This is a genomic window from Noviherbaspirillum soli (genome assembly GCF_015352955.1).
GTDB classification, from domain to species: Bacteria; Pseudomonadota; Gammaproteobacteria; order Burkholderiales; family Burkholderiaceae_D; genus Noviherbaspirillum_A; species Noviherbaspirillum_A soli.
In genome coordinates this window covers 57293-112662 of record NZ_JACYOX010000003.1, presented here as the reverse complement: position 1 = coordinate 112662, position 55370 = coordinate 57293, and the positions used below count along the sequence as shown (strand labels likewise).

The 55370-nt window shown below is 66.1% G+C and carries 52 protein-coding genes and 1 pseudogene (1 of these 53 cut by a window edge); 19 read left to right on the top strand and 34 right to left on the bottom strand.

The annotated features are described in order from the left end of the window. The 4 genes in view from IGW04_RS04585 to IGW04_RS04570 are tightly spaced (at most 44 nt apart) and all read right to left on the bottom strand, a layout consistent with a single transcriptional unit that may run on beyond the window. Positions 1-657, bottom strand: partial view of an alpha/beta fold hydrolase gene (locus tag IGW04_RS04585; protein ID WP_194711861.1) — the 5' portion only. The gene continues 198 nt to the left of window position 1, outside the view; the window shows 657 of its 855 coding nt (coding positions 1-657); its start codon is at positions 655-657; its stop codon lies off the left edge, out of view. A gap of 39 nt (positions 658-696) precedes the next feature. After that, entirely contained in the window at positions 697-2028 is a 1332-nt protein-coding gene (locus tag IGW04_RS04580; protein WP_194711860.1) for an MmgE/PrpD family protein, read from the bottom strand. Between the two features lie 17 nt (positions 2029-2045). Further along, the gene (locus IGW04_RS04575; RefSeq protein ID WP_194711859.1) at positions 2046-3041 is read right to left on the bottom strand and encodes a Bug family tripartite tricarboxylate transporter substrate binding protein; all 996 of its coding nucleotides are present in this window, start codon (positions 3039-3041) and stop codon (positions 2046-2048) included. A gap of 44 nt (positions 3042-3085) precedes the next feature. Further along, positions 3086-4243 carry an acyl-CoA dehydrogenase family protein gene (locus IGW04_RS04570; RefSeq protein ID WP_194711858.1) on the bottom strand — a complete coding sequence of 386 codons (1158 nt, stop codon included), beginning with the start codon at positions 4241-4243 and terminating at the stop codon, positions 3086-3088. A gap of 336 nt (positions 4244-4579) precedes the next feature. Between IGW04_RS04570 and IGW04_RS04565 the strand changes: the two genes are divergently transcribed. Then, complete coding sequence (locus IGW04_RS04565; RefSeq protein ID WP_194711857.1) at positions 4580-6652, top strand: acetate--CoA ligase family protein; 2073 nt, start codon at positions 4580-4582, stop codon at positions 6650-6652. A gap of 340 nt (positions 6653-6992) precedes the next feature. Here the strand turns inward: IGW04_RS04565 and gcvA are convergent, their stop codons facing one another. Both gcvA and IGW04_RS04555 read right to left on the bottom strand, forming a co-directional pair. Then, positions 6993-7895: a transcriptional regulator GcvA gene (gene gcvA / locus IGW04_RS04560; RefSeq protein ID WP_194711856.1), complete on the bottom strand. Its 903-nt coding sequence runs from the start codon at positions 7893-7895 to the stop codon at positions 6993-6995. Between the two features lie 74 nt (positions 7896-7969). Then, positions 7970-8650, bottom strand: coding sequence for a FadR/GntR family transcriptional regulator (locus IGW04_RS04555; RefSeq protein ID WP_194711855.1), 681 nt, complete (start codon positions 8648-8650; stop codon positions 7970-7972). A gap of 197 nt (positions 8651-8847) precedes the next feature. On the opposite strand from IGW04_RS04555, the gene IGW04_RS04550 reads away from it, so the two are divergent. Next, a complete protein-coding gene (locus IGW04_RS04550; RefSeq protein ID WP_194711854.1) occupies positions 8848-9717 on the top strand; it encodes a fumarylacetoacetate hydrolase family protein in 870 nt (289 codons plus the stop codon). Positions 9718-9818: 101 nt separating this feature from the next. Continuing rightward, a complete protein-coding gene (locus IGW04_RS04545) occupies positions 9819-10808 on the top strand; it encodes a Bug family tripartite tricarboxylate transporter substrate binding protein (protein WP_194711853.1) in 990 nt (329 codons plus the stop codon). Positions 10809-11058: 250 nt separating this feature from the next. On the opposite strand, the gene IGW04_RS04540 is transcribed toward IGW04_RS04545, so the two are convergent. Both IGW04_RS04540 and IGW04_RS04535 read right to left on the bottom strand, forming a co-directional pair. Beyond that, on the bottom strand, positions 11059-13293 hold the full coding sequence (locus IGW04_RS04540) for an NADP-dependent isocitrate dehydrogenase (RefSeq protein WP_194711852.1): 2235 nt from the start codon (positions 13291-13293) through the stop codon (positions 11059-11061). A 375-nt stretch (positions 13294-13668) separates the two neighbouring features. Further along, a complete protein-coding gene (locus tag IGW04_RS04535; RefSeq protein WP_194711851.1) occupies positions 13669-13872 on the bottom strand; it encodes a YjfB family protein in 204 nt (67 codons plus the stop codon). A 256-nt stretch (positions 13873-14128) separates the two neighbouring features. On the opposite strand from IGW04_RS04535, the gene IGW04_RS04530 reads away from it, so the two are divergent. Further along, positions 14129-14440, top strand: coding sequence for a hypothetical protein (locus IGW04_RS04530; protein WP_194711850.1), 312 nt, complete (start codon positions 14129-14131; stop codon positions 14438-14440). 24 nt (positions 14441-14464) lie between these two features. On the opposite strand, the gene IGW04_RS04525 is transcribed toward IGW04_RS04530, so the two are convergent. The 3 genes from IGW04_RS04525 to IGW04_RS04515 all read right to left on the bottom strand — a co-directional run bounded on the left by IGW04_RS04525 (position 14465) and on the right by IGW04_RS04515 (position 17062). Continuing rightward, on the bottom strand, positions 14465-14920 hold the full coding sequence (locus IGW04_RS04525; RefSeq protein ID WP_194711849.1) for a PAS domain-containing protein: 456 nt from the start codon (positions 14918-14920) through the stop codon (positions 14465-14467). A gap of 70 nt (positions 14921-14990) precedes the next feature. Continuing rightward, entirely contained in the window at positions 14991-15659 is a 669-nt protein-coding gene (locus IGW04_RS04520) for a hypothetical protein (protein WP_228526849.1), read from the bottom strand. Next, a complete protein-coding gene (locus IGW04_RS04515) occupies positions 15656-17062 on the bottom strand; it encodes a selenium-binding protein SBP56-related protein (protein ID WP_194711848.1) in 1407 nt (468 codons plus the stop codon). The genes IGW04_RS04520 and IGW04_RS04515 overlap by 4 nt, the downstream gene beginning before the upstream one ends. Positions 17063-17483: 421 nt before the next feature. On the opposite strand from IGW04_RS04515, the gene IGW04_RS04510 reads away from it, so the two are divergent. Further along, complete coding sequence (locus IGW04_RS04510; protein ID WP_194711847.1) at positions 17484-18056, top strand: H-NS family nucleoid-associated regulatory protein; 573 nt, start codon at positions 17484-17486, stop codon at positions 18054-18056. Between the two features lie 45 nt (positions 18057-18101). Here IGW04_RS04510 and IGW04_RS04505 read toward each other — a convergent pair whose 3' ends face one another. Continuing rightward, the gene (locus IGW04_RS04505; RefSeq protein ID WP_194711846.1) at positions 18102-18485 is read right to left on the bottom strand and encodes a cupin domain-containing protein; all 384 of its coding nucleotides are present in this window, start codon (positions 18483-18485) and stop codon (positions 18102-18104) included. Between the two features lie 127 nt (positions 18486-18612). Here IGW04_RS04505 and IGW04_RS04500 point away from each other — a divergent pair. Continuing rightward, positions 18613-18768, top strand: a pseudogene (locus IGW04_RS04500) (IS5/IS1182 family transposase); the annotation flags it as partial. Positions 18769-18941: 173 nt separating this feature from the next. On the opposite strand, the gene IGW04_RS04495 reads toward IGW04_RS04500, so the two are convergent. Both IGW04_RS04495 and IGW04_RS04490 read right to left on the bottom strand, forming a co-directional pair. After that, complete coding sequence (locus IGW04_RS04495; protein WP_194711845.1) at positions 18942-19217, bottom strand: DUF4148 domain-containing protein; 276 nt, start codon at positions 19215-19217, stop codon at positions 18942-18944. Positions 19218-19723: 506 nt separating this feature from the next. Then, entirely contained in the window at positions 19724-20974 is a 1251-nt protein-coding gene (locus IGW04_RS04490; protein WP_194711844.1) for a family 1 glycosylhydrolase, read from the bottom strand. Between the two features lie 445 nt (positions 20975-21419). Here IGW04_RS04490 and IGW04_RS04485 point away from each other — a divergent pair, with 445 nt between their 5' ends. Then, complete coding sequence (locus IGW04_RS04485; RefSeq protein WP_194711843.1) at positions 21420-22268, top strand: polyprenyl synthetase family protein; 849 nt, start codon at positions 21420-21422, stop codon at positions 22266-22268. Between the two features lie 454 nt (positions 22269-22722). On the opposite strand, the gene IGW04_RS04480 is transcribed toward IGW04_RS04485, so the two are convergent. From IGW04_RS04480 to IGW04_RS04430, 11 genes are all read right to left on the bottom strand, one after another. Beyond that, on the bottom strand, positions 22723-23652 hold the full coding sequence (locus IGW04_RS04480; protein ID WP_194711842.1) for a phytoene/squalene synthase family protein: 930 nt from the start codon (positions 23650-23652) through the stop codon (positions 22723-22725). 11 nt (positions 23653-23663) lie between these two features. After that, positions 23664-25142, bottom strand: coding sequence for a phytoene desaturase (locus tag IGW04_RS04475; RefSeq protein WP_323744808.1), 1479 nt, complete (start codon positions 25140-25142; stop codon positions 23664-23666). Then, positions 25139-26308 carry a lycopene beta-cyclase CrtY gene (gene crtY, locus IGW04_RS04470; RefSeq protein WP_194711841.1) on the bottom strand — a complete coding sequence of 390 codons (1170 nt, stop codon included), beginning with the start codon at positions 26306-26308 and terminating at the stop codon, positions 25139-25141. The genes IGW04_RS04475 and crtY overlap by 4 nt, the downstream gene beginning before the upstream one ends. Beyond that, on the bottom strand, positions 26301-27584 hold the full coding sequence (locus IGW04_RS04465; protein WP_194711840.1) for a glycosyltransferase: 1284 nt from the start codon (positions 27582-27584) through the stop codon (positions 26301-26303). Before IGW04_RS04465 ends, crtY begins: the two co-directional genes overlap by 8 nt. Next, positions 27581-28306, bottom strand: a complete 726-nt coding sequence (locus IGW04_RS04460; protein WP_194711839.1) for a fatty acid desaturase — start codon at positions 28304-28306, stop codon at positions 27581-27583. Before IGW04_RS04460 ends, IGW04_RS04465 begins: the two co-directional genes overlap by 4 nt. After that, complete coding sequence (locus IGW04_RS04455) at positions 28303-28773, bottom strand: sterol desaturase family protein (RefSeq protein WP_194711838.1); 471 nt, start codon at positions 28771-28773, stop codon at positions 28303-28305. The genes IGW04_RS04460 and IGW04_RS04455 overlap by 4 nt, the downstream gene beginning before the upstream one ends. Before the next feature lie 168 nt (positions 28774-28941). Then, on the bottom strand, positions 28942-29355 hold the full coding sequence (locus IGW04_RS04450; protein ID WP_194711837.1) for an MAPEG family protein: 414 nt from the start codon (positions 29353-29355) through the stop codon (positions 28942-28944). A 67-nt stretch (positions 29356-29422) separates the two neighbouring features. After that, a complete protein-coding gene (locus tag IGW04_RS04445; RefSeq protein WP_194711836.1) occupies positions 29423-29632 on the bottom strand; it encodes a hypothetical protein in 210 nt (69 codons plus the stop codon). 116 nt (positions 29633-29748) lie between these two features. Further along, complete coding sequence (locus IGW04_RS04440) at positions 29749-32016, bottom strand: TonB-dependent receptor (protein WP_194711835.1); 2268 nt, start codon at positions 32014-32016, stop codon at positions 29749-29751. Positions 32017-32164: 148 nt separating this feature from the next. Continuing rightward, entirely contained in the window at positions 32165-34849 is a 2685-nt protein-coding gene (locus IGW04_RS04435; protein WP_194711834.1) for a bifunctional diguanylate cyclase/phosphodiesterase, read from the bottom strand. 108 nt (positions 34850-34957) lie between these two features. Next, positions 34958-37114 (bottom strand): hybrid sensor histidine kinase/response regulator, encoded by a 2157-nt coding sequence (locus IGW04_RS04430; protein ID WP_194711833.1) that lies wholly within the window; start codon positions 37112-37114, stop codon positions 34958-34960. Between the two features lie 213 nt (positions 37115-37327). Between IGW04_RS04430 and IGW04_RS04425 the strand changes: the two genes are divergently transcribed. Next, a complete protein-coding gene (locus tag IGW04_RS04425; protein WP_194711832.1) occupies positions 37328-37909 on the top strand; it encodes a 5' nucleotidase, NT5C type in 582 nt (193 codons plus the stop codon). 505 nt (positions 37910-38414) lie between these two features. Here IGW04_RS04425 and IGW04_RS04420 read toward each other — a convergent pair. The 3 genes from IGW04_RS04420 to IGW04_RS04410 all read right to left on the bottom strand — a co-directional run bounded on the left by IGW04_RS04420 (position 38415) and on the right by IGW04_RS04410 (position 42574). Continuing rightward, complete coding sequence (locus IGW04_RS04420; RefSeq protein WP_194711831.1) at positions 38415-39146, bottom strand: carbonic anhydrase; 732 nt, start codon at positions 39144-39146, stop codon at positions 38415-38417. A gap of 166 nt (positions 39147-39312) precedes the next feature. Further along, entirely contained in the window at positions 39313-41319 is a 2007-nt protein-coding gene (locus tag IGW04_RS04415; RefSeq protein WP_228526848.1) for an AsmA family protein, read from the bottom strand. Between the two features lie 151 nt (positions 41320-41470). Beyond that, positions 41471-42574 (bottom strand): patatin-like phospholipase family protein, encoded by a 1104-nt coding sequence (locus IGW04_RS04410; protein WP_194711830.1) that lies wholly within the window; start codon positions 42572-42574, stop codon positions 41471-41473. A gap of 151 nt (positions 42575-42725) precedes the next feature. Here IGW04_RS04410 and IGW04_RS04405 point away from each other — a divergent pair, with 151 nt between their 5' ends. After that, the gene (locus IGW04_RS04405; RefSeq protein WP_194711829.1) at positions 42726-42980 is read left to right on the top strand and encodes a winged helix-turn-helix domain-containing protein; all 255 of its coding nucleotides are present in this window, start codon (positions 42726-42728) and stop codon (positions 42978-42980) included. 15 nt (positions 42981-42995) lie between these two features. Here IGW04_RS04405 and IGW04_RS04400 read toward each other — a convergent pair whose 3' ends face one another. The 5 genes from IGW04_RS04400 to IGW04_RS04380 form a co-directional block, all read right to left on the bottom strand. Next, positions 42996-44765: an OPT/YSL family transporter gene (locus tag IGW04_RS04400; RefSeq protein WP_194711828.1), complete on the bottom strand. Its 1770-nt coding sequence runs from the start codon at positions 44763-44765 to the stop codon at positions 42996-42998. A gap of 102 nt (positions 44766-44867) precedes the next feature. Beyond that, on the bottom strand, positions 44868-45245 hold the full coding sequence (locus IGW04_RS04395) for a PH domain-containing protein (RefSeq protein WP_194711827.1): 378 nt from the start codon (positions 45243-45245) through the stop codon (positions 44868-44870). A gap of 61 nt (positions 45246-45306) precedes the next feature. After that, positions 45307-45948, bottom strand: coding sequence for a response regulator (locus IGW04_RS04390; RefSeq protein WP_194711826.1), 642 nt, complete (start codon positions 45946-45948; stop codon positions 45307-45309). After that, positions 45945-47321, bottom strand: coding sequence for a sensor histidine kinase (locus IGW04_RS04385; RefSeq protein ID WP_194711825.1), 1377 nt, complete (start codon positions 47319-47321; stop codon positions 45945-45947). Before IGW04_RS04385 ends, IGW04_RS04390 begins: the two co-directional genes overlap by 4 nt. Then, positions 47314-48249, bottom strand: a complete 936-nt coding sequence (locus tag IGW04_RS04380; protein ID WP_194711824.1) for an alpha/beta fold hydrolase — start codon at positions 48247-48249, stop codon at positions 47314-47316. Before IGW04_RS04380 ends, IGW04_RS04385 begins: the two co-directional genes overlap by 8 nt. Positions 48250-48454: 205 nt before the next feature. On the opposite strand from IGW04_RS04380, the gene pqqA reads away from it, so the two are divergent. The 6 genes from pqqA (at position 48455) to IGW04_RS04350 (ending at position 51961) form a co-directional block, all read left to right on the top strand. Then, on the top strand, positions 48455-48529 hold the full coding sequence (pqqA, locus tag IGW04_RS26190; RefSeq protein ID WP_194712025.1) for a pyrroloquinoline quinone precursor peptide PqqA: 75 nt from the start codon (positions 48455-48457) through the stop codon (positions 48527-48529). Positions 48530-48555: 26 nt separating this feature from the next. Beyond that, complete coding sequence (pqqB, locus tag IGW04_RS04370; protein WP_194712024.1) at positions 48556-49470, top strand: pyrroloquinoline quinone biosynthesis protein PqqB; 915 nt, start codon at positions 48556-48558, stop codon at positions 49468-49470. Beyond that, positions 49470-50198 carry a pyrroloquinoline-quinone synthase PqqC gene (gene pqqC / locus IGW04_RS04365; RefSeq protein WP_194711823.1) on the top strand — a complete coding sequence of 243 codons (729 nt, stop codon included), beginning with the start codon at positions 49470-49472 and terminating at the stop codon, positions 50196-50198. The genes pqqB and pqqC overlap by 1 nt, the downstream gene beginning before the upstream one ends. Then, positions 50195-50458, top strand: coding sequence for a pyrroloquinoline quinone biosynthesis peptide chaperone PqqD (gene pqqD / locus IGW04_RS04360; RefSeq protein WP_194711822.1), 264 nt, complete (start codon positions 50195-50197; stop codon positions 50456-50458). The genes pqqC and pqqD overlap by 4 nt, the downstream gene beginning before the upstream one ends. After that, on the top strand, positions 50455-51630 hold the full coding sequence (gene pqqE / locus IGW04_RS04355) for a pyrroloquinoline quinone biosynthesis protein PqqE (protein ID WP_194711821.1): 1176 nt from the start codon (positions 50455-50457) through the stop codon (positions 51628-51630). The genes pqqD and pqqE overlap by 4 nt, the downstream gene beginning before the upstream one ends. 139 nt (positions 51631-51769) lie before the next feature. After that, on the top strand, positions 51770-51961 hold the full coding sequence (locus IGW04_RS04350) for a hypothetical protein (protein ID WP_194711820.1): 192 nt from the start codon (positions 51770-51772) through the stop codon (positions 51959-51961). 15 nt (positions 51962-51976) lie between these two features. On the opposite strand, the gene glf is transcribed toward IGW04_RS04350, so the two are convergent. Next, positions 51977-53128 carry a UDP-galactopyranose mutase gene (glf, locus tag IGW04_RS04345; RefSeq protein WP_194711819.1) on the bottom strand — a complete coding sequence of 384 codons (1152 nt, stop codon included), beginning with the start codon at positions 53126-53128 and terminating at the stop codon, positions 51977-51979. A gap of 275 nt (positions 53129-53403) precedes the next feature. Between glf and IGW04_RS04340 the strand changes: the two genes are divergently transcribed. From IGW04_RS04340 to IGW04_RS04325, 4 genes are all read left to right on the top strand, one after another. Beyond that, positions 53404-53682, top strand: a complete 279-nt coding sequence (locus IGW04_RS04340) for a hypothetical protein (protein ID WP_194711818.1) — start codon at positions 53404-53406, stop codon at positions 53680-53682. 29 nt (positions 53683-53711) lie between these two features. Beyond that, a complete protein-coding gene (locus tag IGW04_RS04335; RefSeq protein WP_194711817.1) occupies positions 53712-53921 on the top strand; it encodes a hypothetical protein in 210 nt (69 codons plus the stop codon). Positions 53922-53992: 71 nt separating this feature from the next. Beyond that, positions 53993-54823: an aldo/keto reductase gene (locus tag IGW04_RS04330; protein ID WP_194711816.1), complete on the top strand. Its 831-nt coding sequence runs from the start codon at positions 53993-53995 to the stop codon at positions 54821-54823. 285 nt (positions 54824-55108) lie between these two features. Continuing rightward, positions 55109-55312, top strand: a complete 204-nt coding sequence (locus IGW04_RS04325) for a cold-shock protein (protein ID WP_194711815.1) — start codon at positions 55109-55111, stop codon at positions 55310-55312. Positions 55313-55370: the final 58 nt, after the last annotated feature.

The following is a 55370-nucleotide window of genomic DNA, read 5'->3' as shown; positions in this document are numbered from 1 at the left end:
CTGCAGCGCCTGCAGCATCGGCCGCAGATGCACCGAGCGCGACAGCTGGCGCGACACGAAGCGGTTCTGCCGCACGCATTGTTCCAGCAGGTCGAGCGCTTCGGGGGTGGCCAGCGCGGCGTCCTTCACCATCAGCTCGTTGAGCGTCACCGCCAGGCCGGCGCGCAGGCCCTGGCCGCGGGCGGCCTCGGCGGCGCGGGCCTGCAATGCCTTGACTTCCTCCGACACCTGGCCCAGGCCGGGTGGATTGACCAGCAGCAGCGCAGCCACCGCCTCCGGAAACAGCAGCGCAACCCGCACCGCCACCGCGGTGCCGAAGGAAAACGCGGCAATGCCCGGCGGCGTGTCGCGCAGCGGCGGCGCGAGCGTGGCGCGCAGGCCGGCGATGGCTTCGCCCACCGGACGCGCCAGGCCGTCGATATCGCTTTCCGGTGCGGCGTCGCATGACAGGCCGAAGCCCGGCAAATCGATCGCAAACACCGTATGGTGCCGCGCCAGCGCCGCGATGTTGTCGCGCCAGTGCAGCCAGCTGCCAAAGCCGCCATGGATCAGCACCAGCGGCGTGCCGTTGCCGGCGCTGACGTAATGCAGCTTGCCCAGGCTGGTGTCGACCATGCCCTCGTGCAGGCCTTCGTTCAATGCAATCGGTGTTGCCATGTGGTGTTTCCCTTTGATCTGCCGGGCCGTCGCATCGCCTCAGAGCGTTTCCAGGCCCGGCAGTTCGTCCAGGCGATTGAGTTTCTCCAGCAGGGCGCCGGCCGCCACGCTTCCCAGCACCGGATCGGCGAGTTCGCGGTATTTCTGCTCGAGCTCGCGGTCCGACAGCGGGGCTTCCGGATCGCCCTTGCGGAACGGCTGCAGGAAGGCCAGCACCCGGCCGTCGCGCAGCCGGATCTCGACACGGGCGGCGCGCTGTCCGGGAAAGGCGGCGTCCAGTTCCGGATCGACCGTCAATGTGATCTTCTTCATCAGTGCGCGGGTCGCCGCATCGTTCATGCGCGCCGGCTCGAACGCGGCCAGGCGCACGCTGCCATGGGTCAGCGCGCTGGCCACCGTGTACTTGACCGAGAAGCGCGCTTCGGCCGGCGTGGCCGGATTCTCGTAGCCGGCCACTTCCAGCGCGGCGCGGTAGGTGCCGATGCTGATCTGCTCGATGTCGACGGCGCGCAGGCCGTGCTGCGCCTGCAGCGCCAGCGCGCCGTCGATCGGCGCGAAGGTATGGCCGCAGCAGGCGTGGTTCTTGAACGTGATGCGGGTGACATGGAAGTCGCGGCCCAGGGTCGACACCGCTTTTCCCCAGTCCGGACCGTCGCTCATTGCGCAGCCCAGGCCGGCTTCCCCTTCGAGGATGTCGAGCGAGCCGGTCACGCCTTGCGCCGCCGCCAGCGCCGCGGTGACGCCGGCTTCGGCGGCACGGCCGGCATGCAGCGGCTTGGACATCGAATCCATGCGGAAGGCCTGCTGCAGCCCGGCGGCGAAGGTGGCCACGGTGGCCAGCGCATGCGCGAAGCGGGCCTGGTCCAGCCCCAGTATCTCGGCCGCCGCCGCCGCCGCGCCGAAGCAGCCTATGGTGCCGGTGTTATGCCAGTGCCGGTAATGCGCCCGGCCCATCGCGGCCCCGATGCGGGTCGAGATCTCGTAGCCCACCACCACCGCGCGCAGGAATGCCTCGCCCGACACCTTGCGCGACTGGCCCAGTGCCAGCGCCGCCGCAATGGTGGGCGCGCCCGGATGGTAGATCGCTTCGCGGAAGATGTCGTCCACCTCCACGATATGCGACGCGGTGCCGTTGACCAGCGCCGCCAGCCGCACGGTGGCCGGCTGGCCCAGCATCAGGCGGGCGCTGCCATGCCCCAGCTCTTCCGCCAGGGCCCGCTCCAGCGACGTGGCCGGCGGCAGCACCGCGCCCGGCAGCGCCGCCGCATGCCAGTCGATCACGGCGCGCCTGGCATGATGCACGACCTCCGGGCTCATGGCCGCGGCGCGGTAGTCAACGGCAAACTGCGCGAACTGTTCAACAACGTACATGCGATGCTCCTTTGCTCTTACTCGGCCGTGGCGCCGGAAATCTTGACCACGCTTGCCCATTTCGCCGTTTCATCCTTCATGTACTTGCCGAATTCCTGGGGCGTCGAGCCGACCGGTTCGGCGCCCTGCTCGATGAACTTGGCGTGTATCTCCGGCATGGCCAGCACGCGGGCAATGTCGGATGAAATCTTTTCCGTCACGGCCTTGGGCATGTTGGCCGGGCCCACCAGGCCGAACCAAGAACTAGCATCGAAATTCGGGTAGCCGGATTCGGCCACGGTCGGAATGTCGGGCAGGCCGGTCGAGCGCTTCTTGCTCGACAGCGCCAGCGCCTTGAGACGTCCGCTGCGCACATGCTGGACCGCCGACGGAATCGTGGCGAACATGAAATGCACCGCATCGCCGCCCAGCAGGTCATTCAGCGCGACCGCGCCCTTGTAGGGCACATGGGTCGCTTCCACATTGGCCTGCGACTTCAGCAGTTCCGTGGCCAGATGGGATGCGGTGCCGCTGCCGGTGGAGGCATAGAAGTACTTGCCGGGATTGGCCTTGAGCAGCGCCATGAATTCCTTGAAGTTATTGGCCTGCATGGTCTTCGGATTGACCACCAGCATGTTGGGCACGTCGGCCACCAGCGAGATCGGCGTGAAGTCCTTCAGGTGGTCGAAGGGCATGCGCTTGTACAGGCTGGTGTTGACCGACAGCGGGCCGGTCGAGCCCATGAACAGGGTATAGCCGTCGGGCGCAGCCTTGGCCACTGCGGCGCCGGCGATGTTGCCGCCTGCGCCGGGACGGTTTTCAACGATCACCGACTGGTTCCACATCTTGGAGAGTTCGATGCCTAGCATGCGGGCGATGATGTCGGTGGTGCCGCCGGCGGAAAAGCCGACGATCATGGTCACCGGCTTGATGGGCCAGGCCGGGTCCTGGGCCGGCGCATTCTGCGCAAACAGGGCAAGGGCGGCGCCGATCGCCGGCAGGGCGAACTTGCGCAGGGTGGCATTGAATTTCATGAAGGTCTCCTTGATCGTTTTATTTATGGATGGATGAAGGGCGTTCAGGCTGCCCTGGCGGCGCGCTGCGGGAAGGACCGGCCGAACACGCCTTCGGCGATCCGGTTCTTCAGCATCTCGATCGAGCCGCCGGCGATCATCCAGCCACGGGTGCGGCGCACGCAGTACTCGATCAGCATTTCCTGGCTGTAGCCCATCGCGCCCATGACCTGCAGCGCTTCATTGGCCACGTCCCAGCCGGCCTGGTTGCAGGCGAGCTTGGCCATCGCGGTGCTCTGCGCCGACGGCAGGCCATGCTCGCCTTCCAGCGCGGCCCGATACAGCAGCAGCTGCGCGGCTTCCAGCTTCATCGTCATCTCAGCGAACTTCCACTGGATGCCCTGGAACTCGCACAGCGCGCGGCCGAACTGCTTGCGGGTGGCCGCATGTTCGCGCGCCGCATTGAAGGCATAGCGGCCCAGCGCCAGCGAGCGCGAGGAATTGCCCAGCCGCTCGACATTGAAGCCCGAGATCTGCTTCTTGAAGCCGCCCATGCCGAGCAGCACGTTGGCCCGCGGTATGCGGCAGTTCTCGAAATAGAGCTGGCTCCACTGCTCGCCGCTCATGAAGGACGAAGGCTCGCCAACCGTGAAGCCGGGCGTGCCGCGCTCCACCAGCACCGAGCCGATGCCATCGACGCCGGGACCGAAGCGCACATAGATCAGGAACAGGTCGGCTTCGGGGCTATGGGTGGAAAACACCTTGCTGCCATTGACCAGGTAGCCGTCGCCGTCTTCGGTGGCGCTGGTCTTGAGCTCGGTCACGGCCGAGCCGGCATCGGGCTCGCTCATGCCCAGCGCAATGAGCTTCCTGCCGGCCAGCAGATCGGGCAGGAAGCGCTGCTTCTGCTCGGCGCTGGCATATTCGACGAAGGTCCGGATCGGGCCGAAGTTGCCGGCCTGGACGATGTCGGCGCTCTTCGGGCAGGCCAGCGCCACTTCCTGGATTGCCAGCACAGCATGCATCAGGGTGCCGCCCTGGCCGCCGTCGGCTTCATCGAAGGCAATGCCCAGCAAGCCCTGCTCGGCCAGCATGGCAGCCACATCCCAGGGATAGCGGGTGGCATGCGCGCGTGCCAGCGCGCCTGGCGCCAGCTTGTCCTGGGCAAAGCGGCGTACGGAATCGGCAAAGGCGCGGTGCTCTTCACTCAGTTCGAAATTCATTAGGTCCTCGTTGATGATCTGCGATGGTTCATGCTGCTGGCGCGCTTGACTCCCGGCCGCCGTGACGAGGCCAAGGCAAGCGCTCCGAATGCGCTGCAGTGTGCGCCGGGACCGGTGCTTTGACAATTTCCGGTTATGCAAGCCGGCATGAGAAAAACTCATGGCAGGCTGGGCCCTGGCTTTACAAAAAGGCATAGCTGCATACCAAATCGGAAATGGCCGCCTGATACTGCCGGTGCAATAATCGCTGCGGCCAGGCATTCGGCCTCGTAGCCGCAGCCGTACACGAGCCCGAAGCCCACTCCGCTCATTGTTGATTCGAAGGACAAGCACAGCATGCCCGCCATACCCGACGCCCGCCTTGGACAGGCACTCTTTTCTCCGCGCAGCATCGCCATCATTGGCGCATCCGACGATCCCGCCAAGACCTCCGGCCGGCCGGTGCTGTTCCTGCGCCGCGCCGGCTTCCAGGGCGCGATCTATCCGGTCAATCCGCGCCGCGACACGGTGCTCGGCGAACGCGCCTGGCCGTCCGTGGCGGCGCTGCCGGAAGTCCCCGACCATGCCTATATCGTCACGCCGACCGAGCTGGTGCTGCCCGCGCTGGAGGAATGCGCGGCGGCCGGCATCAAGGTCGCCAGCATCCTGGCCAACGGCTTTTCCGAGGCCGGACCGGAAGGCTTGGCGCGCGAGGAGCGGTTGCGCGAGATCTGCGCCCGCACCGGCATACGGGTGGTCGGGCCGAACAGCCTGGGCGTGGTGAACGTGCACCGGCGCTGCATGATCACCGCCAACGCCGCCTTCGCCGAACCGGAACTGCCGCCCGGCGGCATCTTCGTGGCCTCGCACAGCGGCAGCATGATCGGCGCGCTGGTCTCGCGCGGCAAGGAGCGCGGCATCGGCTTTGCCGGTCTGGTCTCGGTGGGCAATGAAGCCGACCTCGGCATCGGCGAGATCTGCCTTGCCACGCTGGACGACCCCGATATCACGGGTTACCTGCTGTTCCTGGAAACCATACGCAAGGGCGACCGGCTGCGCGAGTTCGCCTTGGCCGCCGCCGCGCGCGGCAAGCCGGTGGCGGCATACAAGCTCGGCCGCTCGGCGGCCGCGGCGGAGCTGGCGGTGTCCCATACCGGCGCCCTGGCCGGCGAGGACGACGTGGCCGACACCTTCCTGAAGGACTGCGGCATCGCCCGCGTCGAGACCCTGGAAGCCTTCATCGAATGCCTGCCGCTGATGGCGCGCATGCCGCTGGCCCATCGCAAGTCGCCGCGGGTGGGCGTGATCACCACCACGGGCGGCGGCGCTGCCATGGTGGTGGACCAGCTGGGCATGCGCGGCGTGCAGGTGGAAACCCCGTCCCATGACACCTTTGCGCGCCTGGCCGCGGCCGGCGTGAAGGTGGGCCATGGCGCCATCGTCGACCTGACGCTGGCCGGCACCCGCTACGAAGTGATGAAGGCGGCGATCGACGTGATGTCGGCCGCGCCGGAGTTCGACCTGATCGTGGCCGTGGCCGGCTCCTCCGCCCGCTATCATCCCGACCTCGCGGTGCGCCCCATCGTCGACAGCAGGAATGGCCCCAAGCCGCTGGTGGCCTTCCTGGTGCCGGAAGCGCCGCAGGCGCTGGCGCTGCTGTCGGCCGCCGGCGTGCCCAACTTCCGCACGCCCGAAGCCTGCGCCGACGCCATCGCCGCCGCCTTTGCCCGCCGCGCGCCGCGCGCCCAGGCGACGCCCGCGCAAGCCGGAGGCACGCCGTGCATGCTGGATGAACTGCAGGCCTATGGCCTCTTGCAACGCATCGGCGTTGCGCATGCGCCAGTGGCCGCGATCGATGCAGATGATGCTTGCCCTGCGCATGGCCTGCCCTATCCGCTGGCGGCCAAGGTGCTGCATGCCGACATCGCTCACAAGACCGACGTCGGCGGCGTGGTGCTGGGCATCCAGGACCACGCCGGCCTGCTGCAGGCCATGAATACGATTTCCACCGAGGTCGCGGCGCGCCGGCCCGGCACCACGGTCGAGCGCATCCTGGCGCAGGGCATGGTGCGTGGCGTGGGCGAGGTATTGATAGGCTACCGGCTCGATGCCCAGGTTGGTCCGCTGGTGATGCTGGCCGCTGGGGGCGTGCTGACCGAGATCTATCGCGACCGCAGCATGCGGCTGGCGCCGGTGGACCTGGACACCGCGCGGGAGATGATAGGCGAGGTCAAGGCGCTGCAAGCCCTTGCCGGCTACCGTGGAAAGCCGGCCGGCGACCTCGACGCGCTGGCGCAGGCCATCGTTGCGCTTTCCGGGCTGGCGCTGCTGCCCGACCTGAAGGTGGCGGAGGCGGAAATCAATCCCCTGATCGTGCGCGCTGCCGGCGAGGGCGTAGTGGCGGTGGATGCGCTGGTAAGGCTGGCGTAAGGCCCTGCCTGGCTGCGTGCCACGTCAACCTGGCCCGGTATCAGGACCGGGGCGACGTGGCGGTGTTGGCCGGACTGGAGGGCAGTGCAGCGCCTCCCGTAGTCGTAGGGTGGAATACCCCGAAGGGGCATTCCACCGATGGTGAACCAGGGAAGTCAGCCGACAATACCATCTAGGTCTGCGGCCCATGGTGCAATGCCCTTCGGGTATTGCACCCTACCGAAGCGGTTCCATTTGAAGTACCCGTGTACCCGCGGCGACAGTTGCAGCTGCTTTTGAAGCGGCAGTCCAGCCTCGTTGAGCGCCGTGTCAGCGGGGAGTTAAAAGCAACGTCAACGCCTCATCCCGCCGCCTGCCGCGTCTCCGCCAACAACCACTCCCGAAACACCCCCACCTTGGCCGGCATCGTATCCCGCAGCGGCAGCAGCAGGTAATAGGCGAAGCCGGGCCGCGTCACCGTCTCGAACGGGCACACCAGCGCGCCGCTTTCCAGCTCCTGGTCCAGCAGGCTGATCTGCCCGATGGCCACGCCCAGCCCTTCCACCGCGGCCTGGTACGTCAGGATAGAACTGGAAAACACCATGCTGTCACGGTGCTCGGCCAAGTCTGGCCGCCCCATCGCATTGAACCAGTAGGGCCAGTCATTGCTGCGGTAATGCGAATGCAGCAGGCGGTGATGCTTCAGGTCGTCCAGGGCCTGCAGCGGCGCGCCGGGTTTGTTGAGCAGGGCCGGGCTGCAGACCGGGGTGATGCGGTCGCCAAACAGGCGCTCGCATTGCATGTCGGGCCAGTTGCCGTCGCCGAACTGGATCGCAAGATCGATCTCGTCGCTGGCAAAGTCGGCCGGGGCGACATCGGTGCTCAAGCGCACGTCGATTTCCGGATGCGCCTGCTGAAACAAGGGCAGCCGGCGCATCAGCCACTTGGCGGCAAAGGTGGTGTAGGCGCGCACCCGCAGCGGGCCGCTGCGATTGTTGGCCAACAGGTCCCGGGTGGCGGCGGCAATGCGGGCGAAGGCGGGACTGACTTCCTGCTGGTAGCGCCGGCCGGCGTCGGTCAGGCTGATGCCGCGCTGCTCGCGGTTGAACAGCTTTACCTGCAGGTAGTCTTCCAGCAGCGAGATCTGCCGGCTCACGGCGGACTGGCTCACATGCAGCTCGTCAGCTCCCCTGGTAAAGCTGCCCAGCCGGGCAACGGCTTCGAATACCCGCAATGGATTCAGCGGTGGAATGGTTTTGGCCATGATCTCTCCTGAGGCCGGAAGTATAGGGCAGGCGTTGCGCCGGGTAATGGGCCAGCGCGTGCAGGCGGCCGGCCTCAGTAGCCGAACATGTTGCGCCTGACCTGCACCAGGTGCGCTTCCATCAGCTCGCGCGCCGCCTCGGCATCGCGCGCCTTCAGCGCTGCCACCAGATCCCGGTGCTCCTGCTCGTAGATGGCGCGCCGCTCCGGCGTCACGCTGCGTTTCTTCAGGACGCCCCAGTCGCCCTGCTCGCGCACGCTGTTCATCAGCTGGAACATGCTGCGCGCGAAGTTGTTATGGGTGGCGTCCGCAATCGTCTGATGCAGCGCGCCGTCCCAGTGCTCGAACTCCTCCAGGGTCTGCGCCGCTTCGGCACGGGCGCAGCACTCTTCCATCTTCATGAAGTCGGCCGGCGTCGCATGGCGAATCGCCAGCTGCATCACGACCGGCTCAAGCAGCACCCGCACCTCCATCAGTTCGGCCGGGCTGGTCTCCATCGCGGTCACCTGGGCCGCGCCGGCCTGCAGCTTCTCGCTGGCATCGGCGCTGACATAGGTGCCGCTGCCCACCACCTGGGTGATCAGGCCCTGCTCCTTCAGTTCCGACAGCACCCGCCGCACCACGCTGCGCCCGATGTTCCATATCTCGGACAGCTCGCGCTCGGTCGGCAGGCGGTCGCCGCCATGAAGCCGGCCTGAACGCAGTTCGTCCAGCAGGAAATGACGGAATTCCTGCAAGCTGTCTGATGAGTACATTCGCCCCTCCCCGGAAATGGTTGAAATTATAAACCAATTGATGGATAAAACAGAGTATCGTCCTGCTTCCATCGCTCGGGACAGGCATGCCCTTCATTCCTGGCTTGCATCCAAAGGCGATTTCACCGGTTGACATTGGTCGATTCTTGGTTTAACTTGGTTCATCTTAAAACCAATTTGCACCAAGGAGAGTGAGCATGCGTTTTGCGACCATAGAACTGAACGGCGCCCCCACCGTCGCCATCGTCGACCGCGAGCTGTCGCGCTACTGGCCGGTGGCCGATGCGCTGCCCGGCTTCAACGGCGACATGGTCGACCTGATCCGCGCCGTGCCCGAGCCGGCCAGGCAGCTCAAGACCAGCGGCGAAGGCAAGCCGCTGGAAGGCATCCGCATCCTGGCGCCGCTGTCGACGCCGCGCCGCAACCTGTTCATGGTCGGCAAGAACTATCACGAGCATGCGAAGGAATTCAACAAGTCGGGCTTCGACGGCTCCAAGGAAGACATCTCGCCGCTGCCGTCGGTGTTCACCAAGCCGGCCTCGACCATCGTCGGCCCGAACGACGCGGTGAAGTGCCACCAGCAGGCCACGCAGGAAGTGGACTATGAGAACGAACTGACCGTGGTCATCGGCAGCGGCGGCCTCGGCATCAAGAAGGCCGACGCCTACAAACATGTGTGGGGCTACACCATCGTCAACGACATCACCGCGCGCGACCTGCAGAAGAAGGCGCGCCAGTGGTTCCTCGGCAAGGCGCTCGACACCTTCTGCCCGATGGGCCCGGTGATCGTGACCCCGGATGAGATCGATCCGGAAAACCTCCAGCTGAAGACCTGGATCAACGGCGAGCTGCGCCAGGACGCCAACACCGGCGACCTGATCTTCGACATTCCGACCATCATCGAGGTGCTGTCGGCCGGCATGACGCTGGAAGCCGGCGACGTGATCGCCACCGGCACCGCGGCCGGCGTGGGCATCGGCTTCACGCCGCCGAAGTTCCTGAAGCCGGGCGATGAAATGCGCCTGGAGATCGAAGGCATCGGCACCCTGGTTAACCGCATGGAGTAAGGCGGCGGCCGACAGGCCTTTCGTCCGATGGAGACGGCAGCCCCGCCGCGCCCGATGGCGGGCGGGGCTGCGTCATATAAGAACGCCAATGGAGACAAGCAATGCACAAGTTTGCAGCACGACTGGGTTTTCTTTCCGCGGCCGGCGCCGCACTGATCGCCACCCTTCCAGCCACCGTCGCGGCCCAGGACAGCTGGCCAGCCAAGCCCATCACCATGGTGGTGCCGTTTCCGCCCGGCGGCGTTGCCGACACCGTAGGCAGGCCGGTCGCGCAGGCGATGGCGCGCGAACTGAAGCAGTCGGTGGTTGTTGAAAACAAGGCAGGCGCCGGCGGCGCGATCGGCATGGCGGCGGTGGCCAAGGCGCCGCCCGACGGCTATACCGTGCTGATGTCGCTGGCATCGATGACCACCATACCGGAAGCGGACAAGATCAACGGCAAGACCTCGCTGTTCCAGCTGTCGCAACTGAAGCCGATTGCCCGCTTCACCGCCGACCCGGTGGTGCTGGTGGTGCGCAGCGAAGCGCCGTGGAAGAACCTGCAGGAATTCGTGGCCGACATGAAGGGCAAGCCCGGCAAGTACAGCTTCGCGTCGTCGGGCAATTACGGCACCATGCATGTGCCGATGGAAATGCTCAAGTCCAGGGCCGACTTCCGCATGCTGCACGTGCCCTATACCGGCGCCGGCCCGGCCCTGATAGCGCTGCTGAGCGGCCAGGTCGACGCAGTGGCGACTGGTCCGGCCAGCGTGCTGCAGCAGATCAAGAGCGGCAAGCTCAAGGCGCTGGCCCATTGGGGCGAAGGCCCGCTGGCTTCCCTGCCCGGCGTGCCGACGCTGAAGCAGGCCGGCTATCCGCTGGAGTATGCGCAATGGGCGGGCCTGTTCGTGCCCGCCGGCACGCCGGACGCGGTTGTGGAGAAGCTGCGCGCGGCGGCGCACAGGGCGGCCGACGATCCGGCGGTGAATGCCGCCATCAACGGCTCCGGCAGCTCCATCATGTACATGGATGCGCCCGAGTTCCAGACCTATCTGAATGCGGATGCCAGGAAGATGGCCGACGTGGTGCAGAAGATCGGCAAGGTCGAGTAAGCCGACCCTGGCCTGGCATGTTCAGCGCTGCGGCTGATGGCGCCGGCCCCGGAAATATCAACAGGAGGAAATGCGTTGCCTGCGGCCTTGCGGATGGCGCACCCGATGCGCCATCGCCGCCGTCAGTCGAGGAAAAAGACAACGCAGGCATCCATCATCTGAACAAGCCAGATGCCGGATGCCTGCGATCAGCCGGGCATGATGCAATCAGCCCGGCTCCGGCGCGCCTGGCGGCGCGCCGCTTGCTTCATCAGGCGCCGAGGGTGTCCAGCGCCGCGTTGAAGGTGGCGCTCGGGCGCATCACGGCTTTCACCTTGGCGTCATCGGCCTTGTAATAGCCGCCGATGTCCGCCGGCTTGCCCTGCACTTCCAGCAGCTCGGCAACGATCTTCTCCTCGTTCTCGGTCAGCTGCTTGGCCAGCGGCGCAAAGTAGGCAGCCAGTTCGGCGTCTTCCGTCTGCGCGGCCAGTTCCTGCGCCCAGTACATGGACAGGTAGAACTGGCTGCCGCGGTTGTCGAGCTCGCCGGTCTTGGGCGAAGGCGACTTGCGGTTGTCCAGCAGCTTGCCGGTGGCGGCGTCGAGCGTTTTGGCCAGGATCTTGGCGCGGGCGTTGCCGGTCTTGATGCCGAGGTCTTCGAAGCTCACCGCCAGCGCCAGGAACTCGCCCAGCGAATCCCAGCGCAGGTGGTTTTCCTGCACCAGCTGCTGCACATGCTTGGGCGCGGAGCCGCCGGCGCCGGTTTCATACAGGCCGCCGCCGGCCATCAGCGGAACGATGGACAGCATCTTCGCGCTGGTGCCCAGTTCCATGATCGGGAACAGGTCGGTCAGGTAGTCGCGCAGGATGTTGCCGGTGACCGAGATCGTGTCCAGCCCGCGCATCACGCGCTCCAGCGTGTAACGCATCGCGCGCACCTGCGACATGATCTGGATGTCCAGGCCGGTGGTGTCATGCTCCTTCAGGTAGGTGCGGACCTTCTTGATCAGTTCGTTCTCGTGCGGACGGTACGGGTCCAGCCAGAACACGGCCGGCATGCCGGAATTGCGGCAGCGGGTAACGGCCAGCTTGACCCAGTCGCGGATCGGCGCGTCCTTGACCTGGCACATGCGCCAGATGTCGCCCTTCTCCACGTTCTGCGACAGCAGCACTTCGCCGGTGGCGATATCGGTGATGTTGGCCACGCCGTCTTCCGGGATCTCGAAGGTCTTGTCGTGCGAGCCGTATTCCTCGGCCTGCTGCGCCATCAGGCCAACGTTGGGCACGGTGCCCATGGTGCGCGGGTCGAATGCGCCATGCCATTTGCAGAAGTTGATGATTTCCTGGTAGATGCGGGCAAAGGTGCTCTCCGGGATTACCGCCTTGACTTCCTTCAGGCGGCCGTCGGCGCCGTACATCTTGCCGCCGGCGCGGATCATCGCCGGCATCGAGGCGTCGACGATCACGTCGCTGGGCGAATGGAAGTTGGTGATGCCCTTGGCCGAGTCCACCATCGCCAGTTCAGGCCGGTTCTCGTGGCAGGCGTGGATGTCGCGCATGACTTCCTCGCGCTGCGAGTCGGGCAGCTTGGCGATCTTGTTGTACAGGTCGACCATGCCGTTGTCGACATTCACGCCCAGGCTGTCGAACAGCTCGCGGTGCTTCTCGAATGCCTGCTTGTAGAAGATGCGCACGCAGTGGCCGAACACGATCGGATGCGACACCTTCATCATGGTTGCCTTCACGTGCAGCGAGAACATCACGCCGGACTTGTAGGCGTCGTCGATCTGTTGCTCATAGAACTCGCACAGCGCCTTGCAGCTCATGAACATCGAGTCGATGATCTCGCCTTCCAGCAGCGACACCTTGGGCTTGAGGACGATGGTCTTGCCGCTTTTGGTGAGGATTTCCATCTTCACGTCGCGCGCGCGGTCCAGCGTCATCGACTTCTCGCCATGGTAGAAGTCGCCGTCGTGCATGTGCGACACATGGGTGCGCGATGCCTGCGACCATTCCGCCATCGAATGCGGGTTCCTGCGCGCATATTCCTTCACGGCGCGCGGCGCGCGGCGGTCGGAATTGCCTTCGCGCAGGACCGGGTTGACCGCCGAGCCGATGCACTTGCCGTAGCGCGCCCTGATCGCCTTCTCTTCATCCGTCTTCGGGTCGACCGGGTAGTCGGGCAGGTTGTAGCCCTTTTCCTGCAGTTCCTTGATCGCGGCCAGCAGCTGCGGCATGGAGGCGCTGATGTTGGGCAGCTTGATGATGTTGGCGTCCGGCTCCAGCGTCTTCTTGCCGAGTTCGGCCAGGGTGTCGGGCACGCGCTGCTCCGGCGTCAGGTAGTCGGCAAAATTGCCCAGGATGCGGGCGGCGACCGAGATGTCGGTCTGCTCGATGCGGATGCCGGCCGGCTTGGCAAAGGTGCTGACAACAGGCAGGAAGGCGTGGGTCGCCAGCAGGGGCGCCTCGTCGGTTAGCGTGTAGATGATGGTCGGATCGCTGCTCATGCGCTTTTTCCTTGGAAGGTGGCGAAGGTTCTTGGGAGTCGTGTTCTGCTGATCATCGCCTGCGCAGGCTCACGGTCCGCGCACCATGGCCGATCACCTGACCCACTGGCGGAGCATGGTGGAACCTGGTGGACAGACCGGCCTTGCGGCGCGATCAGGTCTTTATCTTTTAATTAAGTCTTCTATAAGACATAAGACGCATTCCATATTATGCACGAGATTTTCACGATGTACCACTGTTTAAGCGCCGGCCCGGCGCTGCTGCCTGCCAGCCGAGGGGGAAACGCGGCATGTCAAACCGGCCAAACGCAAACGGCGCCTTGCCGCAATGAATGCGGCAAGGCGCCGTGGTGGCGCCGCATGCTGGACAGCAGGTCAGGCGGTGGTGTCGATGTTCTGTCCGATATGAGCGGGCTGGCGCGCCGCGGGCGCGGGCGCAGGCGCTGCGGCGGCAATCAGCGCGGAGGCAGTGGAAGCTGAAAGGTCGAGCGCTTTCTTCAGCACTGCCGTACCCACTTCCTCGCTGGTTTTGGCTGTGGTCAGTGCCGTAGACAGTCTTGCGATGCCGGTGACGTCCATTCGATGGTCCTTTTTCATGGTCAGAACCCGTTATCGGCAGCGCTGGACCGATTCTGAAGCCAGCGACGCCATCGCCGGGCCGCCAGCCTCCGGCCTGGGCATCCCGGTCCCGGCCGGAGGCATTCTGTCAAGCAGTCGCCGTTGCATATCCAAGACAGACAGGCCCCGGCCGGCCCAGTAGAATCTTGACCCGAAGCAACGCCAGGCGCGCCTGCCAGCATGCCGCGCCTGGCATCGGAAACAGAAGAAGGGCGTAATGACCGCAGTCTATAAATCGATTTTTGCAAACAGGCAGTCGGATTCCCTGCTGGATCGCCTGCTGGTGCGACTGGACCAATCCGACGACTCGGCACAGTGGAAAGAACACCGTGCCGCGGCACTGGGTCTCAACAACCCCACCTCGGCAGCCCGCAAGCTGCGCGTCTCGCCGGGACGGGTGACCAGCCTGATCAAATCCGGCAGCGTCCGGCTCTATCCGGTCAACAACCAGTACCGCTACGTGAAGGTGAAGGAAGTGGCGCAGGCCCTGGAAACCGAGCGGGCGCTGCACGAGACGGCGCCCGGCTGACCGGGCGTCCTGTGGCGGAACGCCTCAGCCGGCTGGCGTGCCGCCCGAAGCGGCCACCCTGGCCGCGCGCTCGGCCATGTAGCGGGCAGTGGCATCGCGCGCCACGGCCAGGGAGCCCGTCATCTGGCCGGCCCGGTTCCTGACCATTGCAAAGCTCATGTCGACATACAGGGCGTCGCCATTTTTCTTCAGCGCCCGCGTCATGCGCGATCCGGGCGCGGACAGGATGTCGCCATGCTCCACCGCCTTGTTGAAGCCGGCCCAGTGAGCCTTCCTCAGCTTTTCCGGGATGATCATGTCCACGCTCTGCCCGACCGCCTCTTCAGCCGTGAACCCGAAGACATGCTCCGCGCCCTTGTTCCATAACCTGATGATGCCCTTCAGGTCCGAATACACCACCGCTTCCTGCATGCAGGAAAGGATGGCTCCGGCATCCACTGCGGCATCGCCTTGCTGTTCCGACGTGATCTGCTCGTTCATTTCTGGCTGTCTCCTTGAAGGTGTTATCGGCGCATGATACAAGCCCGCGGCGCATCGATCCATGACGGCATCATATTGCCAGCGCGATACCGGCAACGCCGGCCACCGCCAGACTTCCACCCCATACCAGATCCAGGTTGAGCCAGGCATGGCGCAGAAAGCGCAGGCCGAGATGGCGGTACACCAGCCAGGCCATGGCCATCGCAGCCGCGAAGCCGGCCAGCGTATGGACGGCGGCAACCAGCGCCGCAATGCCCAGCGTCGACTGCGCGGTGTAGTTCATCACCGCGGCATGGCCCATGTCGGCCGCGCCGGGCGCCGGCCCTGTGGCAACGCACAGGCCGAGCATGAACGGCGCCAGCATCAGGCCGGCGCCATGGGCAGTGGCCATCAGGAAGGACCACCATGCAAGCCGGGCCGGGGCGATGCGCGCCAGCGCACGGGGATGGCGCCGCCTGACGAGCTTGAACAGGCCCAGCAGCAGCAGCGCAGCGCCGGCGCCGATGCGGATGGCGCGGCCATATTGGACATACCAGCCCAGCCAGGCCAGCGGCGCCAGCACCACCGCCATCGCCATCAGGTGGCCGCCGCTCAGCGGCAGCAGCGTGGCAAACAGGGACCGGGCGCTGCGGTCCATCATTGCATTGGCCACGGCCAGCGGCCAGCCCATCGCCGGGTTGAGGCCGTGATACAGACCGAGCGCGATGATGGTGAGCCAGAGCGCCGCAGTGCTGTTCAAGCCGACGGGTAGCAGAAGGAATCGGTCGAGCAGTCGCCTCCCTGCAGCCGGATCTGGTGGGCGGCGTAGTGCGGGCCGAAGTCCACATGGAAATGCGGATCGAGTTCGATGCCGCCATTCGCGCCGACGTGGCACATCACCTGCGCGCCGCCGATGCCGTCCGGATAGAACTGCTGGTCCCAGCTGCTGTAGAGCGAGTTGGTGAAGTACACCCGCTTGCCGTCGCGGCTGATCTCGGTCATCTGCGGTCCGCCGCCGAAAGGCTTGCCGTTCGGATGCATTGCCTTCTGCGCGATGCCGCCGATGCGCACGCTGCCTGCCAGCGTTGGCTTCATCGGGTCGGTCACGTCGTACTGGCGCAGCTCGCCGGTGCCCCAGCAGGCCACGTACAGGAAACGGTCGTCGAGGGAGAGGTCGATGTCGCTGATCAGCGGCGGCACCGCGCCAAAGCCCTTGAGCAGCGGCGGCAGCTGCGCCGGATCGGCGGCTTCCGGCGGCACCGTGGCGGCCTTCCTGATCTGGAACTTGCCATTCTCGCGGTACCAGGTCCAGATCGATCCTTCCAGGTTGGTGGTGTCGACCACCACGCCCAGGAAGCCATACTCGCGGGTAGGATCGTGCGCCGGCCGGATTTCCAGCGCCATCTGGTGGTTGGCGCCCAGATCGATGGTCTGCACATGGCGGCGCTCGCGCAGGTTCCAGAAATGCACCGCGTGGCCGTATTTGTTGGCCAGCAGGTCTTCGGGCACGATGCCGTTTTCGAACTGCGGCGGCAATCCCCATTCGCTTGACACCATGTAGTCGCGCGGCAGGTTCCACCAGAAGTCGTAATGCAGCTTCTGCGGTCCGCGGTCGATCTCCCAGCGGCCCAGGATCTCGAAAGTTTCGCAATCCATGATGAACACGCCCGGCGGCCCTTCGGTACCATCGGCGCCAGCCCCGCCCAGCGTGCTGATGTAGATGCCCTCGGGTCCGCAATGCACGGTATGGGGCCGCGAGTAGCCGGTCTTGCGCATCAGTTCCTCGGGCTCGATAGTCTTGACCAGCTTCGGCTTCCTCGGATCGGGCTGGGTGTCGACGATATAGATGCGCGACGAGCGGATGCCGGGAATGATCAGATACCTGCGCTGCAGGAAAGCATGGCCCGACAGCGGGGACAGCGCCGAGCTGCAGGCATTCCAGCCGAAATGGTGGAATTCGTCGCCGGTGTTGGGCATCACCAGGCGGCTGATGACGTTGCCGTAGGTGGACGACTGCGGGTCGACATCGATCACGGCCAGGGCGTCCGGCTGCGACCTGTCGGGCGAGAGCAGCACGGTATAGGCAAGATGTTCGGGTTCGGCTTCCATCGCCAGCCGCGGCGATGGATGAAAGCTCGGGTCGGGATGGTATGTTTCCAGCATGATGTCCTCGCATGGAAAGAAACGGAATGCCCCTGGGAGAAGAGCGTGAAGCAGAAGAGCGTGAAGCAGAAGAGCGTGAAGCGAGCCAAGGCTGCGCGCCCGGCATGCCGGTGTCAATAGACGGGTTCGAGGATATTTGGCGCGGATCAGGAAACCGTCGCCGTTAAGCCGGGACTGCATGCTGCGATGCAATCTCGGCCGGCTGGCAGTGCAGGGCGATCCATCCACATGCGCAGGCAGCAATGCATTGAGGCGCATCACAAACGGCCTGGCAAGTGATTTCAAGGCGCCGCCTGCGGATTGATTGCGCTAAATGCATGGTCTTTTCTCCTGCATTCGTGCAGACTTTGCGCTGCGCTTAGGCAATTCATGAAAACCCCGGTCAACCGTGGCAAAAGCCGGCGCCTTACAAGGAGGAGTCATGATCAGCAATCTTGCATCCGCAAGGGCGTTACTGCAGGCCGACCTCGACCACGCCCGCAGCGTATTGAATCTGTGGGCCCATCAGGTGGCTGAACTCGAAAAGGCATTGCAGCAGCTCGACGCGGTCAGCGTGTCACGGGACGGCCTGAGGGCACAGTATCAGGCAGCGAAAGGCACAGGCCCGATCCTCGGCGCGCCAGCCACCATCGACAAGCCAGCCAGGCGGGGCAGGAAACCCAAGCAGGCAGGCAGCGCCTCCGCAGCGTCCAAGGCAAGCGTGCAGGGACCGGCAAAGCGAGGCCGCAAGCCGGCGGTGGCCAGCGGCACAGGGACGGCGCGGCCAGCCGGCAAGGTCAAGCGCGCGGCCTCGGCCAACGGCGCGGCGTCACCGAAATACCAGGACCCGAAATCGGGCAAGACATGGACCGGCAAGGGCCGCCATCCGCTCTGGCTCAAGGGCGACCCGGGCCAGTACCTGATCCGGGCCGGTGGCGATGCCGCATCCGCGGCGGCAAGGCCAGCCAACGTTCAGGCGCATGGGCGCGAGGCGGCGCCTGCGCCGGCTGCATAGAACGATCCGCCAGCCCGGCGCAAGCAGCAAGCGCCGGTGGCGACGCTATACCGCGTCCACCTCATGGGTGGTGAAGTCGCCGGGCATCACGATCTCCAGCATTTCGACGTCATCGCTATGCCCGACTTCGCGATGGCGGATGCCCGGCGGCTGATGCACGCATGAACCGGCTTCCAGGCGGACGCGGCCCTGGCCTTCATACTCGAACTCGATCCAGCCCTTGAGGATGTACACCAGCTGGAAGCTGGTTGCATGCGCATGCGGCTGGCTTGAAAAATCGGTTCCCGCCGCTGCCCGGATCACATGCGCGGCCACCCTGCCGGCCGTCGCCTCCCTGATACCCAGGTCGCGATATTCAAAAAAGGAGCGCAGGCCGCGCGAGAAGCTGGCGTCCTTTGCATGCGATACGACGAAACCTTGCGCTGTCATTGTCTGCTCCGTGTCTTTAAAGGGGTCTCGACATGCTGCTTGGGTCCGGCCTGAATGTCCAGGCTGCTGATCATGTCGATGACCCAAGGCAATGCTGAGCAAGCAAACGAGTTGTGCCGGCATCGACCTGCTGCATGGGCAGGAGCGGCGCGTCCATGGAGACAGCGCTTACGCCAGCCGGAAGGCACTGATCCGTGGCAAGGCGCCGAAAGCGAAAGGTTTTACAAACGAACGTGTGCGCAAAGCTGGAGAAGTCGATGAAGTGAAGCGGGCAAGGAAGCGCATATGCTGATGGGTAAAGCTGATGGATGCGCTCAAGGCAAGCGATGCCTGATCGCAGGCCCCGTGATCCGCTGCGCAACCGGGGTTTCTTTCGCGACCTCGCTGCGCACCGCCATCCGTGGCAGCAGGTTACGGACGGCGCCAGGCCGCACTGCGGCCCGACGCGCTTGCGGCTTAACCGAAATACAGGCTCGATGCGTCGTTTTGCATGGACGCGGCCGGTGAGACGTTGTCGCGGACCTGCTGGCGGCTCATTGTCGAGCGCGTGCTCATCATTGGATAAACGCCGTCCTTGGCACCCGGCATGCCGCCCACTTCAGCCATCACCTGCGCACGCGACTTCGTGGACTTGAAGCCGGCGTCCGGCGCGATGAACTCGGCCGACTGAGCAAATGCCGATGCTGCGAAAACATACAGGGCGATGGATACAACGATTTGTCTGGTGTTCATGAAAATTCTCCATTGAAGTAAATGCGAAAAGCGAAATACGAACTGCGATCCCGGTGCAATGCGCCAATACTGCAATGGCTGCGTTCGCGCTGGACCGTAATGCATATACGTCGTGGCTGGCGTTATGGATTCAGTGATGTTGATCTGCCTGAACCCGGCGGCAAATGTTTTCGCGGATAACGAGCCGGGTCATACGCCAGCAAGCGTAGCCTGGATGAGCGAAGCGAGATCCGGGTTACCCTCCATCCCTGCGCACTTGAGTTTCGACCGCGATGGCTGATACCCGCTTCCTCCTTCAACAAGGTGAAATGGAAAAAGGGTGCAAGCGCCGCCGTCGCCTGTCATGGAAATGCCGTTGGGTACCGGCCACCTTTTCACACCGGCTGGTTGAAATGCATTTCGTCGCTGCTGGTTTCGCAGATCGGGCCAAGGGTTGATGAACGCAGGGGCCCCGGGTTTCGCCTGCGCTCAACCCAGGCTACGGTGACACGCTCGCCGCCCATCCTTCATTCCCGGCACCAGTCGCGGTCCGGCTGCTTGTTCAGCCTGTGCGCGGCATCCACCACATCCTGCAGTTCCACCGGATCGCTGAACGGGTCCTCGTCCAGCGCGGTGACGCGGTTCAGTTCCTTTTGCCAGCGGCGCAGCTCGGCCACGTAGCCCGGGTCCGGCACGCGGCGCAGGTCGCCGTCCTGCTCGACCAGGTCGCACAGGCCGTTGTGCAGCCAGGCTCCGGTATGCCAGTCCGGCATGTCGACCGCGGGAAACAGGCAGATGGCCTGCAGGTCCATGCCGCGTTCCACCGCCGCCAGCGACTCCTCCATCACGTCGCACAGCCAGTCGGCGCGGCCGGCGCCCATGCCGCTGGTTTCGCCGATGATCATGGGCCGCCGGTAGCGCTGCCATACCGAGTCCAGCATCTCGCACAGCGGCACGATGCGGTCGTCCTCCGGCGCCAGCGCGGCATGCGGGCCGTGCTCGCGGTATTCCATCTGGCCGAAGGAATAATTGTTGGCGCCGACGATGTCGAGGATCTCCGGCGAGCCGCCGAGCTCGGGATGCTCGCGGCCGCACAGCATGTCCCAGGCGAGGAAGGTATCGACACAGGTTTCATGCCGCGCCGCCTCGATCAGGTCGGGCCGGTCGCGTGGCGCGACCACATGCACCAGCGGGTCCATGTGCACCATCCTCGCCTCGCGATCGACTTCGCGTATGGCCTTGGCCCCCGCGATCGCGGCCCGGCACAGGGCCACGCGCAGGCGCATGCGGTCTTCGCGGCTGTTGCGGTAGGGAGCGACCCATCCCCACTCGCCGCCACAGAAGGAGAAGAAGGTGATCTCGTTGATCGGCGTGAAGAAGTGCGGGCCGCGCACCCGCGGGACCACGTATTGGGCGGCCGCCCGGCAGTAGGCCGCGAAGCGCTCGGTGAATGCCGGCCCGAACGGGTCGAGGTCATCCGGGTAGCCGTAATGGCAAAGGTCCCAGATAGGGATCATCTTGTTGGCATTCAGCGCATTGATCAGCACATCGAGTCCTGAAAAATCCAGCCTGCCCAGCCTGTCCACCAGCGGCCAGGAAATGCCTTCGCGCGCCACGGCGATGCCCAGATCGTGAAGGATCCGGTAATCCTCCATCGCATGGCTGTCATGCCGGGTTTCGGCGACCAGGTTGCGGCGCCTCCGGTCTTTCCAGAGGAAGGTCGAGCATTCGAATCCGGAAAGGAAAAAGGTGGGGAAGATACCCGGACGGCTGGTCATGTCGGCGCCCTTCATCGCTGGTGTAATGGAAAGACCGGCGCGGTCCGATTAAGTTGCTGGCTTGCGCACCGGGCCGGCACAGCGTGCGCCCGGCGCTTGACCATGCGCCGCGTCCGCGGGATACCGCCGCAGGCCCGGCAATTCTTTCCTGCTGTTACCAGATGCCGGCCGCGGCAGGCTCTGCGCCGACGCGTGGGCGCTGGCCTGCGCCTTAAAAGCTTGTTCAAATCGAAGGCAAGCGCATTTGATGGGCAAAGTCGGCGTTTAAGCACAGCAGGGCGCGGAGCTAGGCGCTATTATTTTTGGGCCAGTTTCATGCCGGTCCGAATGCAAACCCTGAAAGACGCCGCCCTTGATGACGGACAGGGCAGAGTTTTTGCGCTGCATTCCACGCGGCGTTTCCCGACTGGCACCAACCGATCGACCATCAAGCGCCGAGGAAAAATTGCTAGTTGCCAATCCACCCACTGCGATAGACCAGAACTGGATTGCCGATACACGGCGCCTGGTCGATCAGCACCTCGATACCCTGCTCGCTCCTTCACAGGCATCCCCGGTCGCCGAGGCCATGCGCTACAGCGTGCTGACCCAGGGCAAGCGCATCCGGCCCCTGCTCACGCTGGCCGTGGCCAGCTATTTCGGCGTGAGGCCGGCGGCGGCGATGCATGTGGCCTGCGCGCTGGAGATGATCCATTCGGCCTCGCTGATCCTTGATGATTTGCCTTGCATGGACAACGACCGCGAGCGGCGCAACCGCGTGGCCACCCATGTCAGGTACGGCGAAAGCCTGACCATCCTGGCGGCGGTCTCGCTGCTCACGCAGAGCTGCTGCACCATTGCTTCCCACCAGAGCCTGGAGCCTGACCTGCGGCTGAAGCTGGTGCAGACGCTGTGCGACACCGTGGGCCCGCATGGCCTGTCGCTGGGCCAGTACATCGACCTGCATGGCGTGGCCGGCATGGCCACGCCCTCGGCCATCACCAACATCCATCACCTGAAGACCGGCGTTCTGTTCCTTGCCGCGGCGCGGGCCGGCTGCCTGATCGCCAAGGCCAGCCCGGCGCAGGAAGACAAGGTCATGCGCTTCACCAACAACATCGGCCTGGCCTTCCAGCTGCTGGACGACCTCAAGGACATGGACAGCCCCGGCACCAACATGGTGGCGCATATCGGCGTGTCCGGCGCGCAGCGCCGCCTGCAGGATTACCTGGATGCCGCCAACGATGCGATCGCGGGCGAGCGCAACGCCGGCATGCTGCAGGGCTTCGCGCAAACCTTCTTCAGGCGCGGCTAGAGCGCTTTCGGCCTGACTGGCTTAGGCGAGACCGAGGCAAATTGGTCCCGGAACAAGGGGTAGGCAGGGGTTTCGCAAAGCACTGCTTTGCGCCTGCCTACCGGTTTGCGCCTGCAGGCGCAGACGCGCGCTGCAAGCGTGGGGATGAGTCGTAGCGGGGCTACGGCGAAGAGCCGCAACGCAGTGCCGGGGGCAATTTGACCGGTATCGACAAGCTAGTCAGGCCGAAAGCGCTCTAAAGCGCATTCGGCCAGCCCAGCCGCATGATGCAAGCCCGCTGTGGCGCACCATGCATCCGGTCTCCTTGCCATGCCATCGATGTCGTAGGGTGGAATACCCCGAAGGGGCATTCCACCATTCGCGAGCCAGGACAGGTCTCTGACACTGCCTCTCCTTCAAACGACCAGCGGTGCAATGCCCTTCGGGTATTGCACCCTGCGAATCTTGGAAGTTGCTACAGGTCCGGATGGGTCCAGAGGCCGTCGCGCGGCGCTTTGCCGGGCCGCCGTGCCTTGGCATGGACGGCGACGAATCCGCCCTGGAGCAGCCGCAGCAGCTTGCGCCTGCCCGATACGCTGGTGCGCTGTTCCCACACTGACGTTCCCCCCGCACGCACCCGCAGGCCGATCTCGCGGTAGATCAGCAGCGCGCCGGCGATGGCCCAGGCGCAGCGCCACGGCAGTTGCGTCATGCCGATGCGGGCGGACGCGTAATACTGCTCGGCCAGTTCCACCAGTTCGCAGGCCAGCGCATGCAGCGCGGGCAGGTGCTGCGGCTGCGCCGCCTCGCCCGGCGCGATGCCCTGGCGCGCCAGCCAATCTTCCGGCAGGTAGCAGCGGCCGATGCGCAGGTCGTCCCGCACGTCGCGGGCAATGTTGGTGAGCTGGAAGGCAATGCCGAGGTCGGCTGCCCGATGCATGACCTGCACGTCGCGCACGCCCATGATGCGGGCCATCATCACGCCCACCACGCCGGCCACGTGATAGCAATAGCGCAGCGTGTCGCCCAGCGTTTCGAAGCGCTGTTCGCGCGCATCCATCGCAAAGCCTTCCAGCAGTTCGAACAGGTGGCGCCGGGGCAGCGCATGCCGCCGCACCACCTGGCCCAGCGCGGCAAAGGCCGGGATGTCGCTGGCATGGCCGTCGCATACCCGCGCCGTCTCGCGCTGCAGCGCCTGCAGCCGCGCTTCCTTTTCCTGCCGGCTCAGTTCCTGGGCATCATGGCCCAGGGTCTGGCCGTCGATCACGTCGTCGCAGTGGCGGCACCAGGCATACAGCATCATCACGCTGTCGCGGGTGTCGCGGTCGAACAGCATCGCGGCCCTGGCGAAGCTCTTCGAGCCCTGCCGGATGCTTTGCTGGCTGTAGGCGGAAATGTCCTGCATCGCGGCCTCCGTCACGCGGCGCTCCGGGCTGGCTGCTCATCCAGGATGATGCGCGCGGTGGCCTTGGCCGAGCCGACCACGCCGGGTATGCCTGCGCCGGGATGGGTGCCGGCGCCGACGAAATACAGGCCGGGTATCTGCTGGTCCTTGTTATGGGTGCGGAAATAGGCGCTCTGCCACAGCACCGGCTCCAGCGAGAAGGCCGAGCCGACATGGGCATTGAGCTCGTCGCGGAAGTCGCACGGCGTGAAGATGCGCGAGGTGACGAGGTCGCGCTTCAGGTGCGGTATGTAGTGGCGTTCGAGATAGTCGAGGATGCGGTCGCGGTAGCGCGGTCCTTCGCTTTCCCAGTCGATGTCGGCATTGCCCAGGTGCGGCACCGGCGCCAGCACGTAATAGGCGCTGTGGCCGGGCGGCGCGAGCGACGGGTCGGTCACGGTGGGCGCATGCAGGTAGAGCGAAAAATCGTCCGCCAGCGCGGCGCCGTGGAAGATGTCCTTCAGCAGCTCGCGGTAGCGCGGGCCGAACAGCACGGTATGGTGCTCCAGCCCCGGCCGTGTGCCCTTCAGCCCGAAGTAGATCACGAACAGCGACATCGAGAAGCGCTTCTTCTTGAGGCCAGCCGCCTTGCGCTGGGCCGGCGGATGCCGGCGCAGCAGCTTCTCGTAGGTATGCACCACGTCGGCATTGCTGGCGGCAAGGAGGCAGGGCAGGCGCTCGCCCGAGCGCAGCCGCACCGCCGCCACCCTGCCCTGCTCGACCAGGATCTCGTCCACCGGCGCATTCAGCCGGATCTCGCCGCCGAGGTCGGTAAAGAGCTTGATCATGCCGCGGATCAGCGCCCCGGTGCCCCCCTGCGGGAAGGTCACGCCCCACTGCCGTTCCAGCGCATGGATCAGCGCATAGATGGACGAGGTCTCGAACGGATTGCCGCCCACCAGCAGCGAATGGAAGCTGAAGGCCTGGCGCAGGTGCGGGTCCTTGATGAAGCGCGAGACGATGCCGTAGACGCTGCGATAGCTTTCCAGTTTGATCAGCTGCGGCGCCACCTTCACCATGCTGCGGAAGTCCGGGAACGGCACATGGCCCAGCTTGACATAGCCTTCTTCCAGCACCGCCTTGGAATAGTCGAGGAAGCGGCGGTAGCCCGCCACGTCGCCCGGCGACTTGGCGCCGATCTGCCGGTCCAGCGCCTCCTGGTCGTTCACGTAATTGAAGCAGTAGCCGTCCTCCCAGCACAGCCGGTAGAAGGGACTGACCGGCAGCAGCTTCACATAGTCGTCCAGCCGCCGGCCCGACAGCGCGAACAGTTCTTCCAGCGCGGTCGGGTCGGTGATGACGGTCGGCCCGGCGTCGAAGGTGAAGCCCTGGTCTTCATACACATAGGCGCGGCCGCCCGGCTTGTCGCGCTGCTCCAGCACGAGAGTCGGTATGCCGGCCGACTGCAGCCGGATGGCGAGCGCAAGGCCGCCGAATCCGCTGCCGATCACGATGGCTTTGATGATGTTCCCCTTTCGATATTGGCCATGGCCATGAATGCCGCGCCCAGTGGCACCGGCGGCTTGCCGGACAGGATGCGCAGCTTGTCGGCCCAGGTCAGGCGGGCCGCATAGAAGCGTTCGATGCGCGCCTGCGGCAGTCCATAGAAGCGCTGCAGCAGGCGGTAGCGCTGCGCCGGCGCGCTGGCGAAGAACAGCATGCGGTTCAGCAGGCGCATGAAGAGCTGGCCGCGCCACTGCGCGATGGACCTGGCGCGGATGCAGTCGCCCGCTTCCGACAGCGCCGGCAGCGCCGCGACCTCGTCGGCCAGGCGCACTGCGAATGGCAGCGAATAGCCGGTGGTGGCATGGAACAGCCCGGCGCGCAGGCCGCTGCAGGCCAGCTGCGCCGGCTTGTCGCGCCAGAAGCGCTCGATGTCGCCCGACAGCGCAATCGGCAGCACGCCGCTTTCCTCCCGCTCCACGCGCTCGGCCTGCCAGCCGCGCGCGGCAATGTAGTCGTCGATGCGGCGCCGCAGCGCGGCTTCGTCCAGTCCGGGCGCGCCGCTGTAATAGGTGTCCTCGACCAGGATGCGGCGCTCGTCCAGCGGCAGCGTATAGACGAAGCGGTAGCCGTCGTCCTGCGGCACGGTGGCGTCCATGATGACGGGCAGGACCTGGCCATGCGGCTGGCGCAGCAGCACCTCGCGGCCGACGAACTTCTGCCAGGCATAGCGCATGTGCGGCGAGGCGGCATGGCCGCGGCCGTCGATCACCAGGCCGGCCGGCTGCCATGCGCCATTGATGCGGGCGCCGTTCGCGCTTACCTCGTCGACCATCGCCCCGAGCAGCACCGCGTCGCCCAGCGCCGGCTGCAGCACATGGTGGAAGCGGTCGGCGCTGATGCTGTAGCAGGGGGTCGACAGCCGGCGACTATGCGCCGGGAAGCGCACCTCGTAGCCGGGCCAGCGATGCGCCACCAGCGGCGCCAGCCAGGCGTGCTGCGACGGCGTCAGGTCGGGATGGTAGTAGGACCAGGTATGGTTGCCGCCCAGGGTCGCGCCGCGCTCCACCAGCAGGATACGCAGTTCCGGCCGCGTCTGGCGCAGCCGCCAGGCGATCAGGCCGTTGGCCAGGCCGCCGCCGATCAGCAGCACGTCAACCGGTGCGTCAACCATGGCCGAGCGCCTCCTCGATGGCATGGCAGCCGGCCTGCACGCCATCCTCGGCGCGGCTCGGTTCGGCGAGCCGGCCCGCCGCCTCATGCATGCGCTCGTCGGCCAAGGCGCGCGCCAGCGCGGCGCGCAGCGCGTGGCGGCCGGCGCGCCGTTTCGGCAGCACCAGCGCCGCGCCCAGTGCGCGCAGCCGCAGCGCATTGTCCATCTGGTCGTGCGCATGCGGCACGATGATCTGCGGCTTGCCGGCGCAAAGCGCCTTGAACGAAGTGGCGACGCCGCCGGAATGCACGATCACTGCTGCATGCGGAAACACCGCCTCGAACGGCGCATAGCCGATGCGCATCGCGCCTTCGGGAAGCGGTTCCGGCAGGCTGGACGCGGCCGCCAGGCCGCCGGTCACCAGCAATGCCCGCATGCCCAGCGCCGAAGCGGCGGCCAGGCCATCGGCATAGAAGTCGCCGGCGTCGTTGCTGGCCGCGGAGCCGAGGGTGAAGACTGCCAGCGGCGCATCGTTTCGCGCCAGGAAGCGCCGCAGCGCATCCGGCAGCGCCGGCGCCCCGTCCAGGTACAGCGCGGTGCCGGTCTGCACGGCGGCCGCCGGCCAGTCGGGCTGCGGGCCGCCCAGCAGCGGCGAGAACATCGCCAGCACCCGGCGCGGCGAGTGCTGGCCCTCGTACAGCGGATGGGCGCGCGAGGCAATGCCCAGTTCGGCGCGCAGCGCCAGCACCGGGTCGAGCCAGCGCTCGGTATGCTGCCTGACATAGCCAAACACCCTGCCATGCAGCTCGGGCGAGCGGCCGCACAGCCAGGACAGCGGCGCGAACGGCAGGTAATTGGGCCGTTCGTGCAGCGAGAAGAACGACATCGGCTGCAGCACCGCCGACACCCAGGGCACGCCGGTGCTGGCCGCCACCAGCGGCGCGGCCAGCGCCATCAGCGACTGGCTCACCAGCAGGTCGGCGCCGCGGCTGGCCGCGGCCAGGTCGGCATAGCTGTGGCGTATCGCCGGTCCCAGGTAATGGCGATAGACGAATTCGCCGCCGCTTCGGGGATGCATGTAGCGGCGGTGGAAGGCCGGCGTGCCGTCCGGGTCGGGCCGCATGTGGCGAAACGCCAGCCCGGCCCGCGCCACGTGCGCCTCATGCGCGGCATTGGTGGCGACCGTGACCCGGTGCCCGCGCCGCAGCAGCTCGCCGCCCAGCGCCAGGAAGGGATGCAGGTCGCCCAGCGAGCCTGAGGTCGCGAACACGATGTGGCGGGAAGGCAGGCTCGTCATCGCGACCGCGCTCCCGGCAGGCACCACCACGGCGTGCTCGGCCGCAGGTGATGCTCGTGGTGATAGCCGAAGTGAAAGCAGGTCAGCAGCGACAGCAGGTAACCGAATTCATTGCTGCGCGCACGATGATGGTCTGCGAACTGGGCAGCGCCGTGGCCGTCGATATGGCGGTGCGGCAGGAAGGTGCCGAAATAGAACAGCTGCAGCGAGGACAGGATGCCCGGCACGGCGAAGAACAGCAGGATATTCCAGACGCTGGCGCCCAGCAGCAGATAGGCCGACACCCGCAGCGCCATCACCATCAGTTCGCGCCAGCCGAAATAGGTGGTCAGGAATTGCAGGTACCAGCGCAGCGGCCGGCTCGCATGGGCAACGGCGAAGTCCGGGTCCTGCGCGCTGCCGGGATGGCGGTGATGCAGGTCGTGCTTGGGCTTGATGCGGCCGAAGGAAAAGCCGGCATACAGCAGCAGCGCCAGGCTGCCCACCATGTCGCCGCCGGCGCGCCGTGCCGGCCACAGCGAGCCATGCATCGCGTCATGCGCCACGATGTACATGCCCACCGACAGCCAGGTCAGCAGCGTCGCCAGCAGAGCCGCCAGCGGCGGCGCCCACGGCGCGTTCCAGTCAAACAGGAAGACCGCGTACAGGTGGAGGGCGGTCCAGGCGGCAATGATGGCCGTGGCCAGCGCCATGCCTATGCGGCCCTGCCAGGCGGGGTTCATGGCTGGCGATCGCCGCCGCGCAACTCGCGGCGTATCGCCTCGACCGGCGGCGCATACAGGAAACCGAAGGAGACGCCGTTCTCGCGGGTGCGCACGGCATGGTGCAGATGATGCGCAGTGGCCAGCCGCTGCAGGTAGCCGCTCCTTGGCCTCCATCCCAGCGGCAGGCGCCGGTGGATGATCACATCATGCAGGATGCCATACAGCATGCCGTAGATCGTGATGCCCAGCGCGATCCACCATAGCCATGGCCGGCTGGCGCCGGCCATGAACAGCAGGATGGTGGCGGCGGCGAACACGATGGCATACAGGTCGTTTCGTTCCCAGCCCGCGCCCTTGGGCGCTTCATGGTGCGAGCGGTGCCAGCCCCAGCCGATGCCATGCATCACATGCTTGTGGACCAGCGCGACCGCGAACTCCATCGCAAACAGCGTGGCGATCAGAAGGAAAAGGTGAAAAGGGTTCATGCCTGCGGGAAAACGGCCTGGTGGGAAGGAAGGGAAATGTCCTGAATCCAACAGTCGCATGAAACCTGCAGCGGCCGCTCCCCGGCGCACAGGCTTGTTGATCTCGTTCAAACAGGCAGGCGGCGCCTGGTCCGGCCGGTGGCGCAAGCGCCGGGAAGGCGTGCGATGTCAGGCGGAACCGGCAACCGCCGCGAGCGCCGCCAGGGCATGCGCCAGCAGCAGGTAAAGCGATGCCGCCAGCAGCGACGCCAGCGTGAGCGCCATGCCGGCGACCCGGAAGCGGAAGTCTTCCGGGCTGCGGCTGACGCCCCAGGCATGCAGCGCCCGGCCCAGCAGCAACGCCAGGCCCAGGGCATGGACCAGCACGGCGGAGGCCGGCGCAATCTCGACAAGGTAGATCAGCAGCAAGGCCAGCGGCACGTATTCGGCGAAGTTGGCATGGGCCCGCATGGCCCGCAGCATGCGCTCGTCGCCGCTGTCGCCAATGGCGATGCGCAGCCGGCGGCGCAGGCGCAGGGTGCGGATGCTCAGGCCGGCATAGAGGATGGCCAGCAGCGCGGCATACAGGCTCACCGCGGTCATGAACCGGCGTGAAAGGAGATGGAAAGGGAAAGGCAGGAAGAGGCCATTGCCGGGGCAACCTGCAGAGTCAGCGCGGCGCCTGCTCGTCCGGCGCCTGCGGGTCCGACGGGATCCGCTGCGGTGCGACCGCCCTGGCGTAGCGTGCCGGCGCCTGCTGCATGCTGTCGGCTGCGCGCCGCAGGTCGCTGACGCGCTCGCCCTGCCTGCGCACCCTTTCACGCAAGCTCTCCAGGCTGGGAGCGGCGCTGGATGAAGGTTGATCATTCTGGTGGTTCACATGGGTCCCCTGCGAATGGCGTCTGGGGATTCTAAGGTTGTATTTTTAATGCATCCAAGCCCGACGTTCGTGAGTGTTGTTATTTCACACCGCGCCGGGCCAGCCGGCGCAGGCGCCTACAGCCACGAATAGCGCATGCCTATCCAGATGCCGCGCGGCGCGCCGTAGCCGCGAAACTGCTCGCCCACCGGGTTGGCGCCGTCGAAGCTGCGGCCGGGGCCGGTGAAGGCGTTCAGGCCCAGCACGCCGAGGTTGGCGTATTCCCGGTCGAACAGGTTGTTGACGCGGGCGAACAGCTCCCAGCCCTTGGCCACCGTGTAGCGGGTGTCGAGATTGACCACGGTATAGCCGGGCACCTTGCCGCGCGCATCGCTGTTGTTCTCGTCGCCGCGGGCATGGCTGCTGCCGGCATACAGCAGGTTGGCGCCGATGTCCCACTGCGGCGTGAGCGCATAGCCCAGGCGCAGCTTCAGGCTGTGGCGCGGTATGCCGGGAACGCGGTCGCCGCTGCGCACGGCGATCGCGCCATTCGCATCGGCGCTGGTATTGGCCGGGCTGGTCTCGGCGAAGCCGGTGCGGTAGGTCGCGTCGGTAAAGCCGTAGCGCGCGCTTGCCGACAGCGCGCCCCATCTGCCGTTGACGCCCAGTTCCATCCCCTGGCGCCGGGTCTGGCCGACATTCTGGAAATAGCCGGCATTGGTGGCCACGCCGCCGCTGGCGATGAACTGGATGTCGTCGTCCAGCACGGTGTGGTAGACCGCCGCGCTCCACGACAGGCCTTCCCCCTCTTTGCCGCGAGCGCCCAGTTCCACCGTCTTGGCCACCACCTTCTTCAGCGGCGGATCGGCCAGGAAGCTGTTGGGCAGCTTGCAGGGCGCCTGCGGGTCGGCGCAGGTCAGCTCGATCGGCGTCGGCGCCCGCATGCCCTCGTTGTAGCTGACATAGACGGTGGCCTGCGGCGTCGGGTTGAAATTCAGGCCGACCGCCGGATTGAAGCGGGAGAAGCGGTGGCTGCCGTTGAGCTCGGGCGCCTCGCCGCTCTGGTCGCTGATGCTGACCCGCGCCAGGTTGTAGCGGCCCGACAGCGTCATCGCCCAGCGCTCGTTGAAGGCCAGCACATCCGACAGGAACAGGCCGTAATAGCGGTTGCGGGTCTTGGCGTCGGTGTCAAGCTCGAAGTCGCCGGCGCCAAGGGTGCCGCGGCTGGCGGTAAACACCGCAGGCTGGGTTTCCTGGCTGTAGCGGGCATTGCCGATATCCACCGTGCCGCCCGCGACGAACTGGTTCTTCATCCCGGCCAGCTGTCCGGACACGGTCAGCTGCAGGCCGGCGCCATAGCTGTGCTGGCGGATGGCGGCACGGTCGTTGTGGGCCTGGCTGGCGTCGATCGCGCTATTCTCCAGCTGGCCGAAATCATCGTTGACGTTGCTGGAGACATTGCGGTTGCGGTAGTTGCGGTAGTACAGGTTCCCGCCCAGCAGCACGTCGTCATTGAGGAAACGGCTGCCCTTGGCGGTCAGGAACATCAGCTTGTTCTCGTTGCGGTCCGGATAGGTATAGGCCTGCCGGATGTTCTCGGAGAAGGACCTGGGCAGGGTCTGGGTGCCTTCCAGCCGGTTGTCGGCGGCGGTCAGGCTGACGTCGAGGTCGGTGTCGCTGGTCTGGTAGCCGACCTTGCCGAAGAACTGCTGGACGCGGCTGCCGTTGTGCTCGGCCCAGCCATGGTCGCGCGCGACATTGCCGGTGACGAAATAATCGAGGTTGCCGCTCTTGCCGCCCTGCTCGAATTCCACCGCGCGGCGCCCGAAGGAGCCGGTGGAAAGCTGCACCGCGCCGCCCGGATAGGCGCTGCCGCTCTTGGTGTAGACCGCCAGCGCGCCGCCCAGGGTGTTCAGGCCGAAAGCCGGATTGGAGCCGGGAATGAGCTGCATGTTGGCGATGGCCGACTGCGGCAGCAGGTCCCAGTTGACGGTGTCGCCGAACGGCTCGTTGATCCGCACGCCGTCCTGGAATACCGACAGGCCCTGCGGCACGCCCAACAGCGGCGAGGCGGTGAAGCCGCGGAAACTCACATCGGGCTGGTAGGGATTGCCCTGCGCCGCATTGACCGTCACGCTGCCGGCATTCTGTTCGAGGTGGTCCGTCAGGGTCAGCTGGCGCTGCTGCTCCAGCGTGCGACTGTTCAGAATCTGAACATTGGCCGGCACATTCTGTATCGCCGTGCCCAGGCCGGGCAGCATCGAGGTGCCGACGACTTCGACGGTGGGCAGTTCCAGCGCTTCGGCCGGATTCTCCTGGGCAAGGACGAGGGCGGGATCGGCCAGGGCGCCGGCCAGGGCGGCCAGCAGCGCAGTGCGGCGGAATGGAACAGCGGCATGCGTCATTCGATGTCTCTCCATGTTCATCTTTTTTGTGTCTTGTTGTGGTGCGGCCAAAGCATAGCAAACGCCGCTGGAAAAACTGGCAACGGCTGGGCTTGCAGGCCGGCATGGAAAGAGCAAGAAACATGCGCGCCGCCCAGGGCGCGGCGCATCAGACCGCTGCCGGGAAGTCGCAGGGCGGCAGCACCGGCTGCACGTCGCCGGGCGGCAGCGGGCGGGAGATGTAGTAGCCCTGCACCTCGTCGCACTGCAGCGAACGCAGCAGCGCGATCTGGGCGGCATTTTCCACGCCCTCGGCCACCACCCGCATGCCCAGCGCATGCGCCATCGTGACGATGGCCGTGAAGAACACCTTGCCTTCGGCCGACTGCTCCATCCTGGCGGTGAAGGTCTGGTCCACCTTGAGCACATCGAAGTCCAGCCGGTGCAGCTGCGACAGCGAGGAGTAGCCAGTGCCGAAGTCGTCCACCAGGATCTTCACGCCCTGCTTCTGCAGCTTCATCAGGGTGCGCGATACCGCTGAGTCATGGCCCATGACCGAGGACTCGGTGATCTCCAGTTCCAGCAGATGCGACGGCAGCCGGTGCCGCGCCAGCGCCGCCGTGACCAGGCTGCCGACATCGGCATTGCTGAACTGCTGCGCCGAGACATTGACCGATACCGGCACCAGGTCGCCGCCATGCGCCGACCAGCGGGCAATCTGCTCGCACACCATGTCGAGCACCATCTCGCCCAGCGCGACGATCATGCCGGTCTCTTCCGCCAGGCCGATGAATTCGGCCGGCTCCAGCAGGCCGCGGGCCGGATGCCGCCAGCGCACCAGCGCTTCCAGGCTCAGCGTCAGGCCGCTGGCGATGTCGACCCGCGGCTGGTACACCATCTCGAATTCATGGGCGGCGATGGCGCGCCGCAGTTCGGCCTCGCGGTCGAGCCGCTCGCGCAGCGCATTGTAGAACTTGGCTTCGTAGAACTGGTAACCGGCCTTGCCATGGGTTTTCACTGAATACATCGCGATGTCGGCCTTTTCCAGCAGGGTCGACGCGTCCTGGCCATCGGTGGGAAACAGCGCGATGCCGATCGAGGTGCCCACCGAATGCACGCCCTGGCTCAGGCGGAAAGACTGGCGGAATGCCTGCTGTACCCGGTCGGCCACATGGGCGGCGTCGATCCGGTGCTCGATGTTTTCGATGATGACCACGAATTCGTCGCCGCCGAAGCGCACCACCTTGTCATGCGGCCGCACTGCTTCCTGCAGCCGGTGCGCGGCATGCTTGAGCAGTTCATCGCCGGCGGCATGGCCGGCGGTGTCGTTGACCTTCTTGAAGCCGTCCAGGTCGATGAACAGCAGCGCCAGGCGGGTGCCGTTTTCAGTCGCATGCTGCAGGGCCTGCGGCAGGAAGGACTGTATCCAGTGGCGGTTGGGCAGCCCTGTCAGCACATCCTCGTTGCCGCGCCGCTTCAGTTCCGCCACGTGGGCCTTGGCCTCGCTGATGTCGCGCAGCCGCACCGCCAGGTTGTCGCCGGAACGGATGATCTTGAGGTGCGCCCAGCGCAGCCGCAGCGCGGTATTGCCCGGCACGTCGATCTCGTTTTCGTAGGTGCCTTCCTGCGTTGCCTGCATCAGGTAGTCCATGAACATGCCGGTGTCGAGATTGCCGCGAAAGCCGGAGACGGTCTTGCCGATCAGCTCCGAGGGCCGGACATTGAAGAACTCCGCCCCCTGCTGGTTGCAGTCCAGCACCACGAAATCATGGATGGCGCCATTGCGGTCGAGCACAGGCTGGACGATATAGAAGCCCTCGCTGCCCTCCTCGGTGGCGAGGCGGTAGGTGGCCTGCGCCATGCCCAGGCGGTACTTGCGCCAGGCCAGCTCGGCGTTGAGCGCTATGGCCAGCCCGGTGAGCAGGGCCAGCGCGGCGCTGGCCCAAGCCGCGTACAAGATCGCGGAATCACGGCCGGCATGGAACTCGGCCAGGGTAGCGGCCTCGTCCAGCCCGACCAGCGCCGTGATGTCATAGCCGCGCACCGGATGCCAGCCAAGATAACGGGCTCGCCTGTCCTCGAAGACCTCGGCGCCATGCTGGCCGCTGCCGCTGGCCGGGCTCAGCGACGGGTGGGAGGAAAACGCCGGGATTTCGGGCGGCAGCACGTTGTCGCCGATGCGCACCAGCTCCATCGGCGGGTTGGCGCTGACCATCGCCAGCAGGCCATGCGGGCCGAGGATGGTGGCGTCATAGTTTGCGGTGAAAAACGTGGTGCTGACGGACACCATCACGATGCCGGCGAACTGGCCGCGGTCATCCACCAGCCGGCGCGAAACATGGACGACATTGCGCTTGGCCATCCTGCCGAAGACTGGCGGATCGATGACCAGCTGGTCCGTCCCCGAGTCACGCTGTCGAAGGAAATACGGCCGGTCGCCCAGGTAGGTCAGCTCGCCGTCACGCAGCGTGGTGGTGAAGGCATTGCCGCCGGCATCGACCAGGGTAACGTAGTACAGCGCCGGCGGCGGAAACATGCCGTCGCTGGCCAGCTGCTCCAGGCGCAGGCGGCCGCCCGAGAGCTGCCATTCCAGCCTGACATGCCGGGTTATCTGGTCGATCGAGTCGAGGCTGCGCGCCAGCCGGTCGGCATGGGTGCGGGCCAGCGCATTGACTTCGCGCAGCGCGCGCTGTTCCACCGCCTGCTGCGCTTCCTTCAGGTTGGCCAGCAGCACGCCCCAGCCGATCAGCGCGACCGCCATCGAGAACAGCAGCCAGACCATGAAGATGGCCGGGTTGCGGCGCAGGAAACCCAGCTTGTCGAGCAGGCTGGCCTGGGTCACCTTCTGATGCAATCTATCGCTTTGCACTGGAATCCCGCGCGAGATGGTGGTTGAGATGCAATCCGTTACAAGTCGCTGCCCATGGCCGGCAACGGCTTCAGGCCGCCGTCCAGCCTGTCCTTACTTTCCCTGCCTGTGGCCGGCATGCGCCAGCAGCGCCGCCAGCGCTGCCGGGTCGGCCGGCTTCACCAGGTAATGGTCGAATCCCGCCTGCATCGAACGCAGCCGGTCGAAGCGCTGGCCGTAGCCGGTAATGGCAACCAGCATCGCGCCCCGCGTCTGCGGCAGCGCGCGCAGGCGGCAGGCCAGCTCGTTGCCGTCGATGCCCGGCAAACCGATATCGAGCAGGAAAGCATCCATCGGCCGCCGCTCGGCAAGCGCCAGCGCCTCGTGCGGATCATGGAGGATACAGACTTCGTGGCCTTCGTTTTCCAGGTACATGCCGAGCATCTGCGCTGCGTCGACATTGTCATCCACCACCATGACCTTGAGCGCAACCGGCTCGGCCTGGGCATGGCGGCTGCCATCCCGGCCCGACGGCGTGGCGTCGAACACGCCCAGCCTGGGCAGCGTGACGACGAATTCACTGCCGCAGCCCTGCCCCCGGCTCATGGCCCGCACGCTGCCCGCATGCAGTTCGACCAGGCTCTTGACCAGCGGCAGGCCCAGGCCGAGGCCGCCCTGGGACCGGTCTGACGGCCGCTCGGCCTGCGAAAACAGGTCGAACACATGCGGCAGCAATTCGGCGCTGATGCCGATGCCGTTGTCGCTCACATGCAGGCGCGCTTGCTGGCCATCGGCTTCCAGCCAGAGCGCCAGGTGGCCGCCCTCCGGGGTGTACTTGGCCGCATTCGACAGCAGGTTGGCCAGCACCTGGACCAGCCGCTTTGCATCGCCCAGCGCCAGCACCTCGTCGGTCGGCGCCTGCATGGCCAGATTGTGCCGGCGCGACTCGATCAGCGGCCGCACCTGCTCCACCGCATCGGCCATCACCTGCTGCAGCGGCACCCGCTGCCGCTCCAGCACGATCAGGCCGCGCGTCACCCGCGACACATCCAGCAGGTCGTTGATCAGGCTGGTCATGTGGCTCACCTGGCGCGTGATCACGTCGCTGGTGCGGCTGATGCGCTCCTCGCTCTGCCGGCCCAGCTTGAGCAGCTGGGCGGCGGTGCTGATCGGCGCCAGCGGATTGCGCAGTTCATGCGCCAGCATCGCCAGGAACTCATCCTTGCGGCGGTCGGCCTGGCGCAGCGCCTCCTGCGTGCGCACCCGCTCGATCACGTTCCAGACCCGCTCGGCCATGTCCTCCAGCAGCTGCAGCTCGTCGTCGCCCCAGTCGCGCGGCTGATGGTGGCACACCAGCAGGAAGCTGGCCGTGCCGCCATGCCGCCCCAGCGGCAGCGCAACGGCGGCAGCCAGCTCGGGCCAGCCGGCCGGCGCCTGGCGCGCCAGGTCGGCGCAGGCCCAGCTGCGCCCGTCCTGGAGCGCCGCCAGCATCGCCGCCGGGAAGACCGCGGCGCCATGCCGGCCGCCCAGTTCCGGCATGGCGCCGGCGTTGTAGCCATGGCGGCACAGCACGGTCTGCTGGGCTGGGTCGAATTCGGCGTACAGCACCTGGGACACGCCCAGGTAACGGCCGGCGATCTCGCTGCTGTGGGCATAGATGCGGTCCGGACCGGGCTGCTGGCGCAACAGCTCGGCAATGTCGAGCTGGAACGACTGCCGCTGCTCGGCACTGCGCAACTGCTGCAGCATGCTGCGCAGATGGGCGGTATTGCTGATCTCGGTGCGCAGCGTGCGCAGGCTCTGCTCGAGCGTCTGCTCGGTCTGCAGCTGGCGGGAAATCATCTGCGCCAGCAATTCCAGCGCGTGCAGGGTCCTGGGCTCGGTCAGTCGCGCCGGCGCCTTGTCCAGTCCGCACAGGGTGCCGAAGTAGTCCCCGGTGCTGGTATGGAGCGGCATCGAGAAATAGCTTTCGAAGCCATACATCTGCGGCGTCGGATGGCGGCAGTACCGGGCGTCCTCGCTGGCGTGGTCGATGACGATGGCCCGGCCTCCGTCGTGCACCTCGCGGCACAGCGTGGTGGCGATGTCGAGCTGGTCGCCCGGCCGCATGCCGAAGCCGAGCTTGTCCAGCACGGCGCAGGCGGTCCAGGAGGTATCCGTGACGCGGGCCACGCAGATGAAACGCAAGGTGGTCAGGTTGCTGACCAGCTCAAGAATGGTGGGAAGGGCGCTGATTGCCTCGATGGCGGCAATGTCGGCGGAATGGTTCATCGAGCTCGAATCTTTCTGTCGCCGCAATGCCCGGCAAGCCGGGTCTGGCATCGCGGCATCGCGCTTGCGTGCGTGTTGATGTCAGAAGTGTAAGGCAGGCAGTGAAAACAACTGAGCGCCATGGGGCCCGATTCCTGTTTTGGCGCAAGCGCAATTCCGTCCGGAAATGCAAATCTGGCAGCAGGCGGTCACACCCTGGCGCGCGAGCAAAGCATGCTGCATCCCATCTGCGAAGATGGCAGCAAAGGCGACGACCACGTTGCCATTTCCGCCACGGACATGCGCATGGACACGAAAAAGCCACCACCCATCCAGGTCTTTCTCGATCTCGACGGCGTCTTCGCCGACTTCGATGCGCGGGTGATGCGCCTGACCGGCAGGCATCCCGGCGAACTCAGCCGCAACGACCTGTGGAAGGCGGTCAACCGCGACAAGCGCTTTTTTGCCGAGCTCGAGCTGATCGAAGGCTGCATGCTGCTATGGGAAGCCACGCGCGACATGGAGCCGGTCTTCCTGACCGGCGCGCCATCGTCGCGGATTTTTCAGGAACAGAAGCGGGAATGGGTGGCGCGCATCTTCGGCCCGGAATTCGCGGTGCATGTCGTCCCGAAGAAGCTCAAGCAGGAATTCAGCGGCCCCGGCCGCGTGCTGATCGACGACACCCCGTCCAATATCGAGCAATGGGAAGCGCGCGGCGGACATGGCATCCTGCACACCGGCGACCATGCATCCACCGTGAAGGCCCTGCAGGAACTGGTGGCGCTGCACATGCAGCACCTGGAGGCGCCATCGTAGGGCGGAAGGTTCCGGACGGCATGGCGCCGTTGCCGTTGCCGTTGCTTTTAAATCCCCGTTGAGCGCGCCGTGTCAGCGGTGCCTGGAGCGGGAAAAGGTGCGGCGTCTGTCTGAGTGGAGCGAAGCGGAGCGAGTTTAGCCGCGCCCCGCTCCGGGTACCGCTGACACGGGCACCCCGCGTCAGCGGGGCGCGATCATCGGGGTCGCCTTTTTTGCCTCCTTTTTTGGCGAAGCAAAAAAGGAGGTCGCCCGCCGGGGCGAACACCCGGCCTGGCCATGATGCGAGGACATGCGCGTTGGCTCACCAGCCGCAAGACGTCACTGCGAAGCAGCAGTTGTCGTTGTTGATGTCAAAAGTGACAGAACCAACCCCAACCCAGGACGGGAGCGCGATGGCGACACGGCGGAATGCCCCTTCGGGGTATTCCGCCCTACGATGGACACTGCACCAAGGCATCGACGACACGGTACACTCCACCCAGGCTACGCCCGCCACCCATCGCCTTCAGGCATCGAAAAACTCCACATTGCCATCGTCCAGGTCATAACGCGCCCCCACCACCATCAGGCGCTTGCTGCGCAGCGGCTCCAGCAACATGGCCTCGGACTTGCGCAGACGTTCGACGATGCGCATCACGTTCTGCCTGACCGATGCATCCAGCAAGGCCTCACGGCTATAGGGCTCCTTGCCGGCCAGCGCGGCACGGGCCCTCAGCACTGCCGGCACGATGGGTTCCACCATCTGCCCGATGCTGCCGGGGAAGGAGGCATTCTTTTCCACCACCGATACCGCCGCATCCACCGCGCCGCAGCGTTCATGGCCCAGCACCACGATCAATGGCACGCCCAGCTCCGCCACCGCATATTCGATGCTGCCCTGCGCCACCGTGTCGACGGTATTGCCGGCATTGCGCACGATGAAGAGCTCGCCCAGGCCGCGCCCGAACAGCAGCTCCGGCGGCACCCGCGAGTCCGAGCAGCTGACCAGCACCGCCATCGGCGTCTGCCCGCGCGCAATCTCCAGCCGGCGTTCGCTACCCTGTGCAGAGCGCAGCGGGCTGTCGGTCACGAATTTTTCATTGCCTTCCTTGAGCAGGGCCAGCGCCTGCGCCGGCGTCAGGTCGGTTTTCCTGCCGGTGGCGGCCTGGGCGTTGCCCGTCAGGGCCGCGCCCAGCGCGGCGCCGCCGCAGCATAGATGCCTGAAGAAGCGGCGCTTGCCGCCATCGATGTCTCCCATGGGTTTCCTTTCCGGTCAGGATTGCGGGCCTGCCTGTGGCAGGGGCAGCCATGCTCGCAGAACCGGCCCGAACGGCTGGCGGGAAACCGGGCCGGGACTTGTGGTGGATCAAACCGGATTTCCCGCTCGAAACGCGGCCGATGCCGGCCGCGCGGCTGCAAGCGGCTCAGGGCACCGCCTTCTCGTGGTCGTTTGAGCCCTTCGCGCTCTTGCCGGCCGGCGGCGCCGCCGGCGCCTTGCGCGCCTCGGCCACCAGGCTGGCGCAGGGGCTGTCCTGCTCCGGCCCGGTATGGGTCAATGCCAGCAGGCCCGCCAGCGGCGCCGCCACCGTGCCCAGGGCCACCGCGGCGCCGGCGCGCAGCGCGATCGCGGTCTTGTTCACGCCCACGTCGGGATTCTTGAAGGTGCCTTCCACGTACAGCGGCGAACGCAGCGACAGCAGGCGCAAGCCCTTGCTGCGCGGCAGGATGTCCAAGTCCAGCGTCTCCCTGGCCAGGTTCACATTGCCGTCCACCTGCACCGTGGCGTCCTCGGTATCGAGGAGGAAGATCTGCGGCGTCATCACGCCGTCCTTGATGTCGAGGTCGGTCGCCATGCAGTTGAGCTTGACCTGGCGGTCGCCGAAGAGCTTGGTGACCACCACCCGGCCGGCATTCAGGCCAATCGCTTCCATGATGAACTCGCTGACCGTGCCTTCGTTGATCACCGCCTTCAGTTCGCCGTTGGCATGGCCGGCCAGCGCGGCAAAGGAATTGCCGGCCGAACTGAGCCTGGCGTCGCCATTGATCTGGCCCAGGCTGGCCCGCATCGACTCCACCTTCGGGAACAGCTGCTTGAGCTTGATGCCGCGCGCCGCGACGTTCATGTTGGCCTTGGCCGGATCGGCGCTGCCGTCGATCTTCAGCTCGGTGGTCAGGCGTCCGCCGGCCACGCCGAAGTTCAGCGGCGACAGCTGCAGCACGCCCTTGTCGAGCTTGATATGGGTGTTGAGGTGATCGATGGGCAGCTTGTCGGAATGGATGATTTCCTTGCCGCTGAACTTCACGTCCGCATTCATCTTGCCCCAGCGGTCGGTCTTGAACGGCGACACCGGCAGCACCTTGTCCGGCGGCTGCCGCACTTCGCCGGACTTCTGCTTCTTGGGCTCGTCGCCGGCGCCGACCACCGCGCCCAGGTCCTTCCATACCAGGCGCTGCGACGTCACCTCGCCGCGCAGCGTCGGCTGGCCCGAGGTCTGGTCGTATTCCAGGGTGCCGCCGATGTCGCTGCTGCCGACCCGGCCCTTGAAGTTCTCGTACTTCAGGCGCAGGTTGTCGCGGCCCAGCGTGCCGACTACCCGGCCCTCGGTGGAAAACTTCGGCGTTCTCGGCAGCAGCACGCCGCCCAGCGGGAACAGGTCGGCCATGCTGGCGCCGATGATGTCGAGCTTCACGTCCAGCGCGCTGGGCTGGGCCGGATCGGTCAGCGTGCCGTTGGCCGTGATGGTGGTCTCGCCCACCTTCAGCTCGGCCTCGATCGGGTAGGCCACGCCCTTCTGCTGCAGCGACAGCAGCGCGCCGCTATGCGCCTTGCCCGACAGCGGCTCGTCATTGAAGGTACCCTTGACCTGCCAGCGCATGCTGTTGTCGGGATCGGTATCGACCCGCGCGGTCAGGTCGGCCCGCTTGGCTTCATCCAGGTAGCGCAGCGTGCCCTGCGTCATGGCCACGCTCTGGATCTCGAACGACCAGCTGGACTTGCTTTCGCTCTTCGGGAAATCCCAGTTCTTGCGACCCTTCGCATCCTGTTCCAGCGCCAGCCGCGGCTCGGTCATGATCAGCGAATTCACGCTCACGGTCCTGGCCAGCAGCTTGAACGGGTTGATGCTGAAATCGACCTGCGCGATGCGCGCCATCTCGGGGCCGGTCCTGGCCCAGTCGGGGTTGCCCAGCATGATGTCCTTGGCGCGCAGGTGCGGCCACGGCACCAAGCGCCGCCAGCCGGTTTCCCTGCCCGGCCGTTCCCAGCTCAGCGACAGGTCGCCATTCATGGCGAAGCTGCGGCCGGTGGCGGTGCTGACCTTTTCCTCCAGCCAGGGCTTGGCCCGATTGAGATTGACGGTCGACAGTACGACCAGGGCAATGACCACGATGGCGACCAGCGCGGCCAGCAGGCCGCCAGTAATTTTGAGCATGCGTTTCATGCCAATAAGACATGATTTATCCGGCTGAAGTTCGTTCATGGCCGTGCATGCGGGCAATAAAACGGCGGCGATCTGGCCATCGCATGCGCGAACGCAAAGCGGCTTGCGACCGCAGCTCAGCTATACCAACGGCGCAACCCGGCTATACGAGCGGCCGTGCCTCGATGCCGCCGCGCTGTTCCGCCAGGGCCGCAAACTCGTCGGCCAGCCTGGCGCTTTCCGCCACGGCGCGGGTCCAGGCGGCGGCGCGGCCGGCATGGTCGCGGCCGTAATGCCTGAAGTCACGGCGGTCTGGCAGCTTGCCATTGGGCAGGCTGCGTATCCATTCGGGGTTCGGCGCCAGCAGTACGACGTTCGACAGCGCCGGCGTGGCCCGGTGCCGGCGGCGCAGGCCCTTGTCCAGCCAGCCCGGCACCACCGTGGGCTGGAAATGCGGATAGAGCACCAGCGCGGGCTGGCCATCGCCGGCGGCGCGGCCGGCGGCCAGGGTTGCGTATTCCAGGTGCAGGTGGTAGTCGGTAATGCCGCCATCCCAGTAGGCGCCGGCGGGCGCGCCGGGAATGTCGGCCACCGCGCGCAGCCAGAACGGGATCGAGCAGCTGGCCAGGATCGCGGCGCGCAGGTTGCGCTGGTCCAGGCCGACCCGGTGCGTGCGGTAGTCCTGCGCCGGCAGCGGCAGCGGATCGCGGCAGTCCGAGAACACCACCCGCTCCAGCCAGCGCGCCATCGCACGGCGGGAGACCAGGTTGGCCGCGAAGGCGCCGGCATAGCCCAGGGCGGTGCGCATGCGCTGCTCGCGCGACAGAAGCGGATGCACGCCGCGGCTGGTGAAGACATGCAGGCGGTAGCGCGGATGCGACAGCACCTCCTGTTCGCGGCCGCCAAAATGCGCCGCCAGGCGGGCGTCGAATACCCGGCTGACATGGTCCGGCGTCGGGTTGCGGCCGGAACCATCGTCATAGCTTTCATGGATGTAGTGATGGGCCATCTCCGCCAATGCCGCATCGGCGTCCGGCAGGCAGGCGCTGGCCAGACGCCAGGCGCCGATCGATGCGCCGGCCAGGTGCACGACATGGCCGGCGCGGTTGAGCCAGTCGCCAAACAGGAAGCGGTCCAGCGGATTGAGCACCAGTCCTTTCGGACCGCCGGCCGCGCCGGGCACCATGGCCACGTCGGCCGGTCGCAGGCCATGTTCTCGCAGGTGGCGCAGCGCCATCGGGCCGGCATGGATCTGTAGGGCTTGCATCGGGATAGGGAAGGAATTGGGGAGAGCGGCATTATAGAGGCCCGCGCTGCCGGCGCAGCAGGCCGGGCCGCGGCGAAAGGGACGCAGGGACGCCGCTGGCGGCCCGACCGCATGCTCCGCTATGATGGCCGCTTTTTACACGGAGGAAGCCATGAGGCGAGACCTGATGCTGATGGAAGCGATCCTGGGCCAGCTGCTGCAATCCCCCGATCCGCAGATGACCGCCAGCGGCATCGCGCAGCGGCTGAACGTGGAAGCGCCGATTGCGCGCCACCACCTGCACCTGCTGCTGGACAAGGGCCTGGTGCAGGAAATCGAGGCCGGCGTCTGGCGGCTGAGCAACCAGGGACATGACTACCTGGAAGGCAGCCCCGACCAGGCGATGTCGCTGGCCAGGCCGCGGTAACGGCCCTTCAGTTCACTACGGCGCGTGCGTGAGCTGCCACAGCGAGGCGCCGACGCCGGTCATGCTCTCCCCGGCGATCAGGCCGGCCGCCACCGTGATCGCATGGTCCCTGGTCAGCCTGGGCCAGCGCAGCCCGGCCAGCCAGGTCAGCACTGCGCCCAGCGCCATCATCAGCGACACCGAGGCCGGCAGCACGAAGGCCAGTCCGAACGCAGCCGCGCTGGGCAGCAAGCGTGCGCGGCGCGGCGGCAGCGCCACCTCCAGCAGCCCCAGCGCCAGCCCGGCCACGCAACCGGCCAGAATTGCCCAGCGCACGCTTTCCGACAGCGCCGACAGGCCCGCGCCCAGGGTCTGCGCCACCGCCTTCCAGGTCGCCACCGCCGGCGCCGGCCACTGCTCGGTGAGCAGCATCGCCTTCGGATCGGGGATCAGCGCCTTGTACACCAGCACGCCGACGATGCTGCCCACGGCGATGCCGATGACTTGCGCGGCAACCTGCTTCCACGGCGTGGCGCCGATCGCGCGTCCGACCTTGAAGTCGTTCATCAGGTCGGTGCACTGGCCGGCGGCGCCGCCGGCGGTGTTGGCGCTCATCAGGTTGACCGCCATCTGGCCGGGCGCCACTACGCCGAAGCTCAGCTGCGACAGCTGGCCGATGGCGCCGATCGGCGCTATGCCGGTCGCGCCCACGACCCTGGCCGCCACCGCCGCCAGGAACAGCGCCAGCGGCACCGTCATCAAAGCCACCGGCAGCGCGATGTCGAACAGGCTGGCCTGCAGTGCCACCACCAGCGCCGCGGCCAGTGCCAGTGCGAGTGCTGGTAAAACCGCCGGCCGGCGCGCGCCCGGCTTCCTGCCCGACAGCAGCACCGATCGCTGCCGCCACAGCCGCAGCGCCAGTGACGCCAGCGTGGCCGACACCATCAGGCTGGCGCCCGGCCACAGCAGCCATTCCACCAGCGCCGCGAACTGCGGGCCGGCGGCGCCCTGCGGCAGCACGACCAGCTCCCGGGCCAGCAGCCAGGGCGCGATGCCGCCCCAGGCCAGCAGCGCGCCCAGCAGCAGCGACAGCCCGACCCGGATGCCGATGATGGCGCCAAAGCCCAGCAGCAGCAGCGACGGGTCGACGGTGAAGGTCAGCCGCTCCCACTGCATGTTGGGCGACCAGCGCGGCAGGGGCTGATAAAACGTGTCCACCCATTTCACCAGCGCCGAGGCCAGCGCCGCCGCCGCCAGCGCCAGCAGCCGGCGCATCGCCTCGGCGCCATGACTGTAGGCATGGCGCAGGGTCTCCAGCGTGGCCATGCCTTCCGGGAAAGTCATGCCAGGATCGTCCATCAGCGACGGCCGCAGGTACCAGGCGATCCAGATGCCAAGGAAGCTGACCGAGAACACCCAGGCCATCATCGGCAGCGCATCCAGCGCATTGCCGGTCAGCAGGGTGTAGGCCGGAATCGGCGCCACCAGGCCGCCGGAAATGATGGAAGCGGCCGCCGATGCAACCGTCTGGTTGATATTGCTCTCGTGCAGCGTCCAGCCGGCAGCCAGCCGGCTGCGCGCCGCAAGGCCCTGCCAGAAGCCGAAGCCGATCAGCAGCGCGATGATGGACATGTTGAATGCCCAGCCTATCTTCAGGCCGGCATAGACATTCGAGGGCGTCAGCACGACGCCCAGAAGCACGCCGGTCAGCACCGCGCGCAGGCTCAGCTCGCGTTGCGCGGGCGTGTCGATGCCGCCGGCAACAGCGGCGGTGGTAGCGGAAATCGTGGCGGAAGACGGCGGCATGGGCCAGGGCTGCTTGTTGTCGAATGGAAGCTAGACCGGCCCTGCCCGCCTTTGGTTGCAATGCCAATACGGCGGATGCGGCGCGCCATGCGCGCGCGCAAGCTACTTCAGCACGTAGCTCGCCAGCACGCTTTGCACCTCATAGATGCTCAGGCGCTTGTTGAACTGCTTCTGCAGCGGCGCCGGGCTGCCGGAGATCCAGATCTTCAGTTCGGCGTCGAGGTCGAAATGGCCGCCGGTCTCGATGCTGAAATGGGTGATGCTTTTGTACGGCACCGAGTGGTATTCCACCTTGCTGCCGGTCACGCCCTGCTTGTCCACCAGCACCAGGCGCTTGTTGGTGAAGACGAAGTAGTCGCGGATGAGCTGATAGGCATGCTCCACCCGCTCGCCTTCGGCCAGCACCTGGCTGAACTCCTCCTGAATTTTTGCGGCGTCGATCTTGGACGCATTGCCCAGCATGCCGTCGAGCAGACCCATGGCGTTTCTCCCTGTAGTGATGCCGAATGAAAACGAAGCCGATGCCCGCCCCATGCAGGCATCAGGGCGCAATCATGCCATGCCGCATCGCGATCAGCGCCAGCTCGGTCTGGTTGGCCACCGCCAGCTTCTGCTTGATGTTGTACAGATGGGTGCCGGCGGTGCGCGGCGAGATATTGAGCAGCTCGGCCACCTGGTTGACGCTCATGCCGCGCGCCAGCTCGATGAAGACCGCGAACTCCCGCTCCGACAGCACCTCGACCGGGTTCTGGCCGCCGTCGAAGGCCTGCATCGCCATCTTCTGCGACACATGGGCGTCGAGGAAGCGGCCGCCGGCGGCCACCGTGCGCACCGCCTGCATCAGCTCTTCCGGCGCGCTGCGCTTGGACACATAGCCCAGCGCGCCAGCCTTGAGCATGAAGCGCACATGGCTCGGGTCTTCATGGGACGACAGGCCCAGCACCCGCGCCGCCGGGTCGCGGGCGATGATGCGGCGGGTGGCCTCGACGCCGGTAGCGCCACCCAGGCCGATATCCATCAGGATCACATCGGGGCTGCCGGCCTCCAGCTGCTGGTAGGCCGACTCGGCGGAGTCGGCCTCGGCCACCACCCGGATATCCGGCGTGGCGTCGAGCAGCATCCGAAAGCCGATGCGCACCACCATGTGGTCGTCCACCAGCATCACGCGGATGTGTTCTTTCATACGGTTTCCTCCTGTAACGGGATCCAGGCCGACACCTGCAGCCCGCCCTGTTGTGCCGGCCCGATGGCCAGCCTGCCGCCGAGCGCCTCGGCGCGTTCGCGCATGCCGCGCAGGCCGTAATGGCCGTTCCGGGACAAGGGCTCGTCCGCGCCGCGGCCGTTGTCCGCAATGGACAGGACGAGCGCGCCATCCCGGATACTCAGCTCGACCCAGGCGGCGCTGGCCTGCGCATGCCGCACCACATTGGTCAGCGCTTCCTGGAGAATGCGGAAGGCGCAGGTCTCGGCGTCGACATGCACGGCGTCATGCTGCGCCAGGTCCATGGCCAGCGTGATGCGCAGCCCCGGATGCGCCTGCTGCAGCGACGCCACCAGGTCGCGCACCGCGTCGCCCAGGCCGATCTCTTCCAGCTGGATCGGGCGCAGCCGGGGTATGAGCCTGTGCATCGCATCGAAGCTGGCGCCGGCGGTCTCGAACAGCAGGCGGGCCGCCTCGCCGGCGGGCTTGCCGCGCAGTTCCGGATTCTGCGCCAGCGCCGCCGAGATGCTGCGCATCGCGGTCAGCGACTGTCCCATCTCGTCATGCAGCTCGCGCGCGATGGCGCGCCGCTCGTCCTCGATGCGCCGGTGCAGCGCCTGGGTGAACTCGCGCTGCGCCGCCAGCCGCGCCTCGGCCTGCGCGATCTGATGGCGCGAGGCGATGTCGTCCTGCACCGCCTGCGCCATGCGGTTGAAGGCCATGCCCATCTCGCCCGGCTCGCGCCCCGGCAGCGCCGGCAGCCTGACATCGTGCCGGCCGCTGCCGATCTGCAGCAGCGCGCGCCGGATCTGCTCGAACGGCGCCAGCCAGCGCATCAGCATCCATGACAGCAGCAGGTAAGCCAGCAGCAATGCGGCGCTCTGGATCACCATGAAGCTGACCAGGTCATCCCAGCCGTCCAGCACGGCGCGGGTCGGATTCGGCGCCACCACCAGGGTGCCGGCATTGACCCGGATCACGGTCGCCTTCATCGCCGGCGTGACCAGCGCCGCATACCACTCCGGCGCATAGCGGCCGGCCTTGTAGGACGAGGGCGGCGCTTCGTACAGCAGCTCGCCGGCATGGTCGTAGAGCCGGATCTCGTTGGCCCTGACCCGGCCGGTCTGGCGCAGCACCTCGGCCAGCGCCACCGGCCCCTGGCGCGAATAGATGGCGGTGATGCGCGCCAGCAGCTGGGTGGCGATGCGGTTGGAGGCTTCGATCTCCTCGCGGATGCTGCTGCGGGTGGTCTGGATTTCCTGGGCGCTGAAGATGGCCAGCGCGGCGAAGGCCAGGCTGCCCAGCAGCAGGTTGATCTTCAGCAGCAGGCCCATGGCGCGGCGCGGCTTAGCCATGACACGCTCCCCAGCCGTCGAAACTGCCGTGCGCCGCAAAGCCATCCAGCGCCTGGCGCAGCGCCGCCGCCATGGCGGGATGAAACGGATCATGGCCAGCCCCGGCCACGATCAGCAGCCGGCTGCCCGGCAGGCGCTGCTGCAGGCGCCGCGCATTGGCCGGCGGGCAGACCCGGTCGGCGTCGCCATGCAGGATGGCCACCGGCATGGCGGGGAGGCTGCCGAGCGCCTCCACCAGCGCGTCCGGGTCCAGGAAGCAGCCGTGATGCAGATAGTGCGCCTGTATCCGGTAGCGCTGCACCAGGGCTTCGTCCGGCGGCTCTGCCGCCTCGTTGGGCCGGCCTTCCAGCGCCTGTTCATGGCCGCGCCAGGCACCAGCGATGCGGCTGCAGGTTTGCGCATCGCTCGACGCAAGCTGCCCGGCCAGCCACGGCAGCAGCCGCCCCGGCGCCAGCGCCGATGCCGGCGCGATGGCGGCGAATGCCTGCCAGCACTGCGGCGTGTCGAAGAAGCCGCCAAGTTCGGCCGGCGTGGCCAGGAACGGCGCCCTCAGCACCAGGCCGTGGAGCATGTCGCCATGCCGCGCCGCATAAGCCAGCGCCAGCGTGGCGCCCCAGGAGCCGCCGCCCAGCAGCATGCGCTCCATGCCCAGATGCCGGCGCAGCCGCTCGATGTCGTCCACCAGGAGGCCGGTATGGTTGTTCTCCAGCCCGCCGGCCGGCTGGCTGCGGACGCAGCCGCGCTGGTCCGCCAGCACCAGGCGAAAGCGCGCCAGGTCGACCAGGTCGGCATGGCGCAGGCTGGCGCCGCTGCCCGGGCCGCCATGCAGCCAGAACAGCGGCAGGCCGTGGGGATTGCCGTATTGCGCATACCAGAGGCGGTGTCCGTCGCCGGTGGCGAGCTGGCCTTCGTCGAAAGCCGGGGTCATGGTGAAGCCTTGTCTCCTGTTTTTATTCCCGGATTCTAACCAGCCTGGCGCACTAAGCAGAATCCGCAGCACAAAATCATGAAAATCATGAGCGCGCTTTCATGGATTTGCCGCTGTCGGATGGCCTGCAGGCCATCGCACAATGTGTCATCCGGGTTCGGCACCGGCCCGGATAACCATTTATCCAACCTTGAAGGAGATCAGCATGAAATGGGAAAAACCACAAGCAAGCGACATGCGCTGGGGCTTTGAAATAACGATGTATATCGCCAATCGTTAATTGCAATACGGCTGCCGGGGACAATGATGAAACTACGTGTGCTCGGCTCCGCTGCCGGCGGCGGCTTTCCGCAATGGAACTGCAATTGCGCCAACTGCGACGGCGTGCGGCGCGGCACCATCCACGCGCTGCCGCGCACCCAGTCGTCGATCGCGGTCACGGAAGATGAACAGGACTGGGTACTGATCAACGCCTCGCCCGACCTGCTGGCCCAGATCAAGGCGGCGCCCGCACTGCAGCCGGCGCGCGCGGTGCGCGACAGCGGCATCGCCGCGGTACTGCTGATGGATGCCCAGATCGACCATGTGACCGGCCTGTTGATGCTGCGCGAGCGCGGCACGCCATTGCCGCTGTATGCCACCGCCCAGGTGATGGCCGACCTGAACCATGGCCTGAACATCGCCAGCGCGCTGGCCCATTACTGCAAGCTGGACTGGCGCGAGATCGCGCCCGGCGACAGCGGCTTCGCCATCGCGCCGCTGGCCCACACCCGCTTTGCCGCGCTGACCCTGGACAGCAAGGCCCCACCCTATTCGCCGCACCGCAACGACCCGCATCCGGGCGACAACATCGGCCTGACCATCACCAATGCGCGCAACGGCCGCTCGGCCTTCTATGCGCCTGGGCTGGGCGCGCTGTCGCCCGCGGTGACAGCGGCGATGCAGGCCGCCGACGTGCTGCTGGTGGACGGCACCTTCTGGCGCGCCGATGAAATGATCCGCCTCGGCCTGTCGGCCAAGACCGCCGCCGACATGGGCCACCTGCCGCAGGACGGACCCGGCGGCATGGTCGCCGTGCTGGACACCATGCCGGCGGCGCGCAAGATACTCATCCATATCAACAACAGCAACCCCATCCTGCGCGAGGACAGCGCCGAGCGCGCGCTGCTGGCGCGGCACGGCATCGAGGTCGCGCATGACGGCATGGAGATCGAACTGTGATGTATGCCACCAACACAGCCACTGATGGCGGCCTGCCCTGGGACCGCGCCGAGTTCGAAGCCCGGCTGCGCAACAAGGACCGCAACTACCATATCCATCATCCGTTCAACATCCGCATGAACAGCGGCGGCTGCTCGCCGGCGCAGATCCGCGGCTGGGTGGCCAACCGCTTCTACTACCAGTGGATCATCCCGCAGAAGGACGCGGCCATCCTGTCCAACTGCGACGACCGCGCCACCCGCAGGCTGTGGGTCACCCGCATCCTCGACCACGACGGCCATGGCGACTACGAAGGCAGCGCGGCCGGCGGCCTGGAAGCCTGGACCCAGCTCGGCATCGCGGTGGGCATACCGCGCGAGGAGCTGTGGTCGCTGCAGCATGTTCTGCCCGGCGTGCGTTTCGCCTGCGACGCCTACCTGAACTTCGCGCGCCGCGCGCCGTGGCAGGAAGCGGTCTGCTCATCGCTGACCGAAATGTTCGCGCCGCAGATCCACAAGGACCGGCTGGCGAGCTGGCCCGACCACTATCCCTGGATCGCCGCCTCCGGCCTGCACTACTTCCGCAGCCGGATTCCGCTGGCCCAGCGCGACGTGGACCATGGCCTGGCCGTCACGCTGGCGCATTTCACCAGCCGCGCCCAGCAGCAGCGCGCGCTGGAGATCCTCCAGTTCAAGCTCGACATCCTGTGGAGCATGCTGGACGCCATCGAGAAGGCTTATCCCGAATGAACGCCCTGCCTGAAAAGCCGCTGCTGAACCGCCGCTTCCGGATGCAGTACGAGCCCGCGCAGCAGGCCCATGTGCTGCTCTACCCGGAAGGCATGGTGCGCCTGAACCAGAGCGCGGCCGAGATCCTGAAGCGCTGCGACGGCAGCGCCACCATCGATGAAATCATCGCGCAGCTGGAAGCGGCCTTCGACACCACCGGCCTGCGCGACGACGTGCTGGGCATGCTGTCGCATGCGCAGGAAAAGGACTGGATACGATGACTGCCGATGCGCCTTCCCCTCCCTACTGGCTGCTGGCCGAGCTGACCTACCGCTGCCCGCTGCACTGCGCCTTCTGCTATAACCCGCTGGACTATGCGGCGGTGCGCGATGAGCTCGACACCGAGGGCTGGTTCAGGGTGATGCGCGAAGCGCGCGAAATGGGCGCGGTGCAGCTGGGCTTTTCCGGCGGCGAGCCGCTGGTGCGCGACGACCTGGAGCTGCTGGTGGCCGAGGCGCACCGGCTGGGCTTCTACACCAACCTGATCACCTCCGGTGTCGGCCTGACCGAGACCCGCATCGCCGCGCTGAAGCAAGCCGGCCTGGACCATATCCAGCTATCGTTCCAGGATTCCACCCGCGAACTCAACGATTTCCTGTCCAGCACCAGGACCTTCGACCTGAAGAAGAAGGTGGCGGCGCTGATCAAGAAATACGATTATCCGATGGTGATGAACTGCGTGCTGCACCGGCATAACCTGCCGCATGTGGACAAGATCATCGACATGGCGCTCGAACTGGACGCCGAATACCTGGAGCTTGCCAACACCCAGTACTACGGCTGGGCGATGAAGAACCAGCAGCAGCTGATGCCGACGCTGGAACAGGTGCGCCAGGCCGAGCAGGTTGTCAACGACTACCGTGCCCGCATCGGCAACCGCTGCAAGCTGCTGTTCGTGGTGCCCGACTACTACGAGGACCGGCCCAAGGCCTGCATGAATGGCTGGGGCGCGGTGTTCCTGGCCGTGGCGCCGGATGGCGCCGCCCTGCCCTGCCACAATGCGCGCAGCCTGCCTGGCCTTTCCCTGCCCAGCGTGAAGGACGCCAGCCTGCGCTGGATCTGGGAAGACAGCCCGGCCTTCAATCTGTTTCGCGGCGACAGCTGGATGCAGGAGCCCTGCCGCAGCTGCCCGGAAAAGGAAAAGGATTTCGGCGGCTGCCGCTGCCAGGCCTACATGCTGGCCAACGATGCCAGCGCCGCCGACCCGGTCTGCGCCAAGTCTCCGCAGCGGGACCGGGTGGACGCGATCATCTTCCAGGCTGCCCATCCGGAAAAGCGGGAAATCCGGGCCGAAGCTATCCTGTTTCGCACCGATGCCAATTCACGGCAGCTGTGCCAGCAGCAGGACCAGCCCGCGCAGGCCGCCAAGCCCGGAAAAGCAGCCATCCTTTGACATTCATGCATCAAAACTGCGTGGACTGCGGCATCCAGGCCACAGTCACCGGAAAACCTGCGGTCTGCGATACAAACTGTCACACCCGGGGAAGCGCACGGCACCTATACTGCGTGCGAACCTTCTCCCAGGAAGCAAGATGAACAAGTGCAAAATCCTCCCACTTGATCCCGGCAAGCGACGCGCGGTCCGGCATGATGAACCGCCGGCATGGTCGGCCATGATGGCCGACGGCGTGATGGCCTTCCCGGTCGAGCGCCGCCAGGCGGCCATCCACGACTGCGATGAATTGCAGGCGCGCCGCCAGCGCCGGCAGGCGCGCCAGGCCTGATCCCCCGCCTTACCTTTATCCCAGCGGGTCCACCATGAAGGTGGGCATGGCCTCGCCGCGCGGCGCGCTGGCAAGGAAGCGCTCGGCCACATCCAGCGCCTCGGCGATGGTGACGTGCATGTCCAGGTAGCGATAGGTGCCCAGCCGCCCGACAAAGGTAATATTGCGTTCCTGCCTTGCCTTCTCGATGTACTGGCGCAGCTGCGACTTTTCCCTGGCCAGCCGGATAGGATAGTAAGGCGTGTCGTTCTCCTCGCAGTAGCGGCTGTATTCCTTGAAGATCAGCGTCTTGTCGTGGCTTTCCCACGGCGAGAAATGCTTGTGCTCTGAGATCCGGGTATAAGGCACTGCCTCGTCGCCGTAATTGATCACCGGGTTGCCCTGGTAGTCGCCCTCATGGCGCTCGGCCGCGAAGTCCAGCGTGCGGTAGCCCAGCCGGCCCTCGCTGTAGTTGAACCAGGCATCGATCGGCCCGCTGTAGAACACATGGTCGTAGCCGGCAGCGTCGCTGCGGCCGAGCCTGGTATTCAGATGCACCGTGATGTTCGGATGGTCCAGCATCTTCTCGACGATGGCGGTATAGCCGTTCCTGGGCATGCCCTGGTAGGTGCTGGCGTAATAGTTGTCGTCATAGTTGAAGCGCACCGGCAGGCGGCGCAATATGCTGGCCGGCAGTTCCGACGGATGCATGCCCCACTGCTTGGTGGTGTAGCCCTTGAAGAAGGCTTCATACAGCTCGCGGCCGACGAAGCGCAGCGCCTGCTCCTCGAAGGTCTGCGGGTCCTTGATGCTCTGGTCGCCGATCGAGGCCAGGAACGCTTCCGCCTCGCGCGGGTTGAAGGTCTTGCCAAAGAACTGGTTGATCGTCAGGAGATTGATGGGCAGGCTGAACACGCGGCCGCCGGTAATGGTCTTGACGCGGTTGACGAAGGGCATGAACTCGTCGAACTGGCGGATGTAATTCCATACCTTCTCATTGCTGGTATGGAAAATATGCGGCCCATAGGCATGGACCATCACATTGGTCTCTGCATCGCGCTCGGTGTGGCAGTTGCCCGCCACATGCGGCCGGGCGTCGAACACTTCCAGCTGATAGCCTGCCTTGGCTGCCTCATGCGCGATCACGGCGCCGGAGAAGCCCGCTCCAATCACAGCAATTTTCTTCACATGTCGCCCTTATCTGGATCGTGGAAAAGTCAGGCGGCACAACGGCCGCCGGATGGTCTGGCCTTCGATTCTATGGGCCGGGTCCGGCCGGAGGATTGATTCGGAACATGGCCCCGGCGCCCGGCAATTTGGCCGCTGGATGCTGCTTGCGCGCCGTCAATCGCGCTGCCGGACAGGGCTGCTGCTGACACATCTGGTAACGCTGCTTACGCATCCGCCCTAGATGCGACGCCGTTCCCACGGTGTAATGAAGGTGTTTCCACATGGAGGTGCACATGAAAATCCCAGTCAAGATCATTGCAGGCATCCTCGCCGGCGCCACCGTGCTTCTCTCGGCGCCCGCCGCGATGGCCCACACGGTACGCGATGCGCACGGCCATTACCGCGCTCATCGCCACGCGCATCCGCATCATGTCGCGCCGGTGCGGCATGCATACCGCCATGACCATCGGTACCCGCAACGCGTGCTTCCGGCCCGCGGCCAGCGCGACCGCGACGGCGACGGCGTGCCCAACCGCTTCGACGCGCGCCCGGATAATCCGCGGCGCTACTGATCCTCGCTCGTCAACCCACGGAGAATCCGATGCGCAAGCTGATCCTGCCGCTCGCCGCCGCCAGCATCCTGTTATCCGGCTGCGTGGTGGCGCCTTATGACCCGGTCGGGCCGGGTTATTACCGCCAGCCGCATCATGGCTACTACGGCCCGCCGGGCCGTGGCTACTATCGTGACCGGGATGGCGACGGCATACCCAACCGTTACGACCGCGCGCCGGGCAATCCTTACCGTTATTGACCCGCCGCCGGGTTGGCTGCGCTGCGCTGCGGTAAGCTGGCGTCCTCTTTATCGGACACAGGGAGGACGCCATGCGCATGACCAAGCTGCCATCGGGCGAAGCCGTATCGGCGCTGGGCCAGGGCACCTGGTATATGGGTGACCTGCCGGCACGCCGTGCCGCCGAACTGGCGGCGCTGCGCGCCGGCATGGACCTCGGCATGACGCTGATCGATACCGCCGAGATGTATGGCGACGGCGCCGCCGAGCGCTTGGTCGGCGAAGCCCTCGCCGGCCGGCGCGATTCTGCCTTTATCGTCAGCAAGGTGCTGCCGCACCATGCCACCCGGCGCGGCACCGTGGCCGCATGCGAGGCCAGCTTGAAGCGCCTGGCCACCGACCGCATCGACCTCTACCTGCTGCACTGGCGCGGCGGCGTGCCGCTGGAAGAAACCCTGGCCGGATTCGCCGATCTGCAGCGGGCCGGGAAGATACGCCATTGGGGCGTCAGCAATTTCGACGTGGATGACATGCGGGAATTGAACGCGATCGCCGGCGCCGCGGCGGCGGCCAATCAGGTGCTGTACAACCTGACGCGGCGGGGCATTGAATTCGACCTGCTGCCGCAGTGCGGCGCAAGCGGCGTGCCGCTGATGGCCTATTCGCCGATAGAGCAGGGACGGCTGCTGCGCGATCCGACGCTGGCTGCGATCGCCAGCCGCCACCAGGCCACGCCGGCTGCGGTTGCGCTGGCCTGGGTGTTGCGCCAGCCAGGCATGATCGCCATTCCCAAGGCATCGAGCGAGGCGCATGTCCAGGAGAACCATGCCGCGCTAGATATCGTGCTGAATGACGAGGATCTTGCCGCGCTTGACCGCGCCTTCGCGCCACCCCGTTCAAGGCAGCCGCTGGAAATGATTTAAGCCAGAATAATTTTCTGGCAGGAAATTAAACAGGGCTTGCGGCTGCGCAAGCCTGGTGCATTCCTGCTCGATTTCAGTGAATCTGGTGCCTGAGCGAAAGAAAAGCGCTGCAATTTGCGCTATACCTATAAAAACATGCAAATTGGTGATTTGCCATTTACTTTGAATGTGCCATTATGCTGCGTATCGAATTGACCAAGCTTTTGGGATTTCGGTAAGCAGAACGTGCAGGGCGATCTAGACCGGCATTTTCGTATTTTTTATCTTAGGAATGTGGACGCAATTATGGCAACAGGTACCGTGAAGTGGTTTAACGACGCAAAGGGCTTTGGTTTCATCACCCCGGACGCAGGCGGCGAAGATTTGTTCGCGCATTTCTCCGCAATCAACGCATCCGGATTCAAATCCCTGCAAGAAGGCCAGAAAGTAAGCTTCGAAGTCACCCAGGGCCCAAAAGGCAAGCAAGCTTCGAACATCCAGCCAGTGTAATACCCATCACCAGCGTCATTGCGACGCAGTGATGCTCAAAGCCTGCACCGACCCGGTT

What these genes read in the sequence shown, in the direction of transcription:
- IGW04_RS04340 (WP_194711818.1), top strand. Translation starts at nt 53,404, where the DNA reads ATGAAAATCCCAGTCAAGATCATTGCAGGCATCCTCGCCGGCGCCACC.
- IGW04_RS04505 (WP_194711846.1), bottom strand. Translation starts at nt 18,485, where the DNA reads ATGACAGCGCAAGGTTTCGTCGTATCGCATGCAAAGGACGCCAGCTTC.
- crtY (WP_194711841.1), bottom strand. Translation starts at nt 26,308, where the DNA reads ATGGTTGACGCACCGGTTGACGTGCTGCTGATCGGCGGCGGCCTGGCC.
- IGW04_RS04550 (WP_194711854.1), top strand. Translation starts at nt 8,848, where the DNA reads ATGCGTTTTGCGACCATAGAACTGAACGGCGCCCCCACCGTCGCCATC.
- IGW04_RS04440 (WP_194711835.1), bottom strand. Translation starts at nt 32,016, where the DNA reads ATGACGCATGCCGCTGTTCCATTCCGCCGCACTGCGCTGCTGGCCGCC.
- pqqC (WP_194711823.1), top strand. Translation starts at nt 49,470, where the DNA reads ATGTATGCCACCAACACAGCCACTGATGGCGGCCTGCCCTGGGACCGC.
- IGW04_RS04555 (WP_194711855.1), bottom strand. Translation starts at nt 8,650, where the DNA reads ATGTACTCATCAGACAGCTTGCAGGAATTCCGTCATTTCCTGCTGGAC.
- IGW04_RS04420 (WP_194711831.1), bottom strand. Translation starts at nt 39,146, where the DNA reads ATGGGAGACATCGATGGCGGCAAGCGCCGCTTCTTCAGGCATCTATGC.
- IGW04_RS04565 (WP_194711857.1), top strand. Translation starts at nt 4,580, where the DNA reads ATGCCCGCCATACCCGACGCCCGCCTTGGACAGGCACTCTTTTCTCCG.
- IGW04_RS04580 (WP_194711860.1), bottom strand. Translation starts at nt 2,028, where the DNA reads ATGTACGTTGTTGAACAGTTCGCGCAGTTTGCCGTTGACTACCGCGCC.
- IGW04_RS04425 (WP_194711832.1), top strand. Translation starts at nt 37,328, where the DNA reads ATGCTGCATCCCATCTGCGAAGATGGCAGCAAAGGCGACGACCACGTT.
- IGW04_RS04450 (WP_194711837.1), bottom strand. Translation starts at nt 29,355, where the DNA reads ATGACCGCGGTGAGCCTGTATGCCGCGCTGCTGGCCATCCTCTATGCC.
- IGW04_RS04400 (WP_194711828.1), bottom strand. Translation starts at nt 44,765, where the DNA reads ATGCCGCCGTCTTCCGCCACGATTTCCGCTACCACCGCCGCTGTTGCC.
- IGW04_RS04510 (WP_194711847.1), top strand. Translation starts at nt 17,484, where the DNA reads ATGATCAGCAATCTTGCATCCGCAAGGGCGTTACTGCAGGCCGACCTC.
- IGW04_RS04545 (WP_194711853.1), top strand. Translation starts at nt 9,819, where the DNA reads ATGCACAAGTTTGCAGCACGACTGGGTTTTCTTTCCGCGGCCGGCGCC.
- gcvA (WP_194711856.1), bottom strand. Translation starts at nt 7,895, where the DNA reads ATGGCCAAAACCATTCCACCGCTGAATCCATTGCGGGTATTCGAAGCC.
- IGW04_RS04335 (WP_194711817.1), top strand. Translation starts at nt 53,712, where the DNA reads ATGCGCAAGCTGATCCTGCCGCTCGCCGCCGCCAGCATCCTGTTATCC.
- IGW04_RS04455 (WP_194711838.1), bottom strand. Translation starts at nt 28,773, where the DNA reads ATGAACCCTTTTCACCTTTTCCTTCTGATCGCCACGCTGTTTGCGATG.
- IGW04_RS04495 (WP_194711845.1), bottom strand. Translation starts at nt 19,217, where the DNA reads ATGAACACCAGACAAATCGTTGTATCCATCGCCCTGTATGTTTTCGCA.
- IGW04_RS04490 (WP_194711844.1), bottom strand. Translation starts at nt 20,974, where the DNA reads ATGACCAGCCGTCCGGGTATCTTCCCCACCTTTTTCCTTTCCGGATTC.
- pqqD (WP_194711822.1), top strand. Translation starts at nt 50,195, where the DNA reads ATGAACGCCCTGCCTGAAAAGCCGCTGCTGAACCGCCGCTTCCGGATG.
- pqqB (WP_194712024.1), top strand. Translation starts at nt 48,556, where the DNA reads ATGAAACTACGTGTGCTCGGCTCCGCTGCCGGCGGCGGCTTTCCGCAA.
- IGW04_RS04480 (WP_194711842.1), bottom strand. Translation starts at nt 23,652, where the DNA reads ATGCAGGACATTTCCGCCTACAGCCAGCAAAGCATCCGGCAGGGCTCG.
- IGW04_RS04415 (WP_228526848.1), bottom strand. Translation starts at nt 41,319, where the DNA reads ATGCTCAAAATTACTGGCGGCCTGCTGGCCGCGCTGGTCGCCATCGTG.
- IGW04_RS04530 (WP_194711850.1), top strand. Translation starts at nt 14,129, where the DNA reads ATGACCGCAGTCTATAAATCGATTTTTGCAAACAGGCAGTCGGATTCC.
- IGW04_RS04515 (WP_194711848.1), bottom strand. Translation starts at nt 17,062, where the DNA reads ATGCTGGAAACATACCATCCCGACCCGAGCTTTCATCCATCGCCGCGG.
- IGW04_RS04325 (WP_194711815.1), top strand. Translation starts at nt 55,109, where the DNA reads ATGGCAACAGGTACCGTGAAGTGGTTTAACGACGCAAAGGGCTTTGGT.
- IGW04_RS04390 (WP_194711826.1), bottom strand. Translation starts at nt 45,948, where the DNA reads ATGAAAGAACACATCCGCGTGATGCTGGTGGACGACCACATGGTGGTG.
- IGW04_RS04395 (WP_194711827.1), bottom strand. Translation starts at nt 45,245, where the DNA reads ATGGGTCTGCTCGACGGCATGCTGGGCAATGCGTCCAAGATCGACGCC.
- IGW04_RS04575 (WP_194711859.1), bottom strand. Translation starts at nt 3,041, where the DNA reads ATGAAATTCAATGCCACCCTGCGCAAGTTCGCCCTGCCGGCGATCGGC.
- IGW04_RS04430 (WP_194711833.1), bottom strand. Translation starts at nt 37,114, where the DNA reads ATGAACCATTCCGCCGACATTGCCGCCATCGAGGCAATCAGCGCCCTT.
- IGW04_RS04465 (WP_194711840.1), bottom strand. Translation starts at nt 27,584, where the DNA reads ATGACGAGCCTGCCTTCCCGCCACATCGTGTTCGCGACCTCAGGCTCG.
- IGW04_RS04535 (WP_194711851.1), bottom strand. Translation starts at nt 13,872, where the DNA reads ATGGACGTCACCGGCATCGCAAGACTGTCTACGGCACTGACCACAGCC.
- IGW04_RS04570 (WP_194711858.1), bottom strand. Translation starts at nt 4,243, where the DNA reads ATGAATTTCGAACTGAGTGAAGAGCACCGCGCCTTTGCCGATTCCGTA.
- IGW04_RS04460 (WP_194711839.1), bottom strand. Translation starts at nt 28,306, where the DNA reads ATGAACCCCGCCTGGCAGGGCCGCATAGGCATGGCGCTGGCCACGGCC.
- IGW04_RS04405 (WP_194711829.1), top strand. Translation starts at nt 42,726, where the DNA reads ATGAGGCGAGACCTGATGCTGATGGAAGCGATCCTGGGCCAGCTGCTG.
- IGW04_RS04350 (WP_194711820.1), top strand. Translation starts at nt 51,770, where the DNA reads ATGAACAAGTGCAAAATCCTCCCACTTGATCCCGGCAAGCGACGCGCG.
- IGW04_RS04410 (WP_194711830.1), bottom strand. Translation starts at nt 42,574, where the DNA reads ATGCAAGCCCTACAGATCCATGCCGGCCCGATGGCGCTGCGCCACCTG.
- IGW04_RS04525 (WP_194711849.1), bottom strand. Translation starts at nt 14,920, where the DNA reads ATGAACGAGCAGATCACGTCGGAACAGCAAGGCGATGCCGCAGTGGAT.
- pqqE (WP_194711821.1), top strand. Translation starts at nt 50,455, where the DNA reads ATGACTGCCGATGCGCCTTCCCCTCCCTACTGGCTGCTGGCCGAGCTG.
- IGW04_RS04380 (WP_194711824.1), bottom strand. Translation starts at nt 48,249, where the DNA reads ATGACCCCGGCTTTCGACGAAGGCCAGCTCGCCACCGGCGACGGACAC.
- IGW04_RS04330 (WP_194711816.1), top strand. Translation starts at nt 53,993, where the DNA reads ATGCGCATGACCAAGCTGCCATCGGGCGAAGCCGTATCGGCGCTGGGC.
- IGW04_RS04540 (WP_194711852.1), bottom strand. Translation starts at nt 13,293, where the DNA reads ATGAGCAGCGATCCGACCATCATCTACACGCTAACCGACGAGGCGCCC.
- IGW04_RS04385 (WP_194711825.1), bottom strand. Translation starts at nt 47,321, where the DNA reads ATGGCTAAGCCGCGCCGCGCCATGGGCCTGCTGCTGAAGATCAACCTG.